This is a genomic window from Polaromonas sp. P4_F4, assembly GCF_056401355.1.
Window position 1 is genome coordinate 112,575 of record NZ_JBFUJO010000005.1, and the last position, 57,049, is coordinate 169,623.

The following is a 57,049-nucleotide window of genomic DNA, read 5'->3' on the forward strand; positions in this document are numbered from 1 at the left end:
AGGTCTTCGAACGCATAGGGATACAGCCCCGTGGAGCCGATATCCCGGCAGACTGCTTCAATGGCGCCGAAGTCGGGTACCAGCGCCTGCAACTGCGCTACGCTGGTCAGTCGGACCAGCGTCTTCACCCGGCTGGTCGATGCATTCGTCATCGGCGGCAGCGAACCGGAGGGGGCCAGCCCCAGAACGGAGGCAACCAACGACTGGTGAGCATTGAATAGCTCCGTCCATGTGGCGCGCGGCTGCGAAATCCACACATGTTGATGCCCTTCGTCCCAATGCGCGTCCACCAGTCCGCTGAGCGTCTGGACCACGGCACTAGGGTGGGACCATACGCCCCAGTGCCGCAAGGCCCAAAGCACACCAACCGTGGCATGGCCGCACATTTCCATCTCGTGCTGGGGCACGAAGAACCGGATTCGCCAATCGGCACGCGGGTCCGTGGCCGGCAGGACAAAGGCCGATTCGTGGCCGTAGCGTTGCGCAACGCCTTGCATCTGTGCATCGGACATGCCTGATGCGTCCGCGACCAGTGGTACCGGGTTGCCGCCACCTGGCGCGTGGATGAAGACGCGCAAGCCTACAACTTCGCCCGCAGCAGGAGGAAGGTGCAATGCGTCAGTCAAGCGATGCTCCCACGGCCTTCGCGACCTGACCCCAGCCCTGGACGTCCCTAGCGACGGTGGCTTGCAGTTCCTGTGGCATGCTTGGGCGCGCGTTGATTCCTTTGGAGGCCAGGTCAGCAGACACGGTCCGGTCCGACAGTACCTTGTTCAACGCGGCATTGAACTTCTCGACGATGGGTCGCGGCGTGCCCTTTGGAAACACGATGCCGTACCACAGCGTCTGGTCCAATCCAGGCAGCCCTTGCTGTGCAAAGGTGGGGATGCCCGCGATCAGCGCGTTGGGCCCGGTGCTTCCCACCGCCTTGACCTGACCAGAGCGGATGTAGGGCGCCAAACCCACCGGGTTGTCAAACATCAGCTGCACCGACCCACCAATCAAATCGGTATACGCCGGCGCTGCGCCGCGATAGGGGATGTGCACCAGGGGGACGCCGATCTGCTGCTTGAACTTCTCGCCCAACAGGTGCGACACCGTACCTCGGCCGACCGAGGCGTAGCTATAGCGTTGCGGGTTCTGCTTGAGGACCGCGATTAGCGATTTGGCGTCCGCAGCCTGCAGGCTGGGGTGCACAGCCAGCACGTAGGGCGACGTGCCGATGAATCCAGCGTACTCGAAATCCTTGGCCGGGTCATATGACAGAGTCTTGTAGACGCTGGTGCTGACCGCGTGGGTGCTGGTGGTGGCAACACCCAGCATGTAGCCATCGGGCGCAGCCTTGGCGACGAATGCCGAACCGATGGTGCCACCGGCGCCGCCGCGGTTGTCAATAACCAGGGGCTGGCCCAGTTCGCGCTGCAGCATGGGCTGTATGGCGCGGATCACCAGGTCGGTGCCGCCGCCCGAGGGAAACGGCACGACGACAGTGAGCGGCCGTGCCGGCCATGCCTGGCCGAGCGCGATGAATGAGGCTCCGGCGGCTAACAGCGCCAGCAAGGCGCGCCGCAGGCGGTGTTGAGGGGGTTGGGACATGAAGAGGCTCCTTGTAATGTGACGGTTCGATGCTAGGAGCCGCCTCGCTAAAGCCCAAACCCTGGCACGACAGGCGGTGATCCAAAACACGACAACCAGTGGCGCCTGGAGCGGCGTATGATTGCAGGCGCACCGTCCCAGGCTGCGCCATGACGCCCGAAGCCTTCCTCTCTTCCAAGATGCCGCTGGTCATGCAGCGTGGCTTTGCCTTGCGCCACAGCCGCCAGCCGCAGTACGAGTCGCACTGGCACCTGCACGACTGCGCGATGCTGTTGTGGACACAGACTGGCGCGCTGGAGAGCAGCTGGTCGCGCGAGCCACAGACGCCCTACTCGGCAGCGACCATCAGTCTCACGCGCGGCAGCGCTATCCTGCTGCCCCCCGCGACGGCGCACCGCACCACAGCATCCACCGCACGCCAGCAGCACGGCGAGTTGTATCTGGCGCCTGAATTGCTGCGCGGTCTCCGGCGCCATGGTGCCATGCGTCTGGACGGCGCCACCACGGCAATGCTGGACGCATTGCTGTCGCCCACCCTCGAGCCTCAGAGCGCTGAGCACCTGGTGCGCGCGGTGGTCGCGCAATGCGCGGCGGCCCGTCTTGTCGCGCTGGCGCCGCTGCACCGTTCACTGGTCAGCCGCATGATCGAATATTTTGACCTTGCATTGGAGCGGGAAGAGCCGCTGCCTTCGGCGCTGGACGTGGCCTGCAGCCTGGGCGTTTCGCTGCGCACTTTGCAACGCCAGTGCGAGGTGGAGGCTGCGGCCTCGCCGGTCGTCATCCGCCGCCGCCTGCTGGCGGCACGGGCACGCATGCTGCTGCGTGAAGGCCAGACTCTGGCGCAAGTCAGCCGCCGCCTGGATTTTTCAAACAGCGGGCATCTCACTCGGTTAATCAGAGCTGTTCCGGAGTAATCGGCCGCTCGCAAATACTGACTCGTACCACCGGCGAGTCAAGAAGCGCATCACAGTCCGCAGCGTGGATGTGCCAGCTTCATCGAAGTCGCACGCATGTGCATTCTTGCCCAACGGAACTCCTATTCGCCACAGTGAACGTTACGCGCACGGCACCGGCTAGCCGATTCAGTACCAGTGGCCGCTTCTGAAAGGGATCAACCTGGGCCCGGCGAAATGGATGGCATCGTGCGGCTGCTCGCACATCTGCGGCAGCACCTTTGTGACCTCGGTTTCACATTTCCTCCTCCGCCAACGTTTCCTGGGCCCCGACCTGGTTGCCGAGCCCATCAAGCTGTTGGATGACGCGTTGCCCAACGGCAATGAAGAGAAGATCGACGTTTCCAAGGTCGACGTGTCGATGAACGGAATAGAGTTGCAGGACCGCGAGTTCTTCGCTGCCATTCGCGATGGACGCGAGCCTAACGCCAGTGTCGCCCAGGTGCTGCCTTGCTACGAGATGCTCCATCGGCTTGAGCAGCAACTGGCGGCGTAACACAACGCCATAAAGACTCGCAAGATCGGGGAACTCACGATCAGAACCCTCGGTGTTGAATTGCGCTGAAGTCTGACCCGATTGTCAACATGAGCCAAGTTGCTGAGGTCGGCAACAAGATGAGGCTAATTTCGGAAAGAAAGTTTACGGATGTAATTTTTCTTTACGTTAAGCCGACACCTCTTTTGCCTACTCCGAAGCTCTCGAGGGCTTTATCTTTCGCAAAGCCGACGCACTCCCTTCCGTTTCCTTAGTGAATCTATGGTTTACCCGGACCTTCCTGAGGTTGGCATACCTATTGCACTTAGGCGTGTATGAATCATGACGAAACGCTACTAAAACCTGGAGCACAGGAGACGGTCGAACAAACGGTCGCCGAGCATCATCTCGCATCAGCATTTGCTGTCACTGCTGAAGAAAGTTACCCGCCCGTCCTGGCAACGCCGGCAATGATTGCCTTGCTCGAGCGCGCGTGCGCAAAGCTACTTCTGCCCTTGCTCAAGATTGATCAGCTGAGCGTTGGGGCGGTGGTAAACGTTACCCATACTGCGCCCACGGCACTGAATGAGTTGGTTACAGCGCAGGCCACGTTTCAAAACAAAGAAGGCCATCTGTATTGGTTTGATGTAGTGATCAGCGATGCCTCTGGTGTCGTAGGGAAGGGATGGCACGCCCGAGCCATTGTCAGTGAAACCATGATCAAGACCAAATCCGAGGCTCGCCGCCACCCCGAAATTTCAACTAAAGAAGCTTAAATGCATTCAAACGCAAACACCCTATTTCCGGAGCACTTCGACACTGCATTTGAAACTCTGGCAGTCGCCGACATCAGGAAGCTACAGGAAACACTCTGGCAAGAGCAGTGGAAATATCTCGGCCAGAGTTCTGCTTTCTACCGGCAGAAATTCGAGGATATTCTTGCCAAGGACGTCACACTCGACGGCATTCAGGGTCTGCCGTTCACCGAGAAAGATGACCTGAGAGTCAGTCAGGAGATTTCCTATCCGACGGGTGAGTACGTCGCCTGTGCGGAAAAGGATATAGCACGACTACATCGTACCTCGGGAACTACGGGGCGCCCCTTGATACTGGCAAACTCACGACGGGATGCGCTTGACGTGGCCAAAGTAGGGGCCCGTTCGATGTGGGCGGCAGGGCTTCGTCCTAGTGATCGTGTGGTGCACTGCCTGAATTACTGTATGTGGACTGGTGGCTTCACGGATCACACGATTCTCGAGGCAGCTGGCGCTACGGTATTGCCTTATGGGACGGGTCAGACGAAGCAGTTGATTGAATCGATTCGTGACCTGAAGATTAATGCGATTTCCTGCACACCCTCTTATCCAGCATTGCTGGAAGAGGTGCTGCGAGAGCACTTCCCCGGTATCAAACCACGGGACCTGGGCCTGAAGCTGGGCCTCTTCGGTGGAGAGGCTGGACTGGACAACGTCGATTTTCGCGCCCAGATGGAAGAAAAATGGGGCTTTAAAGTACGCAACGCCAATTTCGGATTGTCTGAAGTGTTGAGCATCATTGGTGGCCAGACAGATTGGACAAACGATCTGTTGTTCCACGGGGCTGATGTTGTGTTCATCGAAATCATCGACCCTGCTTCACTGCAGCGACTAAAAATACAGGAAGGAGTTAGCGGGGAGCTGGTTTGCACCCACCTTCGAAAGCAATGCCAACCTTTGGTTCGATATCGCACAAGAGATGTCGTAACAGTTACAGGGACCGAGCCTGGCGTAGATGGCCGAACGGCGTGGCGATTCCGGGTCAGTGGCAGGACTGACGATATGTTTAACGTACGCGGCATTAACGTCTTTCCCAGTGCTGTGCGCGCCGGAATCGAATCTCAACCGGCACTGTGCTCCGGCCAGTTCCGCATCATGCTCCACGGCGATGGTCCCTATGACAGGGTTGATGTTCAGGCGGAGGCAACTCGCGAGTTGGGCCCCGAGAATTGGGTGGATGCCGCGAAGGCTCTGGAAAAAGCTGTGCGAGACCGCATCGGCGCGACGGCTGTTGTGCAAATGGTGCCATTCATGCATTTCCCTCGCACTGACGGCAAGACGCAATGGGTCCAGAAGGTCAGTAAATGAAATACGCTCGCATCGAAGGTCATGGCCCTATTTGCCACGTCATTCTTGATCGCCCGGAACGCTTGAATGCCATTAGTGGCGTCTTGCTTGACGATTTGCATGACGCGCTGCGCCTTGCGCAGTCGTCTGACGACGTCAAGGTCATAGTGCTGAGTGGCAATGGTCGGGCGTTCTGTGCCGGTGACGATTTAAAAGAGTTTGGTGAGCAGACAAAAAGTCCCGATTCAATCGTTCAGCATATTGATCGCATTCAGCAGATCACACGAGACTTGATGTTTGGCCCGAAACCCGTGATCGGCGCCATTCACGGTTTTGCCGTTGGTGGCGGCTTCGAATGGCTTCTCAACTGCGATCTGGTGATCGCATCTGACGACTTAGTTTGCTTCTTCCCCGAAATGGATTGGGGTCAGTTCGTTACCGGCGGTGTGACTCACCTGCTACCCCAGACGGTCGGCTATCAAAAGGCCATGGAACTCTGGCTGCTCGGCGAACGACAGAGTGCCGCCGATCTCAAGGCGCTAGGTTTGGTCAACTGGGTAGTACCGAAGCATCAGTTAATCGGGCGGGCATTCGAAGTCGCAACCGTTGTCGCATCGAAATCAGCATTCAGCGTAAGTAGGCTCAAGAGGCTTCTTACAACCCAGTTGAGTCATCAGCTTTCAGCCTCCCTCGAGCTTGAGAAGGATGCGACGGTGGCCGCGTTCTCGCGTTCAGAAGCAGCCGAGCGGGTTCAAAAATTCGGAAAAAAATAGGAGTATTAACGTGCTCATTAAGGCTATAACATTTGACTACTTCGGAACCTTGGTCGATGTCGACAAGGGTGGCATTAAGGGCATGGATACCGTGCTGAAGCTGGCTGGCATCCAAACTTCACTCTCGCCGACGGAGGTCTACCTCGATTGGGACGTTCTCAACGTCCAGGCTTATCGTGGTGGGAAATTCCGCAAGTACCGGGAGGTATCTGGTATTGCGATGGCTCAGTGTCTAGAGAAGCTGGAGACGGGGGTTTCCGCAAGGGTCGATATACCTCTCCTCACTGATGTTTTTCTAGGACATCTTGTAGAGGATTCTCCGCCGCATCCCGATGCGATTTTGGCGCTCGAGTGGATGTCCAAAAAATATCCTCTCATGCCCATTACCAATATGGATAGTGACCTTTGGCAGCGCAGCCAACTGGTCGACTTTTTTGAACACGTCACAACTGCCGAGATGGCCAAGGCCTACAAGCCTTCAGAGGCTATCTTCCGGCTAGCGATCGACCGCCTAGCTGTTGCGCCAGAACACATTCTGCACTGCTCTCTTGCCTCATGGGCTGACATCGATGGCGCCAAGCCCTTAGGCGTCAACGTTGCGTGGATCAATCGAGGCAATGAAAAGCTCGGCCCCTGGCAACCACGACCTGATTTTGAGTTCCCCACCCTGGCTGGTGTTCGCGAAAAGCTGGCCCTTCTGTAGTTTCAATCTAACGAAAGCAAATCATGCAAAAAACTTCATTGAATTTGGCGGCGACGATCATTGCAGTATTCTTGCCCACCGTAGCAATGGCTCAGGACATTACCATCAAAGTGGGGCATGCTGGCCCATTGAGTGGCACTTCCGCCGCAAGTGGCAAAGACAACGAACGCGGCGTGGCGTTGGCCATTAGCGAGTTGAACGCCTCGGATTTCAAGGTAGCTGGAAAACGCGTGAAGTTCGAACTTCTTTCCGAAGATGACCAAGGAGATCCACGTACCGGTGTCGCCGTTGCGCAGAAATTCGCGGACCAGAAAGTGACCTTTGTACTCGGCCATTACAACTCTGGTGTTTCGATTCCAGCTTCGCGGGTCTACAACGAAGCTGGCATTCCCGTAATCAGTGGTGCATCATCCAACCCGAAGCTGACACAGCAAGGTTACAAAAATGTTTTCCGGTTAGCGGCCAACGACAATGTGATGGGTGCGGCTATCGCCAAGTATGCCTCTACTCATGGAGTGAAGTCGGTAGCTGTTATTGACGACCGAACAGCCTACGGCCAGGGCGTCGCTGAAGTATTCTTGAAGACGGCCGAGGAGCTCAAGCTTAAAGTGGTCGGCCGCGAATTTACCACCGAGAAGGCCACTGATTTCAACCCCATCCTGACCAAACTGCGTGCCGAGAAACCTGATGCGATATTTTTTGGTGGCTATTACGCACAGGCCGGCCTGATGGCCCGCCAGATGAAGCAGCTCGCACTCGGTTCCATGCTGATTGGCGGTGACGGCATCTGTGCCAACGAGGCGCTGACGCTGGGCGCTACGGTACTCGAAGGAAGGTTCTTCTGCGCTCAAGGCGGAGCGCCGCTGAAAACCCAGCCGGGCGGCCCGGAGTTCAGCGCGAAGTTCAAGAATGCCTATGGCGCGGACATCGACGTTTACGCGCCGGCGTTCTATGTGGCCACCTTGGCTGCCGCCAAAGCCATGCAAGACGCGGGGACCACCGATCCAAAGCAGATCTCGGTGGCTCTGAGCAAGCTTAACTATGACAGCCTGCTGGGTAAAGTGAAGTTCGACGAAACGGGCGAATGGATTAACCCGCCGGTCACTATTTATACGATTGCAGCAGGAAAGCTTACGCCGGTCACGAAGTAGCAAAAAAGCCGCTATTTTTAAGAATAGCGGCTTTTTTTCATTGTGTTCAAGAGCAACTCTCTAAACATAGCGAATCCGTAGTAATGACTGGCTCAAAATCAACCAGGCAACAGGCAGCGCGATGAAATCAACTCAACAGGACAGTGATCTGTAATGACCGGTATTTGTTGCGTCATGCACCTGCTAGCCAATGAGCCGCCGCTAAGTAGGCTGAGCGGAATTGCACAGCTGTTTCCAGTTTTAGATGTTCGTGACAGGCAGGCTGTATGTGAGGGTTTGACCAGCACAGGAATGCCGGTTACAAAGATGCCCATAAGTGATCAGTTTTTTCAAAGCTCCAATCCGGGACTGAATTGCTTAGCCCAACCTGAGAAAAACCATCTAACTGACCATTGTGGACAGCAATAAGCCTTCAGCAATGAACGCGTCGGAACGCATATGGGAATATCTGACGCAACAATTTGCGGAAGATGGGCTCGATATTTGCATTGTCGGAGTACCGCCACGCTATCAAATATGGTGTGGCGATGTGCCTCTGGCGCATCCTCAGGTGCCCGGATTTCAGGCAGTCATTCTGAACAATGACTTGCAGATTGGGGAGAAGCTTCTTAATGACTTTTATTCTGTTCAGCTGAGCGGATCGTTTTGGGGTGAGCCTGGTGTGTTGCAAGGGGTGGCCTCTGGTTTGACCACAGGCAGCGCTGAACGAGTAGTTGTAATCGGCCGACGTCGCGACGGAGACGCAGGGCAACTCACTAACTCTCTAAAAAGAGTAGCGCTGCTTTGGCAAATTGCCCAGGAAACAGACGCATTAATGGATGCGCAGTCACATCAACTGTGCGAGCAGCAAGCCATCGTTGATCACATCACCGATGGTCTTTTAGTCGTGGATCGGGAGGGGGTTGTCAAGCACATAAACGCAGCGGCTGGTCGAATTTTGAGCTTAATTCCTGCACAAAGTGTTGGGCGGAAGTTTAGCGAACTCCTCGATTTCGAACCTATCATTGCCCCAATACTGGCAAGTGGCGTGGGTTACCAGGATCGCGAGTTGATCATCGATTCGCCAAAAAGGCACCTGCATCTGATCGACACTGCCGTCCCCATCAAGGATCGCCACGGACGTGTCGTGTCCATTGTCAACTCATTCAGGGAAATTCAAAGAGTCAGACGTGTCGCGGACAAATTTAGTGGCAGCCATGCGCGTTATACCTTCAATGACCTTATTGGGAACAGCGAATCTTTAAAGCGTGCTATTGATGCTGCCAAGAAAGCGGCACGGGGCTTCGCTAACGTGATGCTGCTCGGCGAAAGCGGTGTCGGCAAAGAGGTTTTTGCTCAAGCCATGCACAATGCCAGCGAAAGGTGTGAAGGGCCGTTCATCGCGATCAATTGTGCTGCACTACCTCGCGATCTTATTGAGAGCGAGTTGTTCGGCTATTCGCCAGGAAGTTTTACGGGAGCCAGAAAGGAAGGACGTCCTGGGAAATTTGAAGCGGCATCTGGAGGTACCATTTTTCTTGATGAGATTTCGGAGCTTCCTATTGACGTTCAAGCCAAACTTTTACGCGTTCTCCAGGAGCGAGAGGTCGTCCGTGTTGGCGAAAGTCGCGGGATCCCGATTGACGTACGGCTGATTTCGGCATCAAACCGTGATCTCCGCGCCATGTCCAAACTACGTGAGTTTCGCGAGGATCTTTATTACCGCTGCAATGTTATTGGTATTAACATTCCGGCTTTGCGCGACCGCCCTACAGATATTCCGGTTCTGACAAACTTTTTCATTGCCAAGTACGCGGGGCTGCTGTCAAAGAATGTATTTGGATTCTCCGCCGACGCGCTGGAGAGACTGTATAGCTACAACTGGCCGGGGAATGTTCGCGAACTTGAGAATGCTATCGAACGAATCATCAATCTCACAGAGCATGAGTTGGTTGAAATCGATGACTTGCCAGACGAGCTCCAACTTTACAAGCCTGCTCCGTCAAAGTCTCTTGAGCCAAATATGATCGCGCCGCGAAGCCTTCATGAGTTAGAGCGTGAAGCGATCACCTCCATGTTGAGCTATTGCGGGTTCAACGTCACTCTAGCCGCGAGAAGACTAGGGATCTCGAAACCTACGCTGTATTCCAAAGTGCGGGAGCACGGCATAAATCTCGAGCGTTGACCAAGACTTCATTGATTTTCAGGGCTGCCTGGTCATTTCAATAATCTATTTCATTCCTCGCAGAGTTATCTTCAAAGCGCAACGACTCACACTCGTTTGGAAGAAAAACGGAGAATTTAGGTGGTTGGCGAAGGAAAATCGTGTAGATGGCGGATTTGGCAGATAAAAGAAAAGATATTTCTAGTGGGAGTTAGGCATTCTCCTTACTATGAACAGCAGACTTCCCCAGTTACTTAAGGCCGTTCAAGACGGCCTAAATCCAGCTCAGGATGAGCATCCAGTCTCGCGTAACGGTGCGCAAATATTGATCGCCACGCTTGTAGAGCTGGGCGTCGATACGATTTTCGGTTACCCCGGCGGCGCTGTCTTGCCGATTTACGATGCGCTGTTTGAGCATTCGGGATTGCGTCATGTGCTGGTACGACACGAACAAGCAGCCGTGCATGCTGCTGAGGGGTACTCGCGTACAACCGGGCGAGTAGGCGTCGTTTTGGTTACATCAGGACCAGGAGTGTGCAATACCATTTCAGGCCTTGTCGACGCTTTATGTGACTCAATACCGATTGTCTGCATAAGTGGGCAGGTGTCTTCCTCCCTCATCGGTACTGACGCATTCCAGGAGTGTGACACCCTCGGTTTGACTCGGCCCGCCACTAAATGGAACTATCAAATCAGGGCTATCGGAGACATTGCCCGATCCGTTCGAAAGGCATTCGAGCATGCGGAAGGAAATCGACCTGGGCCGGTAGTAATTGATTTTCCGAAAGATATACAGCAGCAGAGACTGAGTGGTCGCGGAAATTGTGGCTTTCGGATAGCAAATTCGGCGGTACCCAGAATCCCGCGTGAAAAAATAAGAACCGCTTCCGAGTTGATCAGAACTGCTCGGAGGCCCGTCTTCTACGGAGGGGGAGGGCTCATCAATTCCGGAAATGCGGCATGTGGGATTTTTACCCGGATAGTCAGGTCCGTTGACTCTCCTTGCACTCTAACGTTGATGGGTCTGGGGGCCTTTCCTGCCAGCGATTCGCAGTTTCTTGGTATGTTGGGTATGCACGGGACGGTGGAGGCAAACATGGCCATGCATGAGGCCGATCTTATCGTCGCTGTTGGGGCACGTTTCGATGACCGAGTGACAGGTCGATTAGCTGACTTTGCGCCGCGCGCTCGAATCATTCATATCGATATCGATCCAGCCTCCATTAACAAAATCGTAAAAGTAGATGTGCCCATAGTAGGTGACTGCCATGCGGTCCTAACCATGTTGGAAGCGGAGCTGAATGGCGGAACCCATGCCGACCGGGCGGACTGGTGGAGTCGCATCAACGACTGGCGGGCGGCTGATTGCCTATCTTTCGAGGACGATCAAGATGCGATTCGTCCCCAGCGCCTATTTCAGTCTCTGAACAATCTGCTTCATCAGAACGAGAGCGATTGGATCGTCTCAACTGACGTGGGACAGCACCAGATGTGGGCCGCTCAGTATTTACAGTTTGATCAACCGAAACGGTGGTTGACTTCCGGGGGCGCGGGAACCATGGGTTTTGGGTTGCCGGCTGCGCTTGGTGCACAAACTGCTCACCCAGGGAAGACTGTTGTATGTGTCAGCGGCGATGCATCCATCTTGATGAACATCCAAGAATTGGCAACCGCTAAGCAACACAAGCTACCAGTAAAGTTGATCATCTGCAACAACGGCTACATGGGCATGGTACGGCAGTGGCAGCAGCTCAATCATGGAGGCAGATACAGCCACAGCTATAGCGACTCGCTACCCGATTTTGTCGCACTTGCTGCGTCATTCGGATGGGAAAGCGCTCGCGTCAGCGATCCGGAGAAGTTGAATGATGCTTTGAAAGCGTGTTTGGCATCTGAAAAACCATATCTGCTGGACGTGGCGGTGTCGGCGCAGCAGAACTGTTTTCCGATGATCGCAAGTGGAGCTGGTCATCACGAAATCATGCTTGCCGAAGATCGTATGTATAGAAACACTGCCAGTGCTGTTGTTCATGCCATGCTTCCGCGGGACCTGCCGGCGGCCATTGAACAGCTATAGCGGATCAAAACGAGTCGATCAGAGAGCAGGTAAGACCATTCGAATGTGTTCCCTGAATGCGCGAGAGTGCTCAAGCGGTTGCACAATGGGGATGCACTTAGAGAGTGTCAATTTAGCTGGAGTGTTAAGTGACAAAAAATTCAGAAAAATCATTCTGGAAGAATGCTAACCAGCATCTCATCCGGTATGGTGCAAACTTTGAACCGATGATCATCGAGCGCGCACACGGCAGCTTTGTCTACGATGCGGATGGCCGTCCAATTCTGGATTTCACCTCAGGACAGATGAGTTCCTTGCTAGGGCACGGGCACCCCGAGATATGTGCCGTGATTGCCGACCATGCGCGTAATCTGGACCACCTCTTCAGCGGTATGCTATCTCGCCCAGTCGTCGACTTGGCGACGAAGCTCGCTGAGATAACGCCGGTCGGTTTGGACAGAAGTCTGCTGCTAAGCACCGGGGGAGAGGCCAACGAAGCGGCGATCAAGATGGCCAAACTCGCAACTGGGAAATATGAAATAGTAAGTTTTTCCCAATCCTGGCACGGTATGACCGGCGGAGCGGCGTCGGCCACCTACAGCGCTGGACGCAAAGGTTACGGACCATCAGCAGTTGGATCTTTTGCCATCGCGGCACCCTATCCCTATCGCCCTCGTTTCGAGAGTGGAGGTAGATTTGACTGGAAAGCTGAGCTGGATTACGGCTTTGACCTGATTGATCGCCAATCCAGTGGAAATTTGGCTGCATTTATCGCTGAACCAATACTTAGTTCAGGGGGCCTGATAGACCTACCGGAAGGCTACCTTAATGCGTTGAAGAAAAAGTGCGAAGAGCGAAGTATGTTTTTGATCCTGGACGAGGCGCAAACCGGCGTAGGGCGAACCGGGCTAATGTTTGCTTTCGAACGCGATGGAGTGGTGCCGGATATTCTGACTTTATCGAAAACACTCGGAGCGGGGTTGCCATTATCCGCAGTAGTCACTTCAGCAGAAATCGAAGAGCGTTGTCATGAGCTCGGGTTCCTTTTTTATACAACTCACGTTTCAGATCCACTGCCGGCCGCAGTAGGTCTAAAAGTCCTGGAAGTGGTGGGGCGAGATGGTCTTGTTGAGCGTGCAAGAACGGCTGGCGCACGTTTGGAGAATGGCCTGCGCGCGTTGCAACAACGTTTCGAATGTATTGGAGATGTACGCGGCCGTGGTCTCCTGCTTGGTATTGAGATCGTTAAGGACCGCGAGAGCAAAGAAGCCGCTTCAAACTTCGGCGTAGCAATTACACGAGAGTGCATGAAGCTTGGGTTAAGCATGAACATCGTGCAACTACCGGGTATGGGCGGAGTATTCCGCATTGCTCCGCCACTTACCGTGAGCGATGAAGAAATTGACTTGGGCCTGGAATTGCTTGGCCGCGCCATTGAGAACGCGACTTGACGTCTCTTGCGTGCTCGTGATCTGTCCAGATGACAACAACCGCTAGTAATGGGGCGGTCGAAGTCATGTTGCTTGGTTAGTAGCTTGTCGTCCTCTCACTGACGTCGTAACCCCATGCAAGGCCCCGACTTTCGCTAATTTGGCTGCTAGCCCCAGTTGCCTTGCCCTGGCCGAATTTACACTCGCGTGTTTGACGTGACCGAAGCCACGCACTGCCTCGGGCAAACGGGCGAGCTCAAGCGTTAGCTTTGAACCCTCATTGCCGAGAAAAATGGTAGGCAAGGCCTGCGTTATCCATTCACAATACTCCTCGATCAGTGCGCGCTCCATGCGACGCTCTTCGGTGTATCCAAAGATATCAAAGGGGGTACCGCGCAAAGACTTTAGTCGTGCTAATACCCTGAACGCCACCATCACCCAACCACCATAGCGGCGCTTGATCAGATGGCCGTCATTGTCCTTTTTACTGAAGAGCGGCGGCGCCAGGTTGAAAGACACGGAGTAGTCGCCTTCGAATTGAGCCTCTAACAGTTGCTTGAAGCTTCCATCGGTATATAGCCGTGCTACTTCGTACTCATCCTTATAAGTCATCAGCTTAAAGAGGTTGCGTGCCACAGCTTTGCTGATGCTGTCTGTGAGTCGTCCAGCCTGGCGTTCTGCATCACGCACTTGTTCCACGAAAGTGGTATACCGCGCGGCATAGTCTGCGTTCTGATATGCCCTAAGAAATTCTGCACGCTTTTTCATCGTCATGGCCAGAGATTCGGGCAATTGAATGACAATCTTTTGCTCCTTCACTGTCAGTCGGTCCACTGCCGCCAGGTTCACCGCCGCCATGCGACCCCACTGCAAAGCCTGCTGATTGGCGGCGACCGCTACGCCATTAAGCTCAATTGCGCGCATTAATGCCTGCAGGGAAACCGGGATTGCGCCCCGCTGGAAGGCAAAGCCCAGCATGAACAGATTTGCCGCGATCGAGTCACCCATCAGCGCAGTTGCGATGCGCGTCGCGTCGATGAATTCGGCGCGCTCACCTACCGCTTCAGCTATCAGCGTGCGCACTTGCGTGGTCGGGAATTCCCAATCCGGGTTGCGCGCAAATTGGCCAGGTGGTTGCTCATGCGTATTGATCACGGCTAGCGTTCTGCCCAAGCTCGTCTTAGCGATCGCGTCAGCCGCACCTGCCGTCAGCAGGTCGCAACCCAGGATCAGATCGGCCTCACCCGTGGCGATGCGCTGCGCGCGCAGTTCCAGCGGCGTCCTGGCAAAACGCACGTGCGAGGTCACCGCACCGTTCTTCTGGCTCATGCCCGTCATGTCGAGCACGCTAACACCTTTTCCCTCCAGATGGCCAGCCATACCGAGCAGTGCACCAATTGTGATGACGCCCGTACCGCCAATGCCGGTGATCAGGATGTTGAAGGGGTGTGAGAGGTCGCAGACTCCGGGCAGCGGTAATGCATCGAAGTCTGCGGTGCGCGGCTGGCCGAACCCTGAAATACCCTTGGGTTTGCGCACCTTGCCGCCCTTGACGGTAACAAAGCTGGGACAGAATCCTTTGACACACGAATAGTCTTTGTTGCAGGACGACTGATCGACGACACGCTTCCGACCCAGATCGGTTTCTTTTGGTAATAGCGACGTGCAATTCGACTGCACGCCACAGTCCCCGCAGCCTTCACACACCAGTTCGTTGATGAACAGCCGTTCGTCCGGGTCTACCATCTCCTTCTTCTTGCGGCGCCGGCGCTTCTCAGCCGCGCAGGTCTGGTCGTAAATAATGACGCTCACGCCCTTGACCTCGCGTAGTTCGCGCTGTACTTCGTTCATCATCTCGCGCGGATGCACCGTGACGCTGTCCGGTAACTGGCTGCGATCGATGTAACGCCCCATCGTCTCGGTAACCAGGGCTATCCGGCCCACGCCTTCGGCCACCATCTGCTTTGCAATCGCAAACACGCTGATGGGGCCATCCACCGGCTGGCCGCCTGTCATAGCTACAGCATCGTTGTACAGTATCTTGTAGGTCATGTTGACAGGTAGGGTTCTGTTCGCCGCCACGGCCGCGCGGATTGCCAGGTAACCCGAATGGAAGTAGGTACCGTCGCCCAGATTGGCAAACACGTGTGGAACCTTACTGAAAGCTGCAGCGCCAATCCATGGCGCTCCTTCGCCACCCATCTGCGTGGTAAGTTTGTTGAACTCGGGATAAATCGCTGTCGCCATCACGTGGCAACCAATGCCGGCCAATGCAAAGCTGCCTTCAGGCACACGTGTGCTGCTGTTATGCGGGCATCCCGAACAGTAGTACGCCGGGCGCGCTGGTGTGTCGATGGCGCGTTTGAGAACCGCATCCTTTGCTTCCAGAAACGCCAGGCGAGCTTTAATCAGGTCATCTGTACTCGTCTCTATGCTCAATCGCTTAATGCGCGCCGCAATCACGCGCGCCACTTGCGCAACAGAAAAGTCTGCGCGCGATGGCAGCAACCAGTCACCACGACCTTTGTCGTTGTGAACGTTCCATTCGCCTCGTTCGTCAAATTTACCGATCACCCTTGGCCTTACGTCATCGCGCCAGTTATAGAGCTGCTCTTTTAGCTGATACTCAACCATCTGGCGCTTCTCTTCCACCACCAAGATCTCGTCCAGCCCACGCGCAAACTCGCGGATGCCCTCCGGCTCCAGCGGCCACGGCATAGCAACCTTGAACAGGCGGATACCGATGTCTGCCGCCAGCTGTTCGGTGATGCCCAACTCTTCAAGTGCATCAAGCACATCCAAATAGCTTTTTCCGGAGGCGACAATGCCCAGTCGTGCCTTGGCTGAATCAATAGTCACACGATTGAGGCGGTTGGCTCGCGCGTAGGCCATGGCGGCATAAATTTTGTAGTCCTGCATCAGCGCTTCCTGCTTTCGCGCCTGTACGCCCAGCGTGTCGGTAGACAACCTGGCATTGAGGCCGCCCTCGGGCAGCGCAAACTCCTCGGGCTGCATGATGGTCGTGGCAAACGGATTGGCCTCGATCGACGCACTCGACTCCACTGTGTCGGCCAGCGCCTTGAAGCCCACAGCGCACCCCGAAAACCGTGACATGGCCCAACCATGCAAGCCCAGCTCGATGTATTCCTGCACGTTGCAGGGGTAAAGCACTGGAATCATCGATGCGCTGAACACGTGATCGCTCTGGTGCGGCAGGGTGGACGAATACGCGCCGTGGTCATCGCCGGCCACCAGCAGAACACCGCCGAACTTGGCCGTACCCGCGTGGTTCATGTGCTTGAGAACGTCAATGCTTCGGTCCACGCCTGGGCCCTTGGCGTACCACAAGGCAAATACCCCGTCATAGTCAGAATCTCCTAGCAGGTGGAGTTGCTGTGTGCCCCAGACCGAGGTCGCAGCCATGTCTTCGTTTATGCCCGGAATAAACCGGATATGGTGAGCACTGAGGTGCTTTTGAGCAGACCAGAAAGCTTCATCTAAGCCCCCAAGTGGTGACCCCCTGTAGCCAGACACGAAGCCGCCAGTATTCAAACCGCTGGCCAGGTCTCTAATCCTTTGAATAAGTGGAAGGCGAACAAGCGCCTGGATACCGCTGAGGTAAATACGGCCGCTTTGAGCCAGGTACTTATCTTCGAGGGAAACCGCACGAAGATCTGCAGTGATGGTGCCAGCCGTTGGAGCAGGTGAAACGTCGAGGTCGGACATGCTTATACCTGGTAAGGTAGTTAAGATTTCGGAAGCACGGGATTGCCGTACAACCGCTATGGGGCCTTCCGAACGGGTAAGTCCAGATGGCATGCACGAGTATCCGTCGATGGAAGAGTAAAGATTTTCCGTATTGCTGACTGAACCCTGCTGCTTCAAAAAAGCTTTCTGTTTTCTGAGGATTTCTAGATAATTCCTCGGCATGGACAAACTTGATCGAAAAATTCTTGCGGAGTTGCAGCGAAACGCTCGCGCTAGCTTGCAGGACATCAGCCAAGCAGTAGGACTCAGTAGCACACCGTGCTGGACCAGAATGAAGCGCATGGAGGAGACCGGCGTCATAGAGCGCTATACCGTCAACCTCAATGCGCAAGCGCTAGGCCTGGGCGACACGGTGATGGTGCAGGTGACGCTGGATAGTCACTCTGACAACACTCTGGAAAAGTTCGGTGAGACGCTAGCTAGCATTCCTGAAGTCATAGAGGCCTATCTCGTGTCCGGAGAGTACGACTACCTGCTGCGTGTGGCTGTCAGGGATACCAAGGACTATGAACGGCTGTTGCGTGAAAAACTTTACAAGATCAAGGGCATTCGACATAGCAAATCGAGCTTTGTTCTGAGGACCCTCAAGAAGGCCGATTTACCACTAGACAGCTAACATCTCTGTGATGAGCCGTTTCGGGTACCGTCATAGTTGGTACTCGCGCGTACTCTCTCGTTCCTGCAGCTGCAGATCGCCTACGAAGACGTTGCAATCGACTGACGTTGCTCTGCGCGCCGAAGTCTCCTCGAAGAAATACTCCTCTCCAATCACAGTGCGTAGTAAAGCTCTCGGTCGTAAAGATCTTGTACGTTCATTTTCTTTACGGTAGCGATTATTTTTGACGCACGTTGAGTCGCAAGGGCGGAAACGTTCCGGAAATTTGAGGGTTACTACTGACTGATGTGTATGGTGAGGCTGGTGGCACAGTCCTTGCGAAAAAGCAGGAGAACCTCCAAGCCCTCCACCGTTATGTACTGTCTCAGCTGAGAACGAGCCGCAGCCCGCACAATTTCAGGTCCTCGTAGAGGCAGCGGAAGAGGCAACACCGACGGAGCAGAGTGAAGCAAGTGACCTGACGGTTATCGAACGCACGCCAGCAGCCAACATAGTAGCCATGCAAGTTGCTATCGAAGAAGAGGTAGATTTCGCGACATTTAGAAAGCGCTACTGGCTCAATGATCAGGGAGGCGTTTCACCAGCGCCATGGTCTGAATTTCATTTTTCTATAAAGATTGGAAGTCTTTCAGATAGAGCGTGGTCGCAAGGAGAGCTGGGAATTGCTTACCTATTTAGTAGAGCAGCGTCCAAACTGGGAGTAAAAACCCACCTTGATCCGGACGAGCTTTTCTTTGCGGAAAAACTGCTTGAAAATCCCGCGAATATTTCCGCAGCAAGGCTTCCAAGTCGAGTTTCACGCCTTCGGCAGTCGGCCGAGTCAGAAGTGAAGAGCCCCACTCTCGGTATTTCCCTGCTCCTCGAAGCTCTTGCACCGACCCATCCGTTCGCGCTTACCGCAAGCGAAGTTACAGATCTAGTCAATCGTGCCAACTACTCCGAACCCACGTTAAAGGCAGTTGTCGCTTTCTTGCTTAACGGATGGGCTTCGGCCTTCGATCCACTAGACGTACTTCGCAACAGCATTCAACAGGCGGCAAAAGCAAGCCCGGCAGCACTGGCAAATATACTTTCAAGTGCTCAAGAATATCTGAGAAATGAGATAGCCGCCCAATGGAGTGCGGCGGGAGGGAGATTGAAACACACTCACTCAAGAAAAGCTTGGACGGACTTCCTGACCGTTTAGGATTCAATCAACACTTTGTGGCTCGCAATGTACCTCCGGCGAATTTTGAATCGAGTCTGGCGCAGGGTATTAGGCTTTTTGGTGGAATAGACAGTGCGGGCTGGAGCACATTTCTGAATCTGAAATCTGAGCGACCAATAATCGCTATTGGTGGCGTGGATTTGCTTACCCTGCTCTCCAACTATGGCGCAAACCTGCGCAAGGGATTCCACTCTTACCTTTGCTCGAGCCGGGTCCGATCTTGTCTCCACCAGGATCTGCATCAACGGCGCGTAATCTGTCGGAGGTGTGGCGCCTTCCGGCTCATCGAAAGAGATTCTGTGGGACGACCTTTCAGCGGGCTTTAGGTCAATGTCCCATTCCGCTGCGATTGTGTCCAAAAAAAGATTGGGGTTGAGTTCAATCGCATTGATCAATGTGTATGCGCTGTCCGATATTTGCTTCCGTTGCTCAATGACAAAAAAGTCGAACTTGCGGGTTTGCTCACGCGTTGCAGGATTATCGAGTTTTCCCCAATTTCGCGTTGCCACCTGCTTAAACGCTTGCTCGGTATCGTCCAGTAGGTTGTACGCATTGGGTTTATTCAACCACTCGTTAAGATATAGGTCAGCCGCATCGATCATCGTTGCCGCTCGTTGGATATCTTGTTTATCTCTATTCATAAGAGCGGCGATATCGTCGTCATTCATGCGTTGAGTTCGCAGATCTCGCACTGCACGTCCAAGCGCCGTCCACTCATAAGGCAGCTTCGTTTCAGGCTGCATTTGCAGGCCTATCTCGAGCTCGAGAATTTCCCTTGTGGTCGCGGACTCGGGAAGAATTAAGCAATTCACGTTGGCGAAACTTCCGTAGGCAGTCCGGTCTGCTTCATAGAGTTCACGCATTGCGCAAAGTCGTCGATTCCCGTTTACCACAACTCCGTCAGCGGTAAGTATTAAATGCTCGGTTTGCTCAGCTACTCTCGCCAATTCGTCATAAATCGGTTTAATACTTTCGCCGCTCCCTCGCTTCGCTTGGTGAAGAAGCAAATCATGCTGCTCTTGCTGCACCGATGGATCTTCTCGTTTAGAGCTGCTAAAGAAACCTTCTGGCACCTTCCCCGAGGCGATCAGACTGAGTTGTTGGTCTCGCGTGCGATAGTTCTCTAAGCGATAGACTGGGTAGTGTTGCGGCAGAGATATCACCGGCAAAATGTCTCTTCCGCCGCGAAATTTATGCTCTTGACGAACAGACTTAGCTTGGAGAGCCTCCTTAACGCGCATGGCTATTTCGGTCATGCGGTCCGTTGGATCCTTCAACCGGATTTTGTAATTTGCAGTCATTGAAAACGCCGTAAGTTTAAATTTGTGGCATTCCCTTAAAGGCCAAAAAACGGCCTCAACGGGGTTGAAGAGATCGATCACCAAGTCAATCTGGGTCATCATGCCACGGTTCAAATGCGGTGTTCGTCACCTCTACTCACGTGTTGTCAGTGGAAACCACTATGGCTACCAAGAAACTTGTGAATTTTCACAATTCATCCCGTCTTTAAAGCAGGCTTGCGGCCCGTCGTCGTTGAGTCGGCGTGGCTTGATGCTCGAACTCGAATCGCGCGGGGCCGCGGTCAATCTTGCAGCGAAATGCCGGAAAGTGTCGCCGTGGCTGTGTGGGTGACGGTCAGCGAATTCCAGCGCTCGCAGCCGATCACATCTCTATGTTTCGCCAGGGCTCAATATGCTACAAGGCACTATCTCACCGATCTGGCCATTGCCCCTGGAACGCCAAGGCAAAAAATCAACCTCGCTCACATAAGCTCAAAACAGATCCGGCGTCTCAGGCGGACGAGCCATCCTCACACTACTACTCTTTGGAACTCTGGGTGGCCATGGCGCTGCAAAAGCGTCCAATGGTCCTTGCCATTGCTCGCGGCAACTTACAGTAACAGGCTGCAATGTGGCGTCGATTTCGATGTTCGCTACACCCATACCCGGCCAACAGCCGCCGGTCAAACGTGTGCCGCCGAATGCCTGCAAGAGACTGACAGCGGCTGTAGAGATTTCCGAAATACTCGCTCCATACCCGGCGTTGACATCGGCAGGTTGGGTGTCGGCAATGTGGCGTCGATTTCGCTGATCGCTGCACCCGCACCCGGCCAGAAGCGGGTATTGGCGAACGGCGGCTTCCGGGAAACACAATTACAAGGCTATGGCTGCCAACGGATGCCCATTCACGGTGGAATCCTGTCAATTCCTAGATATGCCTGAAGTTTCGCCTTGCGAAATTCCTTACGCCGTCCGAGAGCCGATCACAATGTGCTTTTCATGAACGTCCAAGCTAGGCTACAAATCGCGCCCAAGCAAAGCTGCTTTGAGGTCCTTCGAAGCCCTATAAAGGGGTACATATCCACGCAGCAATATTTGGGTGCTGCGCAAATACGCCGCACTGCTGATCTCGATGGAAACGGCACGGGCACGCGCCACAACCGTGGCCATCAAAAGCCCGGCGGGGTTTTCAATACTGACTTCGATGTCGGAAAATTCCCCCATCGGTACCGCGATGCCTTGCGCAATGCGATGGGCCACCGAACCTGGAATCAACGCCGCCGCTGCCAGGCAGCACGCGCCCGACACCGCCATCGACACATGGGCGGTCTGCGGCGTGAAGTAGCGCACCGCCAAATGGCCCCCGTTCAACGGCGCGCCGATGATGCACACCTTCGGCACGGTCTCGCTGCGCTGCATGTCGTCTTCCGTCATCAACTGGCCATCGCGGCGCTTCAACCCCATCCGCAGACCCGCCGCAATCCACACCCGCCGCAACGCGGCCATGAACTCCAGGTCGGCTTCCAACGCTTGCGCAGGTTCGTGCGCGGTCTTGCCAAATTCGGCCGCGTCCGCAATCACCATGGGCACCGCTACATCCACACAGGAAACCGTGTGTCCGTCGATGACGTTGCTCGGCGCTCCTGTCGGCAGTAGCAGCCCCGTCTTGGCTCCGACCGGGTCTTTCAAAAACAAATCTACGCCCGGAAATGCACCGTCGACGCCGGGTATCTCCACCATGACGAAACTGCCGTTCAATTCACGCGTCATCCGCGCGGTCGAGATGACGCCGGTGTTGACGTTTCGAATTTCAATGCTGACCGGCCCGGTTGCTGGCAGATCACTTCCCATCAGCCCGGTATCCAGCGCCCAAAGGGGCAACGCGGCGGACATGTTGCCGCAGTTCACACTCCAATCGATACCGCTGTGGTTGCCCGCCAATTGCGCCAGAGTGCTGACCAGCCGCGGCCCCGCTGGTGTTGACTCCACATCGGCGAAGAAAACCTTGTTGCTGGTCGCCGGACCGCGCCCGAGACCCGTCACCTGCCGATGGCCCGGGATGCGCCCTTCGAGCGGAACGCCCATCAGGTGGCGTAGCAATTCCTCGCGTAGCGTCAGGTCGGCCGGTGCTGCCCGGTCCCACAACACCAGACCGGTTGAAGTGCCGCCACGCATGTGATGCACTGGGAACTCCACCGTGCCCGACTTGAGTCGGGGTTTCAAATTGAACACGTTTTCTGGTAACGCTTCTGGTGACAGCATAAGGAAATATTCAAAATGGAAATATGCTGCGGCGCGGTCTCACCGGATTTCGACGGTGTAGTGAAAACGGTCTGCGGGCACGTACGAGATGCGCCACTCGACCACTGCGCCGCCATGGTCGTGCATGGTGCGCTCGATGCGCATGCACGGCGTCGCCGGGTCTACGCCAAAGATGGCCGCGTCGTCCTTGGAAAGCACACCCATGGACAACTCGTCCACCGCCCGCGAAACGACAACGCCGCACAAGCTGTCATACAGCGGATACAGGAGCGGCGGGGATTCCCGGCGTAGGAAGGCTTCCAGCTTGGCGAACCGCTTCAGCGGCAGCCAGATGTGCTCGACGAGCACCACCTCTTCGCCGTAGGAGCGTGAACGGTGCAGGTAAAGGGTCTTTTCAGAAGCCGCGCGGAGTTGCAGCTTCTCGCGGGCGACTTCATCGCCGGTTTCCGAGCGCAGCGCGATGATGCGTCCCGTTGGCAGTTCTGATTGTTCGGCCCCGCGGAAGCGCACGAACCGCAACATCGAGGCCCGCTCGAAGGCGCGCGTCACGTAAGTCCCCTTGCCGTGAATGCGCTCCACCACGCCTTCCTGTTCTAGCGCCTGGATGGCCTTGCGCATGGTGCCCAGCGAAATTGAAAACTCAATTGCCAGCTTTTCTTCGCTGGGGAGTGCTTCTCCCGCCTTCCACACCCGGTCAGCGATCCGTCGCATCAACTCGTCGCGCACTTGAACATGTCTGGGAAGGCGCTGGTCGATAGCGACCGGAATGGAATTTGGATGAATTGTCATGGTGTCATTCTTCGTTTCTTCTAATTTTACGGGAAAACCCTCGTTTGCTCTTCTAATCATGTTGTCCTATACTCCTACATAGGACATAAAACAAACCAGCGGATTCAGATACAAACCAGGCTGCGTGCACCAGTGTCGAAAGCCGAGGTATTTTTGTAGTCCTCTTCCTTGCCGCCCATGCGGCGTTCCCATTTTCCCCTCGAAGACAAAAGGATTTGAAGTGAAGAAATTAATGATGGCTGCTATAGCTAGTGTGATGACGTTGTGCGTCAGTGGGGTGGCAGCCCAAGCCCAGTTTCCCGACAAGCCGGTCAAAATCATCGTCCCCTTCGCGCCGGGAGGCAGTTTCGATCTGATTGCACGCGACCTATCGACCAAACTCGCTGCCCTATGGGGTCAGCCAGTCGTCATCGACAACCGGGCCGGCGCCGGTGGCAACATTGGAGCGCAGGCAGTCATCGCCGCGCCGGCTGATGGCTATACGCTGCTGTTCTGGGGCGATGGTGTGTTGGCCAATCCGCTGCTGTACCCGAAGCCACCCTTCGATGCCATCAGAGATTTGTCGGGCATTGCTTTGGTGGCGACGGCACCACAGGTGCTGGTCAGCAATCCCAAGAGTGGCCCCAACACCATGAAGGAAGTACTGGCAGCCAAAGAGCCGCTGAACTATGGCACCGCCGGCAACGGTTCGCCCGGCCACCTCGCGGCCGAGCTGATGAAACGCGAAGGGGCAAAACAACTTAGTCATGTCCCATACAAAGGCGGCGGCCAAGCCTTGACTGATTTGATGGGTGGGCAAATCCAGTTGGTATCTACCGGCCTTCCCGCCTGCATCACCTTCATCAAGAGCGGTCGCATTCAAGCCGTGGCGGTGTCGTCGAAGGCGCGCATCAAGAACTTGCCCAACGTCCCGACGGTGTCAGAGACGATTCCCGGCTACGAAGTGGACACCTGGTTCGGTTTCATGGCACCGAAGGCAACACCGGACGCCGTACGCAACAAGGTGGCTTCCGACCTCCGCAAAGTCATGGCGGACCCCGCACTGCAAACGAAGCTCATCGCGGGTGGCTTCGTCCCGACCATCAGCACACCAGTGGAACTCGACGCCAAGATGGTGAAGGACCTGGCGTTCTGGCGTGCCCAGGTCGCCAAATCAGGAGCACGCGCGGAATGAGCGGCAGGCTTTTGCGGCAGTATGGCCCGAGCGTGACCGCCAGACAAATTCGGGTGACGGCAGACGATGGATGCGTGCTGAACCTCCGCGTGCTGCGCGAGGCGCAGTTGAAGACCGCCACACCGGTGGTGTTCGTCCACGCGCTGGCGATGGACGGCGACATGTGGCAAGGCGTGGTCGACGCGCTGGACGAGGACAACAGCCTTTTGAGTGGCGGCATGTACGCGTTGGACTGCCGCGGACACGGCGCGTCTGGAGCCTCGGAAGGCAGCTTCACCACGAAACGGTTCTCCAAGGACCTGGCGGACACCCTGGATGCACTGAGCGCCTCCCGCGCCCACATCGTGGGGTGCTCGATGGGGGGCACCGTAGCGCTCGGGTTTGCCGGTGGTTTTGCGGCCAGGGTGGCGAGCTTGACCGTTATCGATGCCACGGCCTGGTACGGCCCGGAGGCGCCGGCCAACTGGGAAAAGCGCGCTGTGGCCGCTTTGAACGGAGGCATGGTTTCCCTGGTCGACTTCCAGTTGGCGCGCTGGTTCAGTCCTACATTTTTGCAAGAGCAACCTGATCTGGTGCGTGCATCCGTCGGCGTGTTCACCGCGAACCGCGTGCAAGCTTACGTCGGCAGTTGCCGGATGCTGGGTCAAGCCGACGAGCGGGCGGCCCTGGCGAACTACAACGGCCCGGCCGCGGTCGTCGTCGGCGAGGAGGACTACGCTACACCGCTGGCCATGGCAGAGGACCTCGCGTCGCGGCTGGTGGGCGCCCGGTTGACGGTCATTCCCGGCACGCGCCACTACACGCCGCTGGAGGCGCCGGCTCTGGTGGCGGCATGCATCGACAAGGCCATCGGCCGCGCTGGCACCGGCCCGGCTCAATGAGAACCGCAGACGACATCAATCACCAATCCAACGGAGACAACATGAGTTCAAACCTTCACCGCCGCCGGTTCCTGCTGGGTGCAAGTGCATTCACCGGCCTCGCACTGGCTGGCTGCGCCACACGCCCGCCGCGCACCGACGTCTTCGATGCGCATTGCCACATCATCGACACGCGTTATCCCATCATCGCCAACCAGGGCTATACGCCGCCGTCGTTCCCATTGGAGGCATACCAGCAGCAGACGCGGCCGCTTGGTGTCACGGCAGGGGCCATCGTGTCGGGCTCATTCCATGGCAACGACCAGACCTACCTGCGTGCGCTGCTCCCTCGGCTCGGGCCGCGCTGGGTGGGCGTGACCCAGGTGGCGCCGGACGTGCCGGACGAGGAAATTACCAGTCTTGCTGCAATTGGCGTTCGCGCACTCCGGTTCAATATTTTCCGCGGCCGCATCGATGCCGTGGACGACATCGTGTCGCTGGCCAACCGGGCCCACGCTGCCGGCCACTGGCATGCCGAAATTTACGCCGATGCTGCGGCGCTGCGACCCCATGTTGGGAAGCTGTCCAAGCTCCCACAGATTGTCATCGACCACATGGGCATGACGGAAGAAGGTCTGTCGGTGGTGCTTGACCTGGTGGACGCCGGCGCGCGAATCAAGGCAACGGGGTTTGGCCGTGTCACGATGAATGTATCCAGAGCCATCGAACGTATCGCCGCCCGCAATCCGAATGCCTTGATGTTCGGTACGGATCTGCCCTCAACCAGGGCGAAGCGGCCGTTTGAAGTTGCAGACATCGCATTAGTCAAAGACGTGCTAGGACCAGCGCTATCCAAAAGGGCGCTTTGGGACAATGCAGTGAGCCTGTACCGACCATCCGTGTGATATTGCCCGCAGTGCCGCGCTGAAATGCTGAGGCCTATTGCGACAACCTTTCATCCCAACGTTACCAGCAGCGGCAATCAACATCATGTCAATTTCTACTGAAATCATCAATACCTTCGCGCCGACTGGAAAACTGCGGGCGTCCATCAACCTGGGCAATCCCATCCTGGCGAACATGGGGAAGGACGGCAAGCCGTTCGGCGTGTCGATTGATTTGGCCCATGAATTCGCGCGTCAACTCGGAGTCGTGGTCGAGCTGGTGGTGTTCGACACCGCCGGAAAATCAGTGGAGGCGGTGACGAATCAAGATTCCGATTTCGGCTTCTTTGCGATTGACCCGGTGCGGGGCGCAGACATCGCGTTCACAGCCCCGTACTTGCTCATTGAAGGCGCTTACCTGGTTAAGGATGCGTCGCCGATACGCGACAACACCGAAGTCGACCGCCCCGGCAACCGGATCGTGGTGGGTAAAGGCAGCGCGTACGACCTTTACCTCACACGCGAGATCAAGCAGGCCCAGCTGGTTCGGGCACCTACCTCACCAACTGTCGTTGACACTTTCATTAAGCAGGGAGCCGAAGTGGCAGCTGGCGTGAAGCAGCAACTCGAATCAGACACGCATCGAATTCCCGGACTGCGTCTGCTGCCTGGCTGCTTCATGGTGATCCAGCAAGCGATGGGCATCTCAAAAGGACGTGGCGAAGCGGCCGCGTTGCTATTGCACCATTACGTGGAAGACAAGAAGGCCAACGGCTTCGTGGCAGAAGCACTGGCTCGACACGGTATTCAAGGCGCATCGATCGCATCGGAAAAAACATAACGAAACTCGTCAAGGTGGAGAAGCGTAGCAACCCGGCACACCGGAACCATTCTTGTCGATGACAACTGGAGTTGGCGTACCTTGCACTGGACGATGCTGATGATCGTCCGTTGATCATCGACCAACCCGAAGAGAACCTCGATCCGAAGTCGGTCTTCGATGAACTGGTCTCGTTGTTCGTTGCAGCTAAGTCGAAACGGCAGGTGATCATGGTTACCCACAATGCCAATTTGGTCATCAACAGTGACGCGGACCAAGTCATCGTAGCTGACGCGAGCTCATCTTCTGACGGCGGTCTTCCATCGTTCAACTATGTTGCCGGTGGACTAGAGGACGCCGGGATACGCAAGGCCGTGTGCGACATACTCGAAGATGGCGAAAAAGCATTCAGGGAGCCCGCGCGTCGTCTTCGAGTACGGCTCGAACGGTAACGGCTCTCAATTGAGCCTGGTCAGATCCCGTGGCAGGTCAATTAAAGCGCTGACTTCAGCCATCGCTGCATTGTTGACTTGAGCGCGCCGGGTCTGGAATGTCAGCTTTGTTGCGGTCAGTTACGCCATGTGTATTTCCGGTTTGGGCACCTTGCTGGCGGCGACGAATGACGGCTGACTGGCATGCCAAAATTCAAAACTGAGCTTCCAGAAAGCAGCCGTTGGTCAGTACCCGCTTTCGCTGCAATCCAGTCCTTCATATCTGCGTCATCGATGACTGCAATGGGTCGCCAAGAGCCGGTCATGAACGACCGTTGACTGGAAATCAATTGGGTTGCCGGCATTCCGACACCGCCGATCGGCAGCAAACAACCGTATATCACGCCCCGGCCTCCTTGATCGTAATTGTCGACCGCTGGCGATTCTGTGGACGCCTCTTCCGCATGCCGGCCCCGCGCACCGAATGCCGGGCTTTTCGAGGTTCTTACGTCTGCTCAGGACCTCAAAGCGGCCGCATGATGGTCTTCGAAGCAGACATGGTCAACCGAACAGCAAACAGGTGGACGAAAATAGCCCTATGCACACGCACCCCGCAACGACTCGCCCGCTCCCAACACAGCTAGAAACTGATCGCTTAATCCTGCGTCCTTGGCTCGACGGCGATCGCGCGCCTTTCTCGGCCATGTCAGCTGATCCCGAAGTGATGGCGCACCTGCTAGCCTTTGTTTCGCCTGAGGCCGTCAACGGCTGGATCGCTCGCCAACAAGCTCATCTGGAGGCGCACGGCTTTTGCTTGTGGGCCATCGAGTCCAAAGAATCGGGCGAGTTCATGGGTGCGGCCGGGCTGCTGCACATTGGCTACGACGCCCATTTCACCCCCGCCGTGGAAGTGGGCTGGCGTGTGGCCCGCCGATTCTGGGGCAACGGATATGCCCCAGAGGCCGCATGCGCGGCCATTAGCTTCGGATTCGAGCACCGCGGGCTTCAAGAGATCGTCGCTAACACGGTGCCGACCAATCGCAATTCGCGCCGTGTGATGGAAAAGCTCGGCATGTCATACGACCCTGTGGACGATTTCGACCACCCATTGGTGCCGGCGGACAACCCACTGCGAAGACAACTTCTGTATCGGCTACCACGCGAACGTTGGTCGAGGCGCCCAGAATAATCCACATCTGATTCCGCCAAGGAGTTGCACGCTACCGTAAGCTGATCGCCGAAATCTTCGACTAGTGGACTGTAACGATTGAATCGGAAGCGCTCTACACAGGGAAAAGTTCACTCTCTTTTCTCCGTTACAGGCCACTAGATACTCACTCTCGACTCAAAACGACTAAGTGCTTATCAATAGTTACCGATATCGTCTACAGTCGCTCTGATCGGGGGTTTTTCGTCGTATGCCGTCTTACGACGAACGACCTCTGCTGATGTCAATCGGAAGTGGTCATGGGGAAGTAATCCTTGTTTTTCAATCCGGCGAATTGCACCAAGGGAAAACGACCCATGAGTGAAATCCAGCTTGACTTCGCGAAGGTAGAGAGCCGCAAGCAGTGCTCGGCCATTTTTCAGCAAAAGGGCCTCCCAAGGTGCGAGTAAAAGGAAATCGAGGGTGCCGTTGGTGCTGGTATGGGCCACGCACAACTTCCCCGCACAGCGCAAGCAGCGGTTCAACATGCCCACGCCCGCGCGGTCCGGGCCGCCACTGATCATGTCCGCAGGCAATAGCACTGGTGAAGCGCAATGCGGACAAGCATCCTCAAGAAGGCAGTAGTGTTCTGGACACCAACGCCAGGCCTTGAAGCGCCAGTGCAGGGGAAGATGCTTTTCCCTCTGCCCAAACAGACACGACGGGCAAAAGCGATAACGCGGAGCCCCTTCATGAGAGAAGAGATACTTGGCTCCCTTGCGATCCAAGCTGGCAACCCCGAGGAACATCTTCCGGATGAGATGAAAGTCCTTATGCGGCAGACCGCAAAGTCCCGCGATGCGCCGCATATTCCCCCGTACAAAGGCAATATCTGTATCGCCTTTGAGAGGCAGCTCAAAGTACTTAAGGAGCTCGCTCAACGAAATACCTTGGCGTAGCGCCAGCCGGCTTAGCCACGAGCTTGGTGACTCTGCCATCTGTAGCGCCGGAATCCCAACCAACTCTTTCTTGTATTTAGACATGGGACCACCCGAAGTCGATTTGGCTAAATTCGGGCATCCGCCCCATCATGCGGCCAGTGAGCACCTCGCCGTATAAAGCACTGACCAGGTAGCGCGCGACCTGGCGCTCACTCTCATTGACGGATTGAAGGGCAATCTGCTCGATCAGCGTTCTACTGACCAAAGGTTCGAGCCCCTGCCAAGCGGTGGTGCCGCCAATGGCTACTGCGCGAAGCCGGCCTATCCCCCTGGTAGCGACTTGCGCCCAGTAAGCAGTCCGAGCTGTCCGTCTGGTGATGCAGCTTGGACAAGGTTCAAAGGGCCTGGCCCGACTACCAAACGCGTGGACAATGCCGAGAAGACCACCCAACCCTAATCCACCGAGCCAAAGGGGGAGCTGACATGCAGCCAGAGCGCTGAGCTTGTCAGTGGTTTCGGACCAGTTTTCAAGCAACGAGGACAGCGCAAGCGCATCCGGCAATTCTGGGGAAATTGGCTGATTTTTTCGTTCAAAAGGCCGGCCGCACTGGCACAAGTCGATTGCCGGGCGGTCCCAGCGTAATACGGACTTGCAGTAAGAACAGGCGTCGATCAACGGACAGCTGTGGCGAGTGCATGCAGTCACCAAGGTCATTTCCCAACCAAGCCGGCATAGACCATCGAGGTGAACACAGTGAGGGCAGATCTGTGGCTCCCGAAGCCGAAGCTGGTTTCGAAATAGAAACACCTCGCCCGCCTGGCTATAACACCGCCGCCCGTTAGACCGCCGCTCGCCTGCCAAGGCATTGGCAAGCCAGCCGGTGGAACACCCCAAGATCCAGGCTAGTTCCGGGGCGTAGCGGGCATCCAGCGGCTTGCCATAGCCGATGCCCGCACTACGTCTAAGCCAATGGAGATTCAAGCCATTCTGGCGCACCGCGCGCAAGCAGTAGCCGGAGCCGGATTCGCCCTCGAGCGGATCGGCACGGATAGGAAGTTGTTCATGCATAGGGGTTGGGGGACGCGCAGTCAAAGCCCTGTATGGATGTGAATCCCTTGGCGAGCGAATGCACGTCCAAGCTAGACAGCCCTGCGTTGGCGGCCACCAACGCGCCTTCCGTCAGAAGGCGTTTTATGCGCCGCGGGCTTCCCCCGGTGGCAACATGCAGCCGCGCGCCTTCCTTTGGATCTTCTAGAAGGCTAAGGTCAAAAGTCTGACATTGCTTCCTAAATGCTCTGAGGAGACCCATCCACTCTTTGTCAGCCGCAAAGTACCGCAGCTGATGGCGGGCTGAGATGCGGTCGCCCAGATGTGAATCCACGGAATCCAGTCGATCAAGCGCATCCGTGCCAGCAAGAACCAGCCCGACCTTGCAGTCATCCATCAGGTCACGCAAAAAAAGTGTGGCACTTGGTTCGGAATCAGCGCCGAATCGAAGGCGCTGGTTCAGCAGCCGATGCGCCTCATCGATAAATATCAGGCGCGTTCCTTTCTCCCGGATCAAGTCCTGGACGAGGTAACTTCTCGCATACACGGTCCCATTGGAGCCAGACCTGAATGGGTATTTATATGCGCGCAGCAGAGCGCCGACGATCTGCCCGGCCGTAGGACGGTCCCCAACGCGGATGCCAACAGCACCGAAGCCAGGACTGAACAGGGTCGACCGCGGGAGGCTATCCCGGAACCACCGAAAAAGCGCGGACTTTCCGCTTCCAGTCGGTCCAATCAATCGCAGCCCGTGAGCCATGGTGACTTCAGGCGCCAACTGAAATACCCTGTCAAGTAGTGCGAGTCCCCCCGAAAACTGAAGATGGTTCACATAAATGCGATCGATGGGAAGTGCCACTTTCAAGGCGTGCTTTGAGTACAGCTGCAAGCGTCGGGTCACAAGCTGAGCCTCGTCGGCTTCGATCTCGTCAAAGCTGACTGTTTGTTCGATAGGTGGTTGTTCGTTGTCCATTTTCTGCAATCAGGTTGAGCGCCGTTGAAAAGCGCCATGTTGATACTCAAGGTGACTCACCGGCGGGACATTTCAAAGGTCTCGAAATCTGGAATGTCCTCACAGGAAATACTCAATTCCTCACGCGCAAGAACCGTCTCTGCCGCCCTGGGAAAAGTGACGGTCCCCGACGCGAGACTGAACAAGGTCGACCGCGGCAAGCTATCCCGGAACTACCGAAAAAAGCGCAGACTTTCCGCTTCCAGTCGGGCCAATCAAACGAATCCCGTGAGCGATGGTGACTTCTGGCGCCACCTGACATAGCCTGTCAAGTAATGCGAGTCCATCCGAAAACCGGGGGTGGTTCACATAAATGCGATCGATGGGAAGTGCCACTTGCAAGGCGTGCTTTGAGTACAGCTGCAAGCGTCGGGTCACGAGCTGAGCCTCGTCGGCTTCGATCTCGTCAAAGCTGACCGTTTTTTCGATAGGTGGTTGTTCTTTGTCCATTTTGCAATCAGGTTGAGCGCCGTTGAAAAGCGCCATGTTGATACTCAAGGTGACTCACCGGCGGGACATTTCAAAAGTCTCGAAATCCGGAATATCCTCACAGGAAATACTCAATTCCTCACGCGCAAGAACCGTCTCTGCCGCCCTGGGCAACGTACGAGCGGTTGTTCCCAAGACAATCTGATCCGAAGACAGCCCACTAAACTTTGCAAGCGTGCGCGTGTCGCTGCTACGGTTCTTTTTCGCCAAGCCATTCATCCAGAGCTCATGCAGCTCCTGACGAGCCCGAAAAAGCTGCTCGTAGCCACCGCCGTCCACGTGTTTTTCGCGTGCGTGTTTCCGGATCAGCCGGTGCTGGATCCAGGAGAGGCCTTGGGTGTAGTCCTGCCGGATGCTTGGCACGGGCAACCACTGCTTGTTGGACGGATCCTGCAAGTAGATAAAAGACAGGTCGTCCGGATTCCACTTGACAAGTGTTTTGAAGCGGCTCCCCACGATCTTTTTGAGGCACATCACATCGGATGACGAGTACGTGAGTCCTTGGAGCTCCACCCCGCCCGGACCAACAGTCAAGGTTTTACTCATGGCTGCAATCAGATCCAGTTGCTCAAACGAGGTCAGGAAGGCCGGCGGGGGAAGCATGTCCAGCCCTTCCTTGAAGCATTCGAATGGCGTCAGGAGCCGGCGACTGTTGAGCTCGAACGGATAGACATCGACGACAAACTTGATCAGCCCTTTGACGAAATCGGAGAACATGATCGCGGCATCCTCTGAAGGATTGATGTTCAGCACGTTGTCCATCGGCTTGCGCACCCGCCCCTTAATCAGCGTCAAATGATCCAGATTGGCAAAAAATCGCTCAACTTTTGGCTTCAGCCAAGGCGTCCGCACGCGGCAGTATTCAATGTCCATACCCAGCTCCCAAGCCGCCAGCTGAAACTGCGGCGAGTGGAACTCCAGCCCGTTATCCAGCAAGATCGTTTCGCCAATGCCAAATGCAATCCAGGGTTGGGTCGTCCCCGCAGCGGCAGCAAGTTCATCCTTGGGCCGGATTACGTTCTTCAAAACATTCAGCACGCTGGTAAGACCGGGCCCATAGAAGGAAACATAGAGGCCAACGACATAGCCACTCAGACTGTCCACGACAATCGTTAAGGTAGGACGCCCCAGCGGTAATCCGGTTCGGTCGCAAAGAATTACCCAATTGAGCGGTGTATGGTCACACTCCAGGCGCTGCATAACGCGAGTTGCTTGAACACCCTCCACGGTGGTTCGGTATTTGGCCCTCGCATAATTCAACCCGTATCGCGCTCTGTCCACGTCGTAGGCCGGAAATTCCGCAAGTCGTCTGGCGACCGTGCTTAAACTGACCGAAGCCTCTTGAGGGGTGAGTTTTCCGCTTTTGTGAAGCTTTTCTGCGGCCACGTGGATTTGGTCTAACGTGTGCTGTAGCGTGTGCCGTGCCTTTGTAAGGTAAACACTCCTCAGCTTTTGAATAATCAGGTCGTCAATTAGTGGATGTGTTCTCCGGTTCCTACGCCGGCATCTATTGCGAGAGAGCAAATTCGCAGGATTCATCGATGACAGTTCAAACTTCCGCATCCAACCAAGTACCGTGGAAGTACTGGGTGGTTTTTCGTCCTTCAGATTCGCCGCAATCTCGGGAATAACTTTCCCGACCTTGGCGCGTTGCCCGCGGGACAGTTGCCGCTTTCGCATCGCCCTGACGTAAGCCATCCGTCGTTCTAGTGCCGTTCTGTCCGTGTCGGCCAGCGATGACAGGTCAGTCACTAACGCAGGCGACCGATTCGCACTGGACGGGTCTGCGGCACGCGCCTCTTCTGCCAACACCGGCAACAACTGCTTGGCAAGCACCCCCGCATAGAACCGCGAGAGCCGCATGGTTTGCACCTGGCGGGTCAACTGATCCTCGAATTGGACCTTCGTGTCGTTGTCCAGAAGACGGACAAATTCAAGCGTTCGTGCGCCACGGCGCACAACCAAACCAGCTTCCAAACTGATGAGCGGCATTTGTAATCTCCTGTTGAATGGGATAAACGAGGTCGTCTGCACTGAGCAACACTCGGTGATCGGCCGTGACGTAGCGGCGCGCGAGCAGGTGATAGAGCTGGTACTCCGATATCTGTAGGGCTTTGGTCAGCTTCCCGATTGCCACGCCGGCCGGATACCGGTCAACAAGCGCAATGGCACGATGAACCACGTCGCCAGCGATGGCATGCATGGCATACCGTCGAATCAGTGAAGCCCTCTGAGCACGGAAGTCACCGTCAATCTGCCCCTGATGCACCACAAAGAAAATCAGGTCACGCTCCGCCAGAAGCGTTGCGATAGAGTCCAATCGCTCTTTGAGTGCCTTGATCTTCTCGGACCTCTTCACTTCCACCACCACGCGCTGGCCATTGATGAAGGTCAGCAAGAAGTCGGGGGTGTAGAACTGTCTAGGCTTCTTTAGAGGAAGCTTGAACGGCTGGTGCGCAATGGTCGCCAAGCCCGGGAAAAGCATGGCTCGGTGCACAAAATGCTTTTCGAGGCGGCTTTCGTGTTCGATAGGCCGATCCTGGAACCATGGACAATTGATGAGTCCCACGGTTCGCTTGGGCGACCGCGTGACGACCTGGCGAGCGGCCTCTGTTTTTTTTGGCATGAGTTTCTCCATCAACGCGCAAATCGCGTTGTGTTCAGTTTTTGGGGTGAACGAAGCCTTGACGGAGGCTTTGGAGAAACTTACTATTCAGGTTCTTGACTTCTGAACTGTTTGTTTTTCCTAGACTCGGCCAATTGACCTCGTGAGGGGTTGATTGGTCGTTTTTACATTTCAGACTCCTCCAATATCGTTAGCAGTCTTTGGGTGGTTTTCGGCGTCAGCGTGTCGGCCTGTGCGGCCAACCGCAGCGCCACCAGACGTACGTGCTCAGGCAAGAACTTGGACGTGCGTATTTCGCAAGCGCGCTCCTGCCTTGCGGACTGTTCAAGCGCTATGGTTTCTTCTGCCCCTAGACCAAGAGCAGTCGCTATGCGCCGGACAGTCAGAGTAGGCGGTGGCCTTAAGCGGCAATTTTCTATAGATGACAGGTACGACTTCGATAGTCGAGCGACCCTGGCTACCTGAGCCTGGCTGATGGCCTCTTGCTCTCTGAAAGTGAACAAAAGTTCACCGAACCTCCGCGCTGGGAGGCCTTCCAGAGAAAGCATAGGTCGCCGCAATTCGGCGTCTTTTTGCTGGGCCATAGATATCTGAACATCTTACATTAGCTCCACTTTCTAACAGTAATGCTATAGTTTTAGCACATATTAGATATCTTTTACACAACAATAAATTCCGTTTGACTCGCCCAAATACGGTATGTGCCGCCAGCAATTCCAGCGGCTGAAACCTCTTCGTTCCACTGGGGAAACTGACCGTCCGCAACATCAATGGGATGCTCAGCTCACGCGGATTAATGACGCCAGAGATTCAACTTAACAACGATGGACCTCACCGTTACCGAGAGCTAGAGGAGCCCAGGCTCGCGCCGCCACGGATGTAGCACACCATCGATGTCGAGGAAGAGCATCAAGCCGCTCATAAATAGGAAATGCTCATCGCACGCGCGAAAGCTCCTCGGCCACCACATCGAGGAAGAGCTTGGACCTTTCGTCGGGAGTCAGGGCGTCATATCCAGGTGGCGAGCCGCCCAGCATCATTTCGATGGGGGTCAATCCGGCAAATATCTTTTGTGGGGTCCGCAGGAAACTCCAAAGAAGGGTGATGGAGACGCCGGCGTCGCGGTATTTCCGGATGATTTGCTTCAGCAGCGACTTGTCCAGACGTTCATCGAGTTGAAACGCGGGGTAGCGCCGGCCACCGGCTCGGCCTGGCGCCCGGGCGGCGAAGAGATCGCCCGCGACTTCTCGCTCACGAACTACCTCGGGCGTGCAGTTCATTCGGTCGGCCATTTCCTCGGCTGTCAGCACACCGTATAAATGCGCAAAGCGGCCGGGGTTCTGGCTGTCGATGGCTGGTTGAGGCTGCTCGACAGCGGTCGCAATTTCTCCCTGGGGCATTTGATCGATACTCCAAGGGGCGCGCACTCTAAGCCAAGTACCCAGGGTTGCACGCAAACAGGTCTCGCATAAATCGATTTCGACTCGATTCCCATCACCAAAAATCGAGTCATAGCCCGCGTCAAAGCCGATGGACGTCATTAGCTCGAACCCGGGCTCGCTACGATGGACTTCTTTGCCACATCGATCGCACCGGATCTGATGGACTACGCTCACTGCGTCAATACCTTTGAGCTGCATCGAATACTCCTGGTGAAATGACAAACGACTGCGTGCACGCCCGGTTTAATGCCTGCTTAGCCACCACCGGACGAAATCCGACAAGTCGGCATGCGTGGAATCGACAGCACTCAAGTGCTGTCCGATGTTCGGACTGCCTTTGGGCTCCCGGAGAACCAGCGCCTTGTGAATGCTTCCATCCACACCTACCATGTACGGGAGATAGTCATCGACAAAGGCAACTGGCTTCAACCGATCCAGAACGTCGGCTTTCGGGCTGCGTCCCCCCAGGGAATGTGCGGTAGCAAACACTTTCTCAATCGGGAAATCGTGCTGGCGCAAATTCCGGAGTCGGGCATCCGCAAGATCTTCTGCTAACGCAGTCACGCAGACCAGGTCGTAACCCCGATCGCGTAAGCGATGGCAGGCCTCGACGGCAGAGGCCAGTGGCGGAATCGTGCTCCAGAAATCGACATCGAAGTTAGCCCGGAATTGCTCCAGCTCCTCTCCGCTAAGCCTTTCGACATTCCATCGATCTATTGCCCAGTAAGCCTCGATGTCTCGTTCGGCGGGATATCTGCCAGTCGCTCTCTCCCAGGCCTTGGCGTAGGCCAGGTTGTAGTCCAGCAGGACCCCGTCACCATCCAGCGCAATAAGAGGTCTTGGGTCCATTGCTAAGAGCTCCTTGGACTGAACGTTCTGGGCCGTACACAACGGACCGTCCGTTAATGCAAATACCTCACGCCACCCTCACATTCCAGACGTGAATCCCCATCAAGCGGGATCAGCTCCGCGGGCAGATCGCTCACCTCAAGCCTTGTACGGTCATTGAGCGCGGCTCTTCCAACCGCTTCCTCGACCACCTGGTAGATTTCCCTGGGGGTCAGGTGCGCAATCCGCAGCACCACCTCCCGTTTGGGCGGTGCAAAGCCCGGCGATGCCGTTTTCTCAATCGCGCTAGCCGCCACCGAAAACGCCAGCGAGATGGCCTGCTCGGCCGTGGGGTGGACGATGTGAAACTCCCTAAACCGCGACCGCAGCGAGGAGGGGATGGACGTCACGCGGTTTGCGGTGGCAATCCAGGTCACCAGACTGGCGTCGAAGACGAAATCCAGGGAGGCATCGCGAACCTGCGTGGCCGTGCTGGGTTCCAGCAGGCTGTGTAAGGGCGCCAGGGGATCGTCTTTGGTGTCCCGTCCCACCTTGTCCAGCTCGTCGAGCAGCACCACCGGGTTGGCGCAATCGCCCAGGCACAGCAGATCGAACAGAACGCCTATGTCGGAGGTCGACCACTTTCTGTCCAAGCCTAAGAGCGTGGCATTGGAGACAGATCCATCCCAGGCGCAGCGGCGGCAGACGGTGCCCAAGGCGTCGGCCAGGTCGCGCGTGAAATGTGACTTGCCCAGCCCCGGTCCGCCGAACAGCAGGATAGGGGGTATGCGCAAGGGTTTTGCATTCGCCCGGCATCGGACGACCTGGACTTTGACGAAATCAATCACCGGCCCAAAATGGGGATGCCGGCCCGCCAGCCTGTCGAAAGGCGCCAGGCTGGGATCGGACTGGAAGGGATTGATGATCCTGCGCAAGGGCCCCTTGGCCTTCAGTCGCTCCACGATCTCCAGGTCTCGCACCCTGATCCCCTCATCGGGCGTCAGCTTGGTCCGGAGAACCACCGCCTCGGGCTCCGTTGTGGCGTAGGTCAGATGTTCGAGCTGGGGGTCGAAATCGATGCCGGGCACAAACGATTCAGGGGGAGCGTTTTTTGCCGGAACCGGCGCCGCAGTCAAGACCGCCGCGGCCGCCGTTTTCTCTTCACTCGCGCGATCGGCCATTTCATACCGGGAAGCCTGCCTTTCCCGGCCTTCCCTTGCTACTTTACGTTTTGCCTCATCCAGCATTCTTGCCTCGTCATTGAAATGATCCACCAGGTGCTGGGGAAGAAAAATCTCAATGCTGCAACTCTGGCTGTCAAGTCTCTCACCGCGAACGGTTCTTCGTATCTTCTCGAAGCCTGGCGGCTTCTCATCCATGTCATCGTCACTCATTTCGGACTCCTGCTGATGGGGGAGGAGCCCGAGCCACTTGCCTTAACTAGTCATCCGCAAGCTCTATAGGCCCGAACCCCTCTGAGTTAAAGAGGAAGCTGGCTTTGCAGGTTTGGACAGACCGGGAATTCATGATGCTGGATCTAATTCCGCGCCGGACCATGCTGCGCAAATGAGGACGGATTGGCGTCATAGGTGAAGCGCATGCTCATGGCGAGCACCGAGCGCTTGACTGAGGAGGTCGTTGCGACTTGAGAAAAGCTGTCTTCTTGGGAGCCAAGGCAGCGATTTGGTTTTATCAGATTCAACATGGTGAAACCGTTTTTGAGGACTTCTAGAGTACTCAAAAGCTCGATGTCACGCAACTTTTTTTCGAAAAACCCTATTTAAATCAATAGGTTACAAAAAAACCTCATCCACCAAAAGTTCAGAGTTAAGTGAGAAAAGTTCAAAGTTAGCCGAGAATCGACATCAGCCCGCAACGGACCGTCATTTCACAGCCTTTGCGCAACCTCCCGCCTTGAAAACTGCCTTAAATGCCTCTATGATTAGCACTCGATGGTATTGAGTGCTAACAAAGCGCATTCAAGCCACCAAGTTAACAAGCACTCACTTTCGTTGAGTGCTTTTTGATTCTCAAAAACCATTGTCCTCAAACAAGGAGCTCTCATGAAACTTCGTCCTTTGCACGACCGCGTGATCGTCAAACGCGTGGAAAACGAAACCAAAACCGCCTCTGGCATCGTCATTCCTGACAGCGCCGCTGAAAAGCCTGATCAAGGCGAAGTCCTGGCCGTGGGCCCGGGCAAGAAAAACGACAAGGGCGATTTGAGCCCGATGGCCGTCAAAGTGGGCGACCGCGTGCTGTTTGGCAAATACAGCGGCCAGACTGTCAAGGTCGGCGGCGACGAGCTGCTCGTGATGAAAGAAGACGACCTGTTTGCGGTCGTTGAGAAGTAATTTCTCGGCTCTTTCAATCCCTCATCAACTGAATCTGGAGAATTAAACATGGCAGCAAAAGACGTCATTTTCGGCGGCGAAGCCCGCGCACGCATGGTCGAGGGTGTGAACATCCTGGCCAACGCCGTCAAGGTAACCCTGGGCCCCAAAGGCCGCAACGTGGTGCTCGAGCGCTCTTTCGGCGCCCCTACCGTGACCAAGGACGGTGTGTCCGTTGCTAAAGAAATCGAACTCAAGGACAAGCTGCAGAACATGGGCGCACAGATGGTCAAGGAAGTCGCTTCCAAGACGTCTGACATCGCAGGTGACGGCACCACGACCGCTACCGTTCTGGCTCAAGCCATTGTTCGCGAAGGCATGAAATATGTCGCCGCCGGCATGAACCCGATGGATCTGAAGCGCGGTATCGACAAAGCTGTGACGGCACTGGTCGAAGAGCTGAAGAAAGCATCGAAAGCCACCACCACCTCCAAGGAAATCGCCCAGGTCGGCTCGATTTCCGCCAACTCTGACGAAGCCATCGGCAAGATCATTGCCGATGCGATGGACAAAGTCGGCAAGGAAGGCGTGATCACCGTGGAAGACGGCAAATCGCTCGAAAGCGAACTCGACGTCGTTGAAGGCATGCAGTTTGACCGCGGCTACCTGTCGCCTTACTTCATCAACAACCCTGAAAAGCAGTCCGCGATTCTGGACAACCCGTTTGTTCTGCTCTACGACAAGAAAATCAGCAACATCCGTGACTTGCTGCCTACCCTGGAACAAGTCGCCAAGGCTGGCCGTCCGCTGCTGATCATCGCTGAAGAAGTTGAGGGCGAAGCCCTGGCTACGCTGGTGGTCAACACCCTGCGCGGCATCCTGAAAGTGGTCGCTGTCAAGGCGCCAGGCTTCGGCGACCGCCGCAAAGCCATGCTGGAAGACATCGCCTGCCTGACCGGCGGCAAAGTGATCGCTGAAGAAGTTGGCATGTCGCTCGAAAAAGTGACACTGGCCGACCTCGGCACGGCCAAGCGCATCGAAGTGGGCAAGGAAAACACCATCATCATCGACGGTGCCGGTGAAGCCAAGGACATCGAAGCCCGCGTCAAGCAGGTTCGCGTTCAGATCGAAGAAGCGACCAGCGACTACGACCGTGAAAAACTGCAAGAGCGCGTGGCCAAGCTGGCCGGCGGTGTTGCCGTGATCAAGGTTGGCGCTGCCACCGAAGTCGAAATGAAAGAAAAGAAAGCCCGCGTCGAAGACGCCCTGCACGCTACCCGCGCTGCCGTGGAAGAAGGCATTGTGGCTGGTGGCGGTGTGGCGCTGCTGCGCGCCAAGCAGGCTGCTGGTGCCATTAAGGGCGACAACGCTGACCAGGAAGCCGGCATCAAGCTGGTGCTGCGCGCCATCGAAGCGCCTCTGCGCGAGATTGTGTACAACGCAGGCGGCGAAGCCTCTGTGGTGGTGAACGCTGTGTTGGCCGGCAAGGGCAACTACGGCTTCAATGCAGCCAACGACACCTACGGCGACATGATCGAAATGGGTATTCTGGACCCCACGAAAGTGACCCGTACGGCCCTGCAGAACGCTGCTTCCGTCGCATCGCTGATGCTGACGACCGAAGCCATGGTGGCCGAGGCTCCGAAAGATGAGTCTGGCGCCGGCGGCGGCATGCCAGGCGGCATGGGTGGAATGGGCGGCATGGGCGACATGGGCATGTAATGTCCAGCTGAGCCGGCTCACCCCGGTTCAGACGCCAACAGGCCAAAAGGCCGCGGTGCTTTCGCCCCGCGGCCTTTTTTATGCGTCCGTGCGCAGAACTTCGGAGGTCTGGCTAAAAAGGTATCTGCAGGGCTGCGCCCACCGACCAGCCGCGGATGTCGCTTTGCGACAAAGTGGTGCTGTACAGCAAGTTCCATTGCATGCCACCGCCCAGCAAGCCCTTGACACCCAGCGTCGCCAGTGCAAACTGGCCGTCCGGCCTGTCGCCATCGACGGTGATGGTGTTGCTCGCATAGCTGCCCATCGTCACGCGCAGGGGGTCATGGTTCAGGTCTTTTTCCAGGCTGACACGGGCGAACGGCTTGATGCGCCCCATGTCGTAAGTGCCATTGAACCCCAGCGACACACGCCGGGATTTGTAGGTGGTGTCGCCAAAACTGAAGGCCAGCGGACCGGGCGCTTCGGTGTAAGCCTTCACCTTCACGCTTTCCTCGGTCAGCGACAGCGTAGGGCCGCCAGAAAAGCGGCCCGACTTCACGATGTAGCCGCCGCCCACGCGCATTGACGCATAGTTGCCGGTCGTTTGTCCCGTCGAGGAAACCAGCAACTGCGTCGACCCCAGCCGGACATCGCGGTGAACGTTGTCAAAGTCAATATCGCCATAAGCCAGTGCCGCATTCAGGTACCACTCGGGCGACAAGGCCACGGTGGCGTAGGCCCCCATGGTGGTGAGCCGGGTTTTGAAGCCGCCGGTGTTTTCCGAGAATGACAAATCGCCATCCGCATGCGACAGCACCAGCCCGGCCAGTGCATTGGGCGCCAGCGTGATGTCGCCGCCGACCAGCGCCACGGTGGTTTTGGCTTCATTGCCCATCCGCACGCCCAGCGTCGAAGCCCCGAAGCGGCCGCTCTCCAGCGCGGTGTACATCTCAAGATGGCCCTTTGGGCGAAGCACGATTTTGCTGTCGTCGGACTGGCCGACCAACAGCGCACCCGATGTCAGGCGCCCTTCCAGCGTCTGCGCATGTTGCCGGATGGCGACCAGCGGCGCCACCGCCAGCGTGCTGTTCTGGCCCGCGGCACGCATGCTTGCCAGCGTCACCTGGGCAAAAATCTTGTGCGTTGCCGAGGTCGGATGCACCCCATCGGCGAACACATAGGTATCGGCCTCCGGGGGATTGACGCACAGGAGCGATGAGCTGCCGGGCGGCAGGCAGGCCGGCTGGGTCGCAGCATTCAGCGCGGTAAAACCGTAGGCAGCAGGCCGCGCGCGCAGATCGTTGAGCACCCTGTTGGTGTCAAACACCAGCACATTGCGCCCGACGGTGGCCTGTAGCAGTTGCTGGTTGAAGGTGTCAGACATCGCCGTCAGCAAGCCGGCGCCCGCAGGCCCTTGCGAAAGTCCGAATGGCGTGACGCCCAGATCCGGCAGCGTGTTGACGAGGATCAGTTTGGCCCCTGCCGCCTGCAGGCGCATGATCTGGGCGTTCAGGTCACCGGCCGAGGTGCCGACATTGACCAGCGCCGAGGGCACCGGCAAGCCCAAGCCCACCGCGCCGTATTGGGTAAATATGTCGTTGGCTCCGGCCCAGACCGTGACAAAGGCCTTGCCGTCAATGCGGCCGCCGGTGTCGGCCAGCAGACGGTCAACCTGGCTGCTGACCGGGTCGGCCGTGAACCAGACGCCGGCTCCGACCCCCACGCCAGGACTCAGCAAAACCCGCGAGCCACCCTGTGCGTAGTTGGTTCCGCCGTTGGGAGTCCGCGTGGGTGCGCCACCCTGGTTGACGATCGCCGCCTCGCTGGAAAGTCCCAGCGACTGGCCCAGGTACTGCGTCCAGACCAGCCCCGGGTTGGTGGTGAAGCGGCCGGAACCGGGCACAAACAATTGCGTGGTCGGCGCATACGTGCCGGCGTCGCTCAAGCTGTCGCCAATAGAGTAGAGATTGCTGATGAGCTGGGCCTGGGCCGAAAAGGCCAGAAGGCAGGCTGCGGCGGTCAGGCTGTAACGGATTGGTTTTTGCATGAAATATTAGAAAGAATAATTAAGCATCAGGCCAAAAAGAATCGCCAAAAAAAGGTCGCCAAAAGGATTGGATTGAATCGCGATCCAGTCGCATTGGCTACTAGGGCTAACCTCATCACCGCGGCATAGGCATACAGGGGCGGCAGGAATATAAGCACGCCCCATGCCGGCCGATGCCCGCAAGCCGCTGATCCCCCAAGGCAGGCCAGGTCCGAAGGGCCGCAGCGCTTACACGCCGCAACCCTTTTTTCATGAATGTTGAATCTTCAGGCCGAGGCCGCGTCGTAAACACCGGCGTCGTCAGACGCAGGCTGCACCCACCAGTAAATCAGCAGGAAATAACCGATGCCGGTGAGCATGATCAGCTGCCACCACCCACTTTTGCCAATATCGTGCAAGCGGCGCGTGCCCACAGCCAGTGCCGGCAGCAGCAAGCCCAGCACCATCAGCCCGTTGAGCAACTCGCTCGCCATCGAGGCGGCAACCGACACCAGAACCTGGAACAGAAAGAACCACCAGAATTCAGGGCGCGATGCGCGACCTGAAAATTGCGCGTACTTGGAAAGGCAGGTGGAAATGGCTTGACCGAAATTCATGGCGCGTGTCCTCCTCACAGGATTGATACCGGGGTAAGTTCCCCGCGCCATGATATGCGCAAGACTGAGGCCCTCGCTACCGCGACCTAACGCAGACGCTGCAACAGCCCGGCCGTAGAGCCGTCAAGCCCCGATACATCCCCGCTGTGCAAACGCGGCTCGATGTTTTTGGCCAACACCTTGCCGAGCTCAACACCCCACTGGTCAAAACTGTTGATGCCCCAGATGGCACCGCTCACAAACACGCGGTGCTCCTGCAGGGCAATCAATGCGCCAAGGCTGGCGGGCGTGAGTTGGTCCAGCAGCAGGAAGGTGCTGGGCCGGTTGCCGGGAAAATGCCTGTGACCACCCTCGTCGTTTTTGCCCTGCATCAGCGCCTGCGCCTGTGCCAGCACATTGGCCAGCAATTGTTCATGGTGCCCGGGCAGGCCATGCACCGCCTTTTTGACTGCCACGAACTCCACCGGCACCACGGAAGTGCCCTGGTGCAGCATCTGGAAATAGGCATGCTGGCCGTTGGTGCCGGGCTCGCCCCACAGCACCGGCGCCGTCGCAAACGGCAGGGGCTGGCCATCCACATCCACGCGCTTGCCGTTGCTCTCCATTTCCAGCTGCTGCAAGTACGCCGGCAGGCGCCGCAAGGCGCTGCTGTAGGGTGCGATGCTGCGGCTGCCGAAGCCGTGGAAATTGCGGTACCAGACATCGAGCAGGCCGAGGCGCACCGGCAGGTTGTGCGCCAGCGCTGCCGTGCGAAAGTGCTCGTCCATCGCGTGGGCGCCGGCCAGCAACTCGCGAAAGCCGGCTGCGCCAATCGCCATGGCAATCGGCAGACCGATGGCCGACCACAGCGAGTAGCGGCCACCCACCCAGTCCCAAAAACCGAAGGTGGTGCGTATGCCAAACGCATTGGCCGCCACGACGTTGGTCGTCAGTGCGGCGAAATGCCGGTTGATGTCGCGGCCGCCGCCCGCCTCAAACCAGCGCTTTGCGGAATGCGCATTGCTCATGGTTTCGGTGGTGGTGAAGGTCTTGGACGCAATCAGGAACAGCGTGCTGTGCGGCTTGCATTGCGCCAGCACGCCGGCCAGTTCCTGGCCATCGACGTTGGAGACGAAGTGAAAGCGCTTGCCCGTGGTGGCAAATTCGCCCAGTGCCAACACCGCCATTTGTGGCCCCAGGTCCGAGCCGCCGATGCCGATGTTGACGACGTCAGTTATCACGTCGTCGGTGCGCAGCTGTTCCGCATAGGCCAGCATGGCGTCCAGCGTAGTGTGGACCTGGCCCAGCTCCTGAGCCATGTCGTTTATAGCCGAGGGCGCCTGTTGTTGGCCGGGAGGGGCCGGTTGTCGCAACAGGAAATGCATCACCGCGCGTTGTTCGGTGCTGTTGATCCTGTCGCCGGCAAACATGGCGTCACGGTGCTGCTCCAGCTGGCATTGAACTGCCAAATCCAGCAACAGCGCGTGGCTGGTGGCATCCAGAAGATTTTTGGAGAGGTCGGCAAAAACGTAGGGCGCTTCCTGGCTGAAGCGGGCAAACCGCTCCGCATCGCTGGCAAACGCCTGACGCAGATCGAAGGTTTTTCCACCGGCTTCAAAGCAGGCCTGCAGCGCAGCCCAGGCCGGGGTTTGGTCACAACGCAAACGGGTCATGATCATCTCACGCAGCGATCAAAAGCTGTTCGAGCTTCACCGCATCGGCGGCAAACGCGCGTATGCCTTCGGCCAGCTTCTCGGTGGCCATGGCGTCTTCGTTGAGCGCATAGCGGAAACCGGTTTCGTCGTAATTCACCGCTGGCAGGTCCAGCGACCTGGCCGCCCCGGCGTCGAGCGAGCGGGCCAGCGGCGTATCGGACGCGGCCAGCTGGGCCAGCAGTTCGGGACTGATGGTCAGCAGGTCGCAGCCCGCGAGCGCGGTGATCTGGCCCGCATTGCGGAAACTCGCGCCCATGACCTCGGTGGCAATGCCGAAGTGCTTGTAATGGTTGTAGATCTGGCGCACCGATTTCACGCCGGGGTCGTTGGCGCCTGCATTGGCGGTCTCGTCCCAGGCGGCGCCGGCCGACTTTTTGTACCAGTCGTAAATGCGGCCCACAAAGGGCGAAATCAGCTGCACCTTGGCCTGGCCGCAGGCCACCGCCTGGCAGAACGAAAACAGCAGCGTCAGGTTGGTATGGATGCCGCGCCGCTCCAGCCTTTCAGCCGCCTGGATGCCCTCCCAGGTGGCGGCCACCTTGATCAACACGCGATCAATGTGAATGCCCTCGGCCTGGTACAGCTCGACGATGCGCTCGCCGCGCGTATAGCTGGCATTGGCATCAAAGCTCAGGCGGGCATCGACTTCGGTGGACACACGTCCCGGGATGATGGAGAGGATTTCACAGCCAAAGCGCACCAGCAGCCGGTCCATGACTTCATCGAGCGGCCGGCCCTTGAACCGGGCCACCGTCTCCTTGAGCAGGGGCTGGTAGTCGGCTTTTTGCACCGCCTTGAGGATCAACGAGGGATTCGTGGTGGCGTCCTGCGGCTTGAACTGGCCCAGTTGCCTGAAGTCACCGGTATCGGCGACCACGGTGGTGAATTGTTTGAGGGATTCGAGCTGATTCATGGCCAAAAGTGTAGGTGACAGGGGTAAAAAGCGATGTAAGAAGACTGCCTGTTTGAGTTACCATTATGCCGAATAAATGTGAAACTAAATTACAAGAACGACGTGGGCGACTTTCGCTAGCCTCCCGCACTTCCGACTAATCTCCTTATCAAGGTTTTCATGAGTTTTGACCTCATCCTGTTTGGCGGCACCGGCGATCTGGTGTGGCGGAAAATCATGCCCGCGCTGTTTCAGGCCTTTCGCCACGGCTCGCTACCCACGGGGGCGCGCATTGTGGGCGTGGCACGCGACGATCTGTCCGACGACCAATACCGCGCCCTGATCAAGGCCCGTTTCGACCACGTCGAGCTGGCCAAGCGGCCCAGCGAGGAGGAGTTTTCGCGCTTTGCGGCGCTGCTCGGCTACCTGCGCATGGACTTGTCCAACCCGGCCGACTATGCGCAACTTGCGGCCCGACTGCAGCAGCGGCCGGCCGAGGTGGTGGTGATGTATGTGGCAACCGCCCCCAGCCTCTTCACGACGGTGTGCGAGCAGATTGCCGCCGCAGGCCTGAATGGGCCGCAGACACGCGTGGTGCTTGAAAAGCCGCTGGGTCATGACCTCGCCTCCAACCGCGCCATCAACAAGACGGTGCGCAGCGTGCTGCAGGAAGATCAAATCTTCCGCATTGACCATTACCTGGGCAAACCATCGGTGCAAAACCTGTTTGCACTGCGCTTTGGCAACTCGCTGTTTGAGCCGCTGTGGCGCCGCGAGACGATTGCCAACATCCAGATCACGATTGCCGAAGACCTGGGGGTTGAAAAACGCGGCGCGTTCTACGACAGCACCGGGGCGCTGCGCGACATGGTGCAAAACCATGCGCTGCAATTGTTGTGCGCCATTGGCATGGAGCCGCCCATCAACTCGCACGCCGATGCGATCCGCGATGAAAAGCTCAAGGTGCTGCGATCGCTCAAGGCCTGGACGCCGGAAACCCTGAGCCAGCACGTCGTGCGCGGCCAGTACGCCGCGGGCAACATCGACGGCGAGGCCGTGCCCGCCTACCGCGACGAAAAGGGGGTGCCCCTCGACAGCACCACCGAGACCTTTGTGGCGCTGCGTACCGAGATTGCCAATTGGCGCTGGGCGGGCGTGCCGTTTTACATCCGTACCGGCAAGCGGCTGGCGGGTCGGGATGCGCACATCGAGGTGAACTTCCGGCCGGCGCCACACGCCATTTTCAAGTCCCCCCTGGTGGAGTCGAATGTCGGCAACCGCCTGGTGATCAACCTGCAGCCCAAGGACGGCCTGGAACTGCATCTGCTGGCCCAGGGCTCGCACCAGCGCCATGACCGCGGCACCCCCTCGTTGGTGCCGGTGCAGCTCGACCTGGACTTCGACAAGCGATTCGGCGCGGAGCGCGTGGGCGCCTACGAGCGGCTGCTGCTCGACGTGATCGCCGGACGGCTCAACCTCTTTGTGCGCAGCGATGAGCAGGAGGAAGCCTGGCGCTGGGTCGAACCCATTCTGGACAGCTGGAACAGCCAACCAGCCGGACCCCGCCCCTACGCGGCAGGCACATGGGGACCCAGCGCGGCGAGCGCCATGATTGCCCGGGACGGGTACTGCTGGAGCGAGGAATGTTAGCCCCCACGCTCCCCACTGCGTGTGGTTCGCGAGGCCCTGCAGGCCGCGGCTCGCGAGACGCTTCGCCTCTGTCGCCCGTCCAAGCCTGCGCAGGCAGGCTTGGAGCCGCGCGCTCCAGCCCCGAGGGGGCCACTGCGCCTGCGGCCCGGCAAAGCCGGTTCCGCGGCTCGGACTGGTGTTTTGAGGGCCAGCGACTTGCAACGTGCAGAGCGCCACACGCAGCAAGCCTTCGTAGGGATGCATACGGCAAGCCGGGGCCGCGGGACTGGCTTTGCCAGACCGCAGGCGCAGCGGCCCCCCCGGGGGGCAGGGAGTTACACGAAGTGAACGACCGTGGGGGCCAAGATGCTTGACCGAATCAAAGCCTCCCTGCCCTCGCTGGCGCCTGCGGAACAGCGGGTCGGCCGGCTGGTGCTGACTGATCCGCGGGCGTTTGCCAACCTGCCCATCACCGAACTGGCCAACCGCTCCCACGTCAGCAAACCGACGGTGGTGCGCTTTTGCCGCAGCATGGGTTACGACGGCCTGTCGGATTTCAAGCTCAAGCTGGCGGGCAGCGTGAGTGAGGGCGTACCGTTCATTCACCGCAGCGTGGATGCCGATGACAAGACCAGCGATGTGCTCGTGAAGGTCATCGACAACACCGTGGCCGCGTTCCTGAAGTACCGCAACGATGCGAGTTCGGTGGCCATTGAGAAAGCCACCGAGGCGCTGCTGGCCACTTACAACACCGGCAAGCGCATCGAGTTTTTCGGGGTGGGCAATTCCGGCATCGTGGCGCAGGATGCGCAGCACAAGTTCTTCAGGCTGGGCATCACCAGCATCGCCTACAGCGACGGCCACATGCAGGTCATGAGCGCCTCGCTGCTGGGCCCCGGCGACTGCGTGGTGGTGATTTCCAACTCGGGCCGCACCCGCGACCTGATGGATGCCTGCGACATTGCCCGCAAGAACGGCGCGACCACGATTGTCATCACCGTGACCGGTTCGCCGCTGGCGGCCGCAGGCAACATTCACCTGGCGGCCGACCACCCCGAAGGCTACGACCGCTACAGCCCCATGGTGTCCCGCCTGATGCACCTGATGATCATCGACATCCTGGCCACCTGCGTGGCGCTGCGCATAGGGGCCAAGCTGCAGCCGCTGCTCAAGGAAATGAAAAACAACCTGCGCAACAAGCGCTACGCCTGAGGCCGGCCCCTCGCATTGCTTACGTCCTCTCCCTCTGGGAGAGGGTTGGGGTGAGGGCCGCTGCCTGGGAAAAGGGCCGGATTTTTTCAACCGCCGCAAGCCCTCACCCCTGCCCTCTCCCAAGGGGAGAGGGAGTCATGCCGTCTGCACTCTCCCGGAGGGAGAGGAGGTCATACCGCCTGAGGCTTGAGCGGCAGCGAGCGCTCCACAATCCCCGCAAAAAGGGCCGAGCCCAGCGGCAGCACGCTGTCGTTGAAGTCGTAGCAGCTGTTGTGCAAGAAGCGGCTGCCCACGCCGCCAATGCTGGCGCCCTTGCCATCCGGAATCTGCTCGCCCTGCCCCAGGCGCAGGTAGGCGCCCGGCTTGACCTTGAGCATGAAAGAGAAATCTTCCGAACCCATGCTGGGCTCCAGGTCACGCACCACGTTTTCCGGGCCGACGAGCTGGTCGGCCACGGCGGTCGCCAGCGTGTACTCGGCCGGTGAATTGATGGTGGCCGGGTAAATGCGTTCGTAGGTCACGGTGGCGATGGCGCCAAAGCCCTGCGCCACCGAAGCGCACAAATCCTGGAGGCGCCGCTCCACCAGGTTCTGCACATCGGGCCTGAACGTGCGCACGGTACCCACCAGCGTCGCGCTGCCGGCCACCACGCTCATGGCCCCGGGGTCACCCGCGTGCATGGCACAGAGGCTGATCACTGCGCTGTCCATGGCCTTCACGTTGCGCGAGACGATGCTCTGCACCGCCGTGATGATGTGAGCGGCCACCAGCACCGGATCGACCGTGAGGTAGGCATGCGCGCCATGGCCGCCTTTGCCGGTGATCTCGATGGTGACGCGGTCGGCCGCGGCCATCATCGGACCGGGGTTGATGCCAATGGTGCCGGGCTGCATCGCGGGCCAGTTGTGCATGGCGTAAATCGATTGCACCGGGAAGCGCTCGAACAGTCCGGCATTGATCATGGCCTCTGCCCCGCCACGCCCCTCCTCCGCCGGCTGGAAAATAAGCACCGCATCACCGGCAAAGTGGCGTGTTTCGGCCAGGTAGCGGGCGGCCCCCACCAGCATGGTGGTGTGGCCATCGTGGCCACAGCCATGCATCAGCCCGGTTTTGGAGGACTTCCAGCCAAACTCGTTGTGCTCCGTCATGGGCAGCGCATCCATGTCGGCGCGCAAAGCCACCATGGGCCGGGCGCCGGACGTGAAAGGCGTGCCGGTCTGCTGGCCCTTGATGACGGCGACCACACCCGTTTTGGCAATGCCGGTGTGTACTTCATCCACACCGCATAACTTGAGCGCATGCGCCACGCGGCTCGAGGTATAGACCTCTTCAAAGCCCAGTTCGGGGTGGGCGTGCAGGTCCCGACGAAAGGCCGTCAGCTCAGGATGGAATTGCGAGATTTGTGCAAAGGCCCGGCCGCTGGCGCGCAGCTGGCGCGGGCGGTCGGCGTGCACTGAAGTAACGGCGGAAACAGTAGCGTCAGATGCAGTAGCGTCAGATGCGATGGCAAGGGAGGCTGCATCAATAGTGGCCGGAGCGCGCATGGGGATGGATCCTCGGTTCAGCAAATACCAATACTAGCGGTGAGCCATGAAGACCGTGTTGAGCTTATGTAAATCGCAGTTGCGGTCATGGGGTTTACAACGGTTGGGAGGGTGTTACAGCTACGCGGCTACACAACTATTGCTGGCAGCCCCTCAGGGCTTGAGCGCGCTATCGGCAGTTCCGCTCGAGGCGAAATCGGCCACCGCGGATTGCACAGGCTTGGCGAGCAAGGTAACCGGGCCATACCATGCCCGGGTCTCTTGCCGGGTGTTGTCGGTGTCCGTCATGATGGCGATGCCCACCAGTGCACCGGGTGCCTCGCCAAACGCTTTTTCATAATCGGCGTGAATATCGCGCTCGTAGTCGAGCCAGCGGCCGAGCCGCTCCGGCCCCGATTCAAGCACCAGCTTGCGGATGCGGTCTGTGCGCGAATTGACAATCACGGTCCCGGTCGGGCGGTGGTTTGCCCAGACATACATCAGGGTCGCATAGGGCATCGGCTCGCCGGTCAATGCCAGCGCCAGTTCCGACAACATGGCGTCTTTGGCGGAAAGCTTCGAACGGTCACCCTCAAAGGCCAGCACCAGCCGCACCGGCGAGTCGCCACTCTCACGCTGGGTCAGGTCCGCCCCGGTAATCAGCGCCGTCGCCTTCCAGGAAAAGCCAAGCCGGCCGAGCTCGCCTGGTTCAACACGCAGGCTCTGCCGCAACATGCTGGCTGCACTGCTCGAGTCGCTCTGGACGGCGTGACGGCCATCGATGCGCAGGGCGCGATAGTGTGTGGGCTTTTTACCCGGAAAAGTACAGTGCTGCCACATGACGGGACTGCTTGAAGGCGCCCCATTGGCGCGCAAGGTAGACACCCACTCCACATCCTGATCAGCCGCACGTTCAACGGGCGCCACCCCTGCGCAGGCCGTCAGCAGGCACAGCGAAAGCACGGCGCCCAGGCGCGGCAGCAGACCGGGTGAACAAAAATCAGGCAATAACATAAGGGTGCAGACTGGTTGCCGACTGGTTGGAAGATTAGAGAAGGGTTGAGAGGGGCGCTGGGTGATCTCAACAAGGCTCAACAGGTGCCTGGGGAACAGGACGTCCTCGCAAGGTTGAAAAATCACCCGCAACCATGACAAAACGTCTTCGGCCACATTGCGTTTACCTTATTTACCCTCATCCATAAAAAAAGCCGCCTCGGGTTTCCCCGAAACGGCTTTTAGGTTTTCATCAAAAGCTGGCTCAAGCCAGCCTCAGATTAGAACGTGTGGCGAAGGCCAGCGGCGTAGGTCGTGGTGCGACCGATGTTGCTGGTTGGGTAAACCACTTTGATAGCGTCAGCCAGATCGCCGTAAGCCTTGGTGCTCAGGGCGCCTGCGTACAGGGTCGTGCGCTTGCTCAAAGAGTACAGAGCCTGGACACCGAAGCCGGTGCTCTTGCCCAGATCGTCACCCTTGGAACGGGCAACACCAGCGCTCAGGGTCGTAGCGCCCAAAGGCACTGCAACGCTCAAGCTAACTTCTTTCTGTGCTTCCAGATCGCCAGTCACGCCCAGGACCGTGAGGTCTTTGTACTTGGCACGGTTGAAACCAACGCCAACTTTAGCCACGCCGAAGTTGTAAGCAACGTTCAACAGGGTGTTTTCCAGAGCAGGCTTGGCCGTAGCGGTACGGCTCGTGGCTTCAGACTGGTAACCACCGGAGATCAGCAGAGGGCCGTTGGCGAACTTCAGGTTAGCCGAAACGGTTTTGCTGGCGCCAGTCGTGTTGGTCTTGTCTTCGCCCAGGCTGTACATCAGGCCGCCGCTGAAGCCGCCAAAGCTGGGGCTGGCGTATTTCACGCTGTTGTTGAAACGGCTGTTGTAGCCGATCCAGGTCGTGTTGCGACCAACGAAAGAAGCCAGTGCAGTAGCGCCAGCGGTGGTCGGTGCCACCAGGCCCAGAACAGCTGCTTCGGCAGTAGCTGCGCTGTTGCCGTTGTTGGTGTTGGACGGATCAAAAATCGTTGCGCCCATCATGGCGTGGTCAGCAGCCACGTCGTCGTAGGAGCTGGTGTTGCGACCCAGGGTCACGGTACCGAAGCCGCCGGTCAGACCGACAACAGCTTTACGGCCAAACAGGGCGCCCTGTGCGGAAGCACCGGTGTCGATGTTGAAACCGCTCTCGATGTTACCAATGACAGCCATGCCGCCGCCGATGTCTTCGCTAACGCGCAGGCCCCAACGGTTGCCGTTCAGGCCGCCGCCGTCAATTTTGGTCTGTTTCAGGCTCTGAACAGAAGCGGTAGCGCCCGTGCCAACAGCAACGTTGGTTTTGTAGCTGCCGAAGTTGGCGTCGAGCAGACCGTAGAGGGTCACGGTCGACTGAGCTTGTGCTGCACCAGCCATTGCGCCGAGTGCGGCCAAAGCGATAAGGGTCTTTTTCATTTGAGAGTTTCTCCAAGGTTAAACATAGGGCTCCGGTACGGGGTCCAATCAGCTTGCGCTTTTCGGCTCCACCAGAGACCCGGGCCAACCCCCTTTCGGGAAGTTGGGTCTATTGCACCAGACCCCGCCCTGTTTCGCAAAAGAATCGGCCCAAAAACTCGCCATTCGTTGCATGCCCACAACAACTTTCCTCTGCCCCGTGGAACTGAAACAACACAGCACCGCGTGTAGTGCAAAAGTTCCTACTGCTGATGCCGGTTTAAATCTGGGCTGAAAGCCTTGGCAAAAGCCCTGTTTGAATCAAGGGCGCCAATCGGACAGCGGTATCCGCGCAAGGGCTGTGGCACGCCTGCCACGCCACCGGGAAACTAGAGGTAAAAGCCTAACCGATTCTGCGGCCCCAAAAAACAAACGTGGCCGGTGCGGGTACGCACGGCCAAAAGACCCACCGCTTCAGAGGAGAACAAAGGAGAAAACCCGGGAAAGCAGCCAAACGCCATGTCTCTTTTTTGACATCCCGGAGCCCCGCCAGGCAAAGGGTTTTCCCCTGTCGCCGAAGCGATAAGCCGGGGAATGCCACTCTTTACGGTTCTCCGCATCGCCCTTAATCTCGCCTTCGTCGAAACAGCCCGGGCAATCGACGGCGATTGCAAATATTGACCTCTTATTTTTCTTTCGTTTTTTGCTTTTGTTTTGTTTTTGTTTTTTGTTAATTAGAACTTTTGGAGACTCCATGAAAAAACTGACCCTGGTCGCCACTGCAGTGATGGGACTGTTGTCCACCACGGCCGCGATAGCCCAAAGCACCGTGACCATCTACGGCCTTCTTGACGGCGGTTACAACCACGTATCGGGTCTCCGGCAGGGCAGCGTCAACACGATTGCCAGCGGCATCATGGAAGGTTCGCGCTTTGGCCTTCGCGGCACGGAAGATATCGGCGGCGGCTACAAAGCCATTTTTACCCTTGAAAACCGCTTTGAACTGGATACCGGATCGGTCACCAACCGGCCCAATTCCGGCGCCCAGTTGCCTGATCGACTGAGCAACGCCGCGCTGATGGGCCTGCCTGGCGCCTTCCAGCCGGTCCTGAACTCCGTTGGCGCCAGCATTGGCTCGACGATCGGTGTGAACATCGCCGGCAACCTGTTCGACCGCCAGGCCTTTGCCGGCCTGATCACGCCAGTGGGTGCATTCACCTTTGGCCGCCAGTACACGCCAGCCTATTTGACCAGCGCAGCGTTCGATGCAACGCAGACCCAGTCGAGCCTGGCACTGGGCCAGATCGCCACCTTTCCGCCCAGCGTCGATATTCGCCTGAGCAATACCGTCCAATACGCCATTCAGATGAGCGGTGTGACCGCCACGCTGATGTATGGCGCAGGCGAAGTCGCCGGCGACAATTCCAAGGGCCGTTTCTTCGGCGGCATGGCGATGTACAAGGGCAGCGGCTTCTCGATGGGCGTTGCTCACAACACGCGCAACAACGAACTGGGTCAAAAATCCCTGACTGACACCGTCCTGGGCGCCACGGTCGATGTGGGACCCGGCACCGTGTATGGCCAGTATGCCAAGGTCAAGGACGACAACCCATCGGGCCTGTCAACTATCGCCGCGACGGTGGCCCCGTCGGTTGGCGCAGCGAACGCCGCCCTGATCCAGAATGCCTACATCAATGGCTTCAAGCAGGACGCCAACCTCATACACATCGGCTACCGCGTCACCAGTGGTGTTCACACGGTCGTGGTGGCTTACAACCGGCTGGATGACAAGCGCCCAAACAATGCGGACACCACCTCCTACGGCGCGACCTATACCTATGCGCTGTCCAAGCGCACCAACCTCAATGCGGTGCTGACCCGCTTCAACAACAAGGGCCTGGGTCAGGCGGCTCCTGGCGGAAACGGCTTCCTCGGCGGCGTGACGTCTACCGCGGGCACCGACTCCACCAACATCGCCTTCGGTATCCGTCACACGTTCTGATCACGTCCCCGGAAAACCGCAAAAACACCGCAGGAACGCCGCAAGGGCTCACCCACGGCGGGCCTCACGGTCAAATGCCATAAAAGCCCCCTTTCTTGGGGGCTTTTTCTTTTTGCTTCCCGGCGGCCGGGGCCCCTACCCGCACACCGCTTGTCCCCGCCCGTCACACCGCGCTAACATGCTGGAATACACCGTCCAGATGAGAGAAAAGGCCATGACACCCGCACTCGATACCGCGCTGAATGCTGCAGATGGCGCGCTGCGCACCCTCTTTGCCAAACCCCAGGCCAGCCGTACCTGCCCCACCGTGGCGGGCCAGCGCACAGAACTGAGCACGCAGGAAAAGACATTGTCGGGCGCACTGATGCGGGTCAACCATGTGGGCGAAGTCTGCGCGCAGGCGCTTTACGCGGCGCAGGCCCTCACCACGCGGGACCCGGCACTGCGCCGGCACTTCCTGGCGGCCAGCCGCGAAGAAGGCGATCACCTGGCCTGGACGCGTGAACGGCTGGACGAGCTCGGCGCGCGGCCTTCGCTGCTCAACCCCTTGTGGTACGCCGGAGCCTTTGGCCTCGGGCTGCTGGCAGGTCGCCTGGGTGACCGGGTCAGCCTGGGGTTTGTCGTGGAGACCGAGCGGCAGGTGGAAGCCCACCTGGCCAGCCACCTGGAACGCCTGCCCGAAGGCGACCACGACTCCCGGGCCATTGTGGCGCAAATGAAAGATGATGAAGCCCGCCATGCGCAGGATGCGCAAAACGCCGGCGCCATGCCCATGCCGGCACCCGTCAAGGCGCTGATGCAGGCCTCGGCCAGGCTCATGACCACCACGGCCCATTACCTCTGAAGCCGGGTTCGCTCCAGTCGTCTTTTTGCTACTGATTTAGCAGCATGACATGCTTGGAGAGCATGGGCCACAGCCTGAAAACAGGCTGTGCTCCTTGGGCAGCCTCCGCGCTACGCGCTGCGGTGCCATTCGCCTTGGGAGCGCCCCGTCGGCTCACACCTCCTGCAACTCAAAACTGGTGGTGATGTCGGCCGTCTTTCCCAGCATGATGGTGGCCGAGCAGTATTTGTCGTGACTCATGGCGATGGCGCGCTCGACCGCGCTGGCGACAAGGCCGCGCCCGGTCACGACAAAATGCATGTGGATTTTGGTGAACACCTTGGGGTCCGTCGGCGCCCGTTCGGAACTGAGCTTGACCGAGCAGCCCCGCACATCGTGGCGGCCGCGCTTGAGTATCAATACCACGTCATAGGCCGTGCAACCGCCGGTGCCGGCCAGCACGGTCTCCATGGGCCGGGGTGCCAGGTTGGCACCGCCGTTTTCCGGCTTGTCCGCATCGGGCGCTCCATCCATCACCAGGGTATGGCCGCTGCCGGTTTCGGCCAGAAACGTCATGCCCGAACGTGACCCGGTCGTTGCGCTGGGGCCTGTCCAGCTCACTGTGCATTCCATAAACATCATTCCTTATGCAAAAGATTTATAACCAAAACGCTGGAAATGTCGAATTTTTGCCACATATATTGTGCAGCGCAGCATTGCTCCGGCTATACTGAAATCATCGCAGCAATACAAAAACAAACCATAGCGGTTTTGTATTTTTGCACTGGTTGTCTCCTCCACTCCTCTAAGGGTGGATTTATAGGCCCAGACCGCAAGGTCTGGGTCTTTTTTCTTGCCCACTATGATGTTGGACTGCGAGAAAAACATGCCAACCCACACTCCCCCTGCTGCCCCCCCCTCCCCTCAAGCGGCCAAAACCGCACGCAAAGTGTCTGCGCAAGGCCTCAAGCCCGCCGATTACCTGAAAAAAATCCTTACCGCGCGGGTCTATGACGTCGCGCTGGAAACGGCCCTGGAGCCAGCGAAAAACCTGGGCCGGCGGCTGAACAATACCGTGCTGCTCAAGCGCGAAGACCAGCAGCCCGTCTTCAGCTTCAAGCTGCGCGGCGCCTACAACAAGATGGCGCACCTCAGCAGCGCCCAGCTCAAA

General features: G+C 57.7%; 50 protein-coding genes and 2 pseudogenes (2 of these 52 only partly in view). 25 read left to right on the plus strand and 27 right to left on the minus strand.

Annotation, left to right across the window (positions count from 1 at the left end; all coding sequences use genetic code 11):
- Positions 1–626 carry the 5' portion of a PhzF family phenazine biosynthesis protein gene (locus tag AC1DUR_RS07700; protein ID WP_477721494.1) on the minus strand. 280 nt of this gene lie to the left of the window's left edge, so only the first 626 of its 906 coding nucleotides appear in the window; its start codon is at positions 624–626; the stop codon falls past the left edge of the window.
- Positions 619–1,596 carry a Bug family tripartite tricarboxylate transporter substrate binding protein gene (locus AC1DUR_RS07705; RefSeq protein WP_477721495.1) on the minus strand — a complete coding sequence of 326 codons (978 nt, stop codon included), beginning with the start codon at positions 1,594–1,596 and terminating at the stop codon, positions 619–621. The genes AC1DUR_RS07700 and AC1DUR_RS07705 overlap by 8 nt, the downstream gene beginning before the upstream one ends.
- 149 nt (positions 1,597–1,745) lie before the next feature.
- Here AC1DUR_RS07705 and AC1DUR_RS07710 point away from each other — a divergent pair, with 149 nt between their 5' ends.
- The 10 genes and pseudogenes from AC1DUR_RS07710 (at position 1,746) to AC1DUR_RS07755 (ending at position 13,403) form a co-directional block, all read left to right on the plus strand.
- A complete protein-coding gene (locus tag AC1DUR_RS07710; protein ID WP_477721496.1) occupies positions 1,746–2,510 on the plus strand; it encodes a helix-turn-helix domain-containing protein in 765 nt (254 codons plus the stop codon).
- A gap of 343 nt (positions 2,511–2,853) precedes the next feature.
- A pseudogene (locus AC1DUR_RS07715) lies at positions 2,854–3,045 on the plus strand (oxidoreductase); the annotation flags it as partial.
- A 314-nt stretch (positions 3,046–3,359) separates the two neighbouring features.
- A complete protein-coding gene (locus AC1DUR_RS07720; RefSeq protein WP_477721497.1) occupies positions 3,360–3,800 on the plus strand; it encodes a thioesterase family protein in 441 nt (146 codons plus the stop codon).
- Positions 3,801–5,147, plus strand: coding sequence for a phenylacetate--CoA ligase family protein (locus AC1DUR_RS07725; RefSeq protein WP_477721498.1), 1,347 nt, complete (start codon positions 3,801–3,803; stop codon positions 5,145–5,147).
- Positions 5,144–5,899 (plus strand): enoyl-CoA hydratase/isomerase family protein, encoded by a 756-nt coding sequence (locus AC1DUR_RS07730; RefSeq protein WP_477721499.1) that lies wholly within the window; start codon positions 5,144–5,146, stop codon positions 5,897–5,899. The genes AC1DUR_RS07725 and AC1DUR_RS07730 overlap by 4 nt, the downstream gene beginning before the upstream one ends.
- A 10-nt stretch (positions 5,900–5,909) precedes the next feature.
- Positions 5,910–6,602: an HAD family hydrolase gene (locus AC1DUR_RS07735; RefSeq protein WP_477721500.1), complete on the plus strand. Its 693-nt coding sequence runs from the start codon at positions 5,910–5,912 to the stop codon at positions 6,600–6,602.
- 23 nt (positions 6,603–6,625) lie between these two features.
- Positions 6,626–7,753: a branched-chain amino acid ABC transporter substrate-binding protein gene (locus AC1DUR_RS07740; protein ID WP_477721501.1), complete on the plus strand. Its 1,128-nt coding sequence runs from the start codon at positions 6,626–6,628 to the stop codon at positions 7,751–7,753.
- 418 nt (positions 7,754–8,171) lie between these two features.
- A complete protein-coding gene (locus AC1DUR_RS07745; protein WP_477721502.1) occupies positions 8,172–9,917 on the plus strand; it encodes a sigma-54 interaction domain-containing protein in 1,746 nt (581 codons plus the stop codon).
- A 208-nt stretch (positions 9,918–10,125) separates the two neighbouring features.
- Positions 10,126–11,973, plus strand: coding sequence for a biosynthetic-type acetolactate synthase large subunit (gene ilvB / locus AC1DUR_RS07750; RefSeq protein WP_477721503.1), 1,848 nt, complete (start codon positions 10,126–10,128; stop codon positions 11,971–11,973).
- Between the two features lie 128 nt (positions 11,974–12,101).
- Positions 12,102–13,403: an aspartate aminotransferase family protein gene (locus AC1DUR_RS07755; protein ID WP_477721504.1), complete on the plus strand. Its 1,302-nt coding sequence runs from the start codon at positions 12,102–12,104 to the stop codon at positions 13,401–13,403.
- Between the two features lie 63 nt (positions 13,404–13,466).
- On the opposite strand, the gene AC1DUR_RS07760 is transcribed toward AC1DUR_RS07755, so the two are convergent.
- Positions 13,467–17,108 (minus strand): indolepyruvate ferredoxin oxidoreductase family protein, encoded by a 3,642-nt coding sequence (locus tag AC1DUR_RS07760; protein ID WP_477721505.1) that lies wholly within the window; start codon positions 17,106–17,108, stop codon positions 13,467–13,469.
- A 202-nt stretch (positions 17,109–17,310) separates the two neighbouring features.
- Between AC1DUR_RS07760 and AC1DUR_RS07765 the strand changes: the two genes are divergently transcribed.
- Positions 17,311–17,766 (plus strand): Lrp/AsnC family transcriptional regulator, encoded by a 456-nt coding sequence (locus AC1DUR_RS07765; protein ID WP_477721506.1) that lies wholly within the window; start codon positions 17,311–17,313, stop codon positions 17,764–17,766.
- A 499-nt stretch (positions 17,767–18,265) separates the two neighbouring features.
- Positions 18,266–18,952: a hypothetical protein gene (locus tag AC1DUR_RS07770; RefSeq protein WP_477721507.1), complete on the plus strand. Its 687-nt coding sequence runs from the start codon at positions 18,266–18,268 to the stop codon at positions 18,950–18,952.
- On the opposite strand, the gene AC1DUR_RS07775 is transcribed toward AC1DUR_RS07770, so the two are convergent.
- The 3 genes from AC1DUR_RS07775 to AC1DUR_RS07785 form a co-directional block, all read right to left on the minus strand.
- On the minus strand, positions 18,949–20,376 hold the full coding sequence (locus AC1DUR_RS07775) for a hypothetical protein (protein ID WP_477721508.1): 1,428 nt from the start codon (positions 20,374–20,376) through the stop codon (positions 18,949–18,951). The two genes, AC1DUR_RS07770 and AC1DUR_RS07775, sit on opposite strands and share 4 nt — an antisense overlap.
- A gap of 894 nt (positions 20,377–21,270) precedes the next feature.
- Positions 21,271–22,515 (minus strand): PrpF domain-containing protein, encoded by a 1,245-nt coding sequence (locus tag AC1DUR_RS07780; RefSeq protein WP_477719715.1) that lies wholly within the window; start codon positions 22,513–22,515, stop codon positions 21,271–21,273.
- 39 nt (positions 22,516–22,554) lie between these two features.
- Positions 22,555–23,304 (minus strand): GntR family transcriptional regulator, encoded by a 750-nt coding sequence (locus AC1DUR_RS07785; protein ID WP_477719714.1) that lies wholly within the window; start codon positions 23,302–23,304, stop codon positions 22,555–22,557.
- A 220-nt stretch (positions 23,305–23,524) separates the two neighbouring features.
- Here AC1DUR_RS07785 and AC1DUR_RS07790 point away from each other — a divergent pair, with 220 nt between their 5' ends.
- The 6 genes and pseudogenes from AC1DUR_RS07790 (at position 23,525) to AC1DUR_RS07815 (ending at position 28,662) form a co-directional block, all read left to right on the plus strand.
- Positions 23,525–24,478 carry a Bug family tripartite tricarboxylate transporter substrate binding protein gene (locus AC1DUR_RS07790; RefSeq protein WP_477719713.1) on the plus strand — a complete coding sequence of 318 codons (954 nt, stop codon included), beginning with the start codon at positions 23,525–23,527 and terminating at the stop codon, positions 24,476–24,478.
- Positions 24,475–25,359 carry an alpha/beta fold hydrolase gene (locus AC1DUR_RS07795; protein WP_477719712.1) on the plus strand — a complete coding sequence of 295 codons (885 nt, stop codon included), beginning with the start codon at positions 24,475–24,477 and terminating at the stop codon, positions 25,357–25,359. Before AC1DUR_RS07790 ends, AC1DUR_RS07795 begins: the two co-directional genes overlap by 4 nt.
- A 41-nt stretch (positions 25,360–25,400) precedes the next feature.
- The gene (locus AC1DUR_RS07800) at positions 25,401–26,243 is read left to right on the plus strand and encodes an amidohydrolase family protein (protein ID WP_477721509.1); all 843 of its coding nucleotides are present in this window, start codon (positions 25,401–25,403) and stop codon (positions 26,241–26,243) included.
- Positions 26,244–26,328: 85 nt separating this feature from the next.
- A complete protein-coding gene (locus AC1DUR_RS07805) occupies positions 26,329–27,063 on the plus strand; it encodes an ABC transporter substrate-binding protein (protein ID WP_477719710.1) in 735 nt (244 codons plus the stop codon).
- Between the two features lie 65 nt (positions 27,064–27,128).
- Positions 27,129–27,494 (plus strand): annotated as a pseudogene (locus AC1DUR_RS07810) (AAA family ATPase); the annotation flags it as partial.
- 577 nt (positions 27,495–28,071) lie between these two features.
- Positions 28,072–28,662 (plus strand): GNAT family N-acetyltransferase, encoded by a 591-nt coding sequence (locus AC1DUR_RS07815; RefSeq protein WP_477721510.1) that lies wholly within the window; start codon positions 28,072–28,074, stop codon positions 28,660–28,662.
- Positions 28,663–28,838: 176 nt separating this feature from the next.
- Here the strand turns inward: AC1DUR_RS07815 and AC1DUR_RS07820 are convergent, their stop codons facing one another.
- The 11 genes from AC1DUR_RS07820 to AC1DUR_RS07870 all read right to left on the minus strand — a co-directional run bounded on the left by AC1DUR_RS07820 (position 28,839) and on the right by AC1DUR_RS07870 (position 38,765).
- Positions 28,839–29,663: a TniQ family protein gene (locus AC1DUR_RS07820; RefSeq protein ID WP_477721511.1), complete on the minus strand. Its 825-nt coding sequence runs from the start codon at positions 29,661–29,663 to the stop codon at positions 28,839–28,841.
- On the minus strand, positions 29,656–30,630 hold the full coding sequence (locus tag AC1DUR_RS07825; RefSeq protein ID WP_477721512.1) for a TniQ family protein: 975 nt from the start codon (positions 30,628–30,630) through the stop codon (positions 29,656–29,658). The genes AC1DUR_RS07820 and AC1DUR_RS07825 overlap by 8 nt, the downstream gene beginning before the upstream one ends.
- Positions 30,623–31,582 (minus strand): TniB family NTP-binding protein, encoded by a 960-nt coding sequence (locus AC1DUR_RS07830; RefSeq protein ID WP_477721513.1) that lies wholly within the window; start codon positions 31,580–31,582, stop codon positions 30,623–30,625. The genes AC1DUR_RS07825 and AC1DUR_RS07830 overlap by 8 nt, the downstream gene beginning before the upstream one ends.
- Before the next feature lie 201 nt (positions 31,583–31,783).
- Positions 31,784–32,107: a hypothetical protein gene (locus AC1DUR_RS07835; protein ID WP_477721514.1), complete on the minus strand. Its 324-nt coding sequence runs from the start codon at positions 32,105–32,107 to the stop codon at positions 31,784–31,786.
- Positions 32,108–32,125: 18 nt separating this feature from the next.
- On the minus strand, positions 32,126–34,102 hold the full coding sequence (locus AC1DUR_RS07840; protein WP_477721515.1) for an integrase catalytic domain-containing protein: 1,977 nt from the start codon (positions 34,100–34,102) through the stop codon (positions 32,126–32,128).
- Positions 34,044–34,736, minus strand: a complete 693-nt coding sequence (locus AC1DUR_RS07845; RefSeq protein ID WP_477721516.1) for a Tn7 transposase TnsA N-terminal domain-containing protein — start codon at positions 34,734–34,736, stop codon at positions 34,044–34,046. The genes AC1DUR_RS07840 and AC1DUR_RS07845 overlap by 59 nt, the downstream gene beginning before the upstream one ends.
- A gap of 164 nt (positions 34,737–34,900) precedes the next feature.
- Positions 34,901–35,320 (minus strand): helix-turn-helix domain-containing protein, encoded by a 420-nt coding sequence (locus tag AC1DUR_RS07850; protein WP_477721517.1) that lies wholly within the window; start codon positions 35,318–35,320, stop codon positions 34,901–34,903.
- A 351-nt stretch (positions 35,321–35,671) separates the two neighbouring features.
- Positions 35,672–36,376, minus strand: coding sequence for a hypothetical protein (locus tag AC1DUR_RS07855; protein ID WP_477721518.1), 705 nt, complete (start codon positions 36,374–36,376; stop codon positions 35,672–35,674).
- Positions 36,377–36,421: 45 nt separating this feature from the next.
- Positions 36,422–37,027, minus strand: coding sequence for an HAD family hydrolase (locus AC1DUR_RS07860; RefSeq protein ID WP_477721519.1), 606 nt, complete (start codon positions 37,025–37,027; stop codon positions 36,422–36,424).
- 53 nt (positions 37,028–37,080) lie between these two features.
- The gene (locus tag AC1DUR_RS07865) at positions 37,081–38,400 is read right to left on the minus strand and encodes an AAA family ATPase (RefSeq protein ID WP_477721520.1); all 1,320 of its coding nucleotides are present in this window, start codon (positions 38,398–38,400) and stop codon (positions 37,081–37,083) included.
- Between the two features lie 143 nt (positions 38,401–38,543).
- Positions 38,544–38,765: a hypothetical protein gene (locus AC1DUR_RS07870; protein WP_477717643.1), complete on the minus strand. Its 222-nt coding sequence runs from the start codon at positions 38,763–38,765 to the stop codon at positions 38,544–38,546.
- Between the two features lie 304 nt (positions 38,766–39,069).
- Between AC1DUR_RS07870 and AC1DUR_RS07875 the strand changes: the two genes are divergently transcribed.
- Positions 39,070–39,360, plus strand: a complete 291-nt coding sequence (locus tag AC1DUR_RS07875; RefSeq protein ID WP_477717642.1) for a co-chaperone GroES — start codon at positions 39,070–39,072, stop codon at positions 39,358–39,360.
- A gap of 48 nt (positions 39,361–39,408) precedes the next feature.
- Positions 39,409–41,061, plus strand: coding sequence for a chaperonin GroEL (groL, locus tag AC1DUR_RS07880; RefSeq protein ID WP_011481718.1), 1,653 nt, complete (start codon positions 39,409–39,411; stop codon positions 41,059–41,061).
- 112 nt (positions 41,062–41,173) lie between these two features.
- Here the strand turns inward: groL and AC1DUR_RS07885 are convergent, their stop codons facing one another.
- From AC1DUR_RS07885 to tal, 4 genes are all read right to left on the minus strand, one after another.
- Positions 41,174–43,087, minus strand: a complete 1,914-nt coding sequence (locus AC1DUR_RS07885; RefSeq protein WP_477717641.1) for an autotransporter domain-containing protein — start codon at positions 43,085–43,087, stop codon at positions 41,174–41,176.
- Between the two features lie 266 nt (positions 43,088–43,353).
- Positions 43,354–43,683 carry a DUF805 domain-containing protein gene (locus AC1DUR_RS07890; protein ID WP_477717640.1) on the minus strand — a complete coding sequence of 110 codons (330 nt, stop codon included), beginning with the start codon at positions 43,681–43,683 and terminating at the stop codon, positions 43,354–43,356.
- Between the two features lie 86 nt (positions 43,684–43,769).
- Complete coding sequence (gene pgi / locus AC1DUR_RS07895) at positions 43,770–45,335, minus strand: glucose-6-phosphate isomerase (RefSeq protein WP_477717639.1); 1,566 nt, start codon at positions 45,333–45,335, stop codon at positions 43,770–43,772.
- A gap of 7 nt (positions 45,336–45,342) precedes the next feature.
- Positions 45,343–46,290 carry a transaldolase gene (tal, locus tag AC1DUR_RS07900; RefSeq protein WP_477717638.1) on the minus strand — a complete coding sequence of 316 codons (948 nt, stop codon included), beginning with the start codon at positions 46,288–46,290 and terminating at the stop codon, positions 45,343–45,345.
- Between the two features lie 159 nt (positions 46,291–46,449).
- Here tal and zwf point away from each other — a divergent pair, with 159 nt between their 5' ends.
- Positions 46,450–47,919 carry a glucose-6-phosphate dehydrogenase gene (gene zwf / locus AC1DUR_RS07905; RefSeq protein ID WP_477717637.1) on the plus strand — a complete coding sequence of 490 codons (1,470 nt, stop codon included), beginning with the start codon at positions 46,450–46,452 and terminating at the stop codon, positions 47,917–47,919.
- 345 nt (positions 47,920–48,264) lie between these two features.
- Positions 48,265–49,110 (plus strand): MurR/RpiR family transcriptional regulator, encoded by an 846-nt coding sequence (locus tag AC1DUR_RS07910; RefSeq protein WP_477717636.1) that lies wholly within the window; start codon positions 48,265–48,267, stop codon positions 49,108–49,110.
- Positions 49,111–49,280: 170 nt separating this feature from the next.
- Here AC1DUR_RS07910 and AC1DUR_RS07915 read toward each other — a convergent pair whose 3' ends face one another.
- The 4 genes from AC1DUR_RS07915 to AC1DUR_RS07930 form a co-directional block, all read right to left on the minus strand.
- On the minus strand, positions 49,281–50,654 hold the full coding sequence (locus tag AC1DUR_RS07915; protein WP_477717635.1) for a M20 aminoacylase family protein: 1,374 nt from the start codon (positions 50,652–50,654) through the stop codon (positions 49,281–49,283).
- Positions 50,655–50,807: 153 nt separating this feature from the next.
- Positions 50,808–51,803, minus strand: coding sequence for a DUF3047 domain-containing protein (locus AC1DUR_RS07920; RefSeq protein ID WP_477717634.1), 996 nt, complete (start codon positions 51,801–51,803; stop codon positions 50,808–50,810).
- 104 nt (positions 51,804–51,907) lie between these two features.
- Positions 51,908–53,053 (minus strand): porin, encoded by a 1,146-nt coding sequence (locus AC1DUR_RS07925; protein WP_477717633.1) that lies wholly within the window; start codon positions 53,051–53,053, stop codon positions 51,908–51,910.
- A 474-nt stretch (positions 53,054–53,527) separates the two neighbouring features.
- The gene (locus tag AC1DUR_RS07930) at positions 53,528–53,809 is read right to left on the minus strand and encodes a hypothetical protein (RefSeq protein ID WP_477717632.1); all 282 of its coding nucleotides are present in this window, start codon (positions 53,807–53,809) and stop codon (positions 53,528–53,530) included.
- Between AC1DUR_RS07930 and AC1DUR_RS07935 the strand changes: the two genes are divergently transcribed.
- Positions 53,808–55,055: a porin gene (locus tag AC1DUR_RS07935; protein WP_477717631.1), complete on the plus strand. Its 1,248-nt coding sequence runs from the start codon at positions 53,808–53,810 to the stop codon at positions 55,053–55,055. The two genes, AC1DUR_RS07930 and AC1DUR_RS07935, sit on opposite strands and share 2 nt — an antisense overlap.
- Before the next feature lie 214 nt (positions 55,056–55,269).
- Positions 55,270–55,899 carry a 2-polyprenyl-3-methyl-6-methoxy-1,4-benzoquinone monooxygenase gene (gene coq7, locus AC1DUR_RS07940; protein ID WP_477717630.1) on the plus strand — a complete coding sequence of 210 codons (630 nt, stop codon included), beginning with the start codon at positions 55,270–55,272 and terminating at the stop codon, positions 55,897–55,899.
- 153 nt (positions 55,900–56,052) lie between these two features.
- Here the strand turns inward: coq7 and AC1DUR_RS07945 are convergent, their stop codons facing one another.
- Positions 56,053–56,511, minus strand: coding sequence for an OsmC family protein (locus AC1DUR_RS07945; protein WP_477717629.1), 459 nt, complete (start codon positions 56,509–56,511; stop codon positions 56,053–56,055).
- Between the two features lie 12 nt (positions 56,512–56,523).
- Positions 56,524–56,766 (minus strand): hypothetical protein, encoded by a 243-nt coding sequence (locus tag AC1DUR_RS07950; protein ID WP_477717628.1) that lies wholly within the window; start codon positions 56,764–56,766, stop codon positions 56,524–56,526.
- On the opposite strand from AC1DUR_RS07950, the gene ilvA reads away from it, so the two are divergent.
- Positions 56,765–57,049, plus strand: partial view of a threonine ammonia-lyase, biosynthetic gene (ilvA, locus tag AC1DUR_RS07955; protein ID WP_477717627.1) — the start only. It continues 1,338 nt past the right edge of the window; 285 of the gene's 1,623 nt are visible here — the first part of the coding sequence; it begins with the start codon at positions 56,765–56,767; its stop codon lies off the right edge, out of view. The two genes, AC1DUR_RS07950 and ilvA, sit on opposite strands and share 2 nt — an antisense overlap.

What these genes read in the sequence shown, in the direction of transcription:
- AC1DUR_RS07710 (WP_477721496.1), top strand. Translation starts at nt 1,746, where the DNA reads ATGACGCCCGAAGCCTTCCTCTCTTCCAAGATGCCGCTGGTCATGCAG.
- AC1DUR_RS07805 (WP_477719710.1), top strand. Translation starts at nt 26,329, where the DNA reads ATGTCAATTTCTACTGAAATCATCAATACCTTCGCGCCGACTGGAAAA.
- AC1DUR_RS07840 (WP_477721515.1), bottom strand. Translation starts at nt 34,102, where the DNA reads ATGCCGCTCATCAGTTTGGAAGCTGGTTTGGTTGTGCGCCGTGGCGCA.
- AC1DUR_RS07875 (WP_477717642.1), top strand. Translation starts at nt 39,070, where the DNA reads ATGAAACTTCGTCCTTTGCACGACCGCGTGATCGTCAAACGCGTGGAA.
- AC1DUR_RS07760 (WP_477721505.1), bottom strand. Translation starts at nt 17,108, where the DNA reads ATGTCCGACCTCGACGTTTCACCTGCTCCAACGGCTGGCACCATCACT.
- AC1DUR_RS07815 (WP_477721510.1), top strand. Translation starts at nt 28,072, where the DNA reads ATGCACACGCACCCCGCAACGACTCGCCCGCTCCCAACACAGCTAGAA.
- AC1DUR_RS07780 (WP_477719715.1), bottom strand. Translation starts at nt 22,515, where the DNA reads ATGCTGTCACCAGAAGCGTTACCAGAAAACGTGTTCAATTTGAAACCC.
- coq7 (WP_477717630.1), top strand. Translation starts at nt 55,270, where the DNA reads ATGACACCCGCACTCGATACCGCGCTGAATGCTGCAGATGGCGCGCTG.
- AC1DUR_RS07845 (WP_477721516.1), bottom strand. Translation starts at nt 34,736, where the DNA reads ATGCCAAAAAAAACAGAGGCCGCTCGCCAGGTCGTCACGCGGTCGCCC.
- AC1DUR_RS07865 (WP_477721520.1), bottom strand. Translation starts at nt 38,400, where the DNA reads ATGAGTGACGATGACATGGATGAGAAGCCGCCAGGCTTCGAGAAGATA.
- AC1DUR_RS07820 (WP_477721511.1), bottom strand. Translation starts at nt 29,663, where the DNA reads ATGTCTAAATACAAGAAAGAGTTGGTTGGGATTCCGGCGCTACAGATG.
- AC1DUR_RS07935 (WP_477717631.1), top strand. Translation starts at nt 53,808, where the DNA reads ATGAAAAAACTGACCCTGGTCGCCACTGCAGTGATGGGACTGTTGTCC.
- AC1DUR_RS07795 (WP_477719712.1), top strand. Translation starts at nt 24,475, where the DNA reads ATGAGCGGCAGGCTTTTGCGGCAGTATGGCCCGAGCGTGACCGCCAGA.
- AC1DUR_RS07860 (WP_477721519.1), bottom strand. Translation starts at nt 37,027, where the DNA reads ATGGACCCAAGACCTCTTATTGCGCTGGATGGTGACGGGGTCCTGCTG.
- AC1DUR_RS07950 (WP_477717628.1), bottom strand. Translation starts at nt 56,766, where the DNA reads ATGTTTTTCTCGCAGTCCAACATCATAGTGGGCAAGAAAAAAGACCCA.
- AC1DUR_RS07745 (WP_477721502.1), top strand. Translation starts at nt 8,172, where the DNA reads ATGAACGCGTCGGAACGCATATGGGAATATCTGACGCAACAATTTGCG.
- pgi (WP_477717639.1), bottom strand. Translation starts at nt 45,335, where the DNA reads ATGACCCGTTTGCGTTGTGACCAAACCCCGGCCTGGGCTGCGCTGCAG.
- AC1DUR_RS07830 (WP_477721513.1), bottom strand. Translation starts at nt 31,582, where the DNA reads ATGGACAACGAACAACCACCTATCGAACAAACAGTCAGCTTTGACGAG.
- AC1DUR_RS07930 (WP_477717632.1), bottom strand. Translation starts at nt 53,809, where the DNA reads ATGGAGTCTCCAAAAGTTCTAATTAACAAAAAACAAAAACAAAACAAA.
- zwf (WP_477717637.1), top strand. Translation starts at nt 46,450, where the DNA reads ATGAGTTTTGACCTCATCCTGTTTGGCGGCACCGGCGATCTGGTGTGG.
- AC1DUR_RS07910 (WP_477717636.1), top strand. Translation starts at nt 48,265, where the DNA reads ATGCTTGACCGAATCAAAGCCTCCCTGCCCTCGCTGGCGCCTGCGGAA.
- groL (WP_011481718.1), top strand. Translation starts at nt 39,409, where the DNA reads ATGGCAGCAAAAGACGTCATTTTCGGCGGCGAAGCCCGCGCACGCATG.
- AC1DUR_RS07705 (WP_477721495.1), bottom strand. Translation starts at nt 1,596, where the DNA reads ATGTCCCAACCCCCTCAACACCGCCTGCGGCGCGCCTTGCTGGCGCTG.
- tal (WP_477717638.1), bottom strand. Translation starts at nt 46,290, where the DNA reads ATGAATCAGCTCGAATCCCTCAAACAATTCACCACCGTGGTCGCCGAT.
- AC1DUR_RS07885 (WP_477717641.1), bottom strand. Translation starts at nt 43,087, where the DNA reads ATGCAAAAACCAATCCGTTACAGCCTGACCGCCGCAGCCTGCCTTCTG.
- AC1DUR_RS07765 (WP_477721506.1), top strand. Translation starts at nt 17,311, where the DNA reads ATGGACAAACTTGATCGAAAAATTCTTGCGGAGTTGCAGCGAAACGCT.
- ilvB (WP_477721503.1), top strand. Translation starts at nt 10,126, where the DNA reads ATGAACAGCAGACTTCCCCAGTTACTTAAGGCCGTTCAAGACGGCCTA.
- AC1DUR_RS07770 (WP_477721507.1), top strand. Translation starts at nt 18,266, where the DNA reads ATGCAAGTTGCTATCGAAGAAGAGGTAGATTTCGCGACATTTAGAAAG.
- AC1DUR_RS07730 (WP_477721499.1), top strand. Translation starts at nt 5,144, where the DNA reads ATGAAATACGCTCGCATCGAAGGTCATGGCCCTATTTGCCACGTCATT.
- AC1DUR_RS07850 (WP_477721517.1), bottom strand. Translation starts at nt 35,320, where the DNA reads ATGGCCCAGCAAAAAGACGCCGAATTGCGGCGACCTATGCTTTCTCTG.
- AC1DUR_RS07945 (WP_477717629.1), bottom strand. Translation starts at nt 56,511, where the DNA reads ATGGAATGCACAGTGAGCTGGACAGGCCCCAGCGCAACGACCGGGTCA.
- AC1DUR_RS07800 (WP_477721509.1), top strand. Translation starts at nt 25,401, where the DNA reads ATGAGTTCAAACCTTCACCGCCGCCGGTTCCTGCTGGGTGCAAGTGCA.
- AC1DUR_RS07855 (WP_477721518.1), bottom strand. Translation starts at nt 36,376, where the DNA reads ATGCAGCTCAAAGGTATTGACGCAGTGAGCGTAGTCCATCAGATCCGG.
- AC1DUR_RS07785 (WP_477719714.1), bottom strand. Translation starts at nt 23,304, where the DNA reads ATGACAATTCATCCAAATTCCATTCCGGTCGCTATCGACCAGCGCCTT.
- AC1DUR_RS07720 (WP_477721497.1), top strand. Translation starts at nt 3,360, where the DNA reads ATGAATCATGACGAAACGCTACTAAAACCTGGAGCACAGGAGACGGTC.
- AC1DUR_RS07740 (WP_477721501.1), top strand. Translation starts at nt 6,626, where the DNA reads ATGCAAAAAACTTCATTGAATTTGGCGGCGACGATCATTGCAGTATTC.
- AC1DUR_RS07825 (WP_477721512.1), bottom strand. Translation starts at nt 30,630, where the DNA reads ATGCATGAACAACTTCCTATCCGTGCCGATCCGCTCGAGGGCGAATCC.
- AC1DUR_RS07835 (WP_477721514.1), bottom strand. Translation starts at nt 32,107, where the DNA reads ATGGCGCTTTTCAACGGCGCTCAACCTGATTGCAAAATGGACAAAGAA.
- AC1DUR_RS07915 (WP_477717635.1), bottom strand. Translation starts at nt 50,654, where the DNA reads ATGCGCGCTCCGGCCACTATTGATGCAGCCTCCCTTGCCATCGCATCT.
- AC1DUR_RS07775 (WP_477721508.1), bottom strand. Translation starts at nt 20,376, where the DNA reads ATGATGACCCAGATTGACTTGGTGATCGATCTCTTCAACCCCGTTGAG.
- AC1DUR_RS07725 (WP_477721498.1), top strand. Translation starts at nt 3,801, where the DNA reads ATGCATTCAAACGCAAACACCCTATTTCCGGAGCACTTCGACACTGCA.
- AC1DUR_RS07890 (WP_477717640.1), bottom strand. Translation starts at nt 43,683, where the DNA reads ATGAATTTCGGTCAAGCCATTTCCACCTGCCTTTCCAAGTACGCGCAA.